Source organism: Pseudomonas sp. C5pp, from assembly GCF_000814065.1.
In the GTDB taxonomy this organism is placed as follows: Bacteria; Pseudomonadota; Gammaproteobacteria; order Pseudomonadales; family Pseudomonadaceae; genus Aquipseudomonas; species Aquipseudomonas asiatica.
Genome location: NZ_JWLN01000007.1, coordinates 1 through 57,671, shown reverse-complemented (window position 1 = coordinate 57,671; position 57,671 = coordinate 1). Strand labels below are relative to the sequence as shown.

Sequence of the window (57,671 nt, the reverse complement as noted above, 5' to 3'; positions counted from 1 at the left end):
CCTCACCGCCCTGGACTTCCTCGGCTTCGGCCTGCCGCCGGGCGCACCGTCGCTGGGCGAGCTGGTGGCCCAGGGCAAGTCCAACCTGCAGGCCCCATGGCTGGGCATCAGCGCCTTCGCCGTGCTGGCGCTGATGCTGAGCCTGCTGGTGTTCATCGGCGAATCCGCCCGCGATGCCTTCGACCCGAGGAAGTGACATGAGTGAACAGAACCTGATCGAAGTGCGCGACCTGGCGGTGGAGTTCGTCACCGGGGACCAGGCCCACCGCGTTGTGAACGGCATCAGCTTCGACATCCGCAAGGGTGAGACGCTGGCACTGGTGGGCGAGAGTGGCTCGGGCAAATCGGTTACCGCGCACTCGCTCCTGCGCCTGCTGCCCTACCCCCTGGCCCGCCACCCCAGCGGCAGCATCCGCTACGATGGCAAGGACCTGCTGCAGCAGAACGAGAAGACCATGCAGCGCATTCGCGGCAACCGCATTGCAATGATCTTCCAGGAGCCGATGACCTCGCTTAACCCGCTGCACTGCATCGAGAAGCAGATCAACGAAATCCTCCTGCTGCACAAGGGCCTGACCGGCAAGGAGGCCACGGCGCGCACCCTGGAGCTGCTGGAGATGGTCGGCATTCCCGAGCCACGCAAGCGTCTGAAGGCTTTGCCCCATGAGCTGTCGGGCGGGCAGCGCCAGCGGGTGATGATCGCCATGGCCCTGGCCAACGAGCCGGAACTGCTGATTGCGGATGAGCCGACCACGGCGCTGGACGTGACTGTGCAGTTGAAGATTCTCGAACTGCTCAAGGAACTGCAGGCGCGTCTGGGCATGGCCCTGCTGCTGATCAGCCATGACCTGAACCTGGTGCGACGCATCGCCCACCGTGTGTGCGTGATGCAGCACGGGCAGATTGTCGAGCAGGCCGAATGCGCCAGGTTGTTCAGCGCACCGCAGCACCACTACACGCAGATGCTGATCAATGCCGAACCCAGCGGGCTGCCGGCGCACAACCCGGTGGGCGCGCCATTGCTGGAGGTGGATGACCTCAAGGTGTGGTTCCCGATCAAGAAGGGCCTGCTACGGCGCACGGTCGACCATGTGAAGGCGGTGGACGGGATCAACTTCAGCTTGCCGCAAGGGCAGACGCTGGGGATTGTCGGCGAGTCCGGGTCGGGCAAGTCGACTTTGGGTTTGGCGATCTTGCGGCTGATCTCCAGCCAGGGCGGCATTCGCTTTCATGGGCAGGATCTGGAAGGGCTGAACCAGAAGGCCGTGCGCCCGTTGCGCCGGGAAATGCAGGTGGTGTTCCAGGACCCGTTCGGCAGCCTGAGCCCGCGCATGTGCGTGGAGGACATTGTCGGCGAAGGGTTGCGCATCCACCGCATCGGCACGGCGCAGGAACAGGAAGCAGCGATTATTGCGGCCCTGGAGGAAGTGGGGCTGGACCCACGCACGCGGCATCGCTATCCGCATGAGTTTTCCGGTGGGCAGCGCCAGCGCATTGCCATTGCCCGGGCGTTAGTATTGAAACCGGCGCTGATCCTGCTGGATGAACCTACGTCGGCGCTGGACCGCACGGTGCAGCGGCAGGTGGTGGAGTTGCTGCGCAATCTGCAGCAGAAATACAACCTGACCTACCTGTTCATCAGCCATGACCTGGCGGTGGTCAAGGCGTTGAGCCACCAGTTGATGGTGATCAAGCATGGGCATGTAGTGGAACAAGGGGATGCGCAAGCGATCTTCCATGCGCCGCAGCATCCGTATACCCGGCAGTTGCTGGAGGCGGCGTTCTTGGAAGTGGATGCGGCTAGTTAGCTTTTGGGGGCTGCTGCGCAGCCCGCTTTCGGCGAGGTAAAAAACAGACTTATCCCCTTCCTTGTAGGCCATTTCCCAAACATACTCCTGCCGCGTGTTTTCCGTTGCGGCTGCTCTGGCAGCACTCTAGTCTCAGCACGTCGTTGCTCATCAACGACACGGCTTTGACAGGCCGTAACGGTATATGCACACGGCTCGCCTGTTTTGGCGGCTGTACATGGGGCACGTTCGCGTGCGCCGGAACTTGCATAGTCCGCCGGTCTGTCAACCCATGTACAGCTGCCACCCAACTGTTTGACAGCAGCCAGGTGGAAGCCCCACCAAAGGTACTATGCGATGTTGAAGATGGTCCCCGATCCACCCCACGATACCCATTCCCTCGAAGACACCCTGATCCAGGCCACCGACTACGCGCTATGCGCGGCCACCGTGGTGCATCAGGCCTTGCTACTGCAGCCCAAATCGCCGGCTTCGATCCTGATGATGACCTCGATGCATGAGCTGGAGGCGCTTAGGACTTTGCTTGAGTCGGCACTGGTTCAGGTGCAGATGCCCGCTGAGCCTCGGACTTTGCACTGAGGCTTTAGTGTTGCGTTGTCTGGGCTGGCCTCTTCGCGGGTAAACCCGCTCCCACAGGATCACCACAGTCTTCAAGACTTGCACAGTACCTGTGGGAGCGGGTTCACCCGCGAAAGGGCCCGTCCAGACAGTCGAGGATTTTCAGGGGATTCAAAAATGACCACAGAAGACACCCAATTCACTGTCGGTAAAACCACCTTCTACCATGGCGAACACGGCACCCACCCACTGTTCCGCATAGAGCCCGGCATTCCCTGCCGCGATGCCCGCGAGCAATCTTCGGAGCTGATGGGCTATGTACGCGAACTGACCATCACCGGCCTGATGGATGAAAAGCCGATGATGATCTGGGCTGCCCACTACCTGAGTGCGATGGCCAAGGCGCTGATGGATGATGCCGAGCTGGGCATGATGCGCTGATTGGCATCACAGGCCATAACGCACATATGGGAGCGGTCTCGTGTCGCCAAAGGGCTGCAAAGCAGCCCCGGCGATTTATGCTTTCATGCAGAAATCTGGGGGCCGCCCTGCGGCCGTTTCGCGACACAAGGCCGTCCCCGCGAGAGATTGCACACCCCGGGAGGCCGGCGCCAGCTGGCCTACGTAGATGCAGCTCAGAGCCGGCCCAACAACTCCTGCCGCTCGCGCCAGATCTCCTGTACAAAGGGGTCGGTCACCCCATACAGCCCATGCCCCCGACGCATGATCAGGTTAGCGGCCAGCAGTTCGTTGGCAACCGGCTGTATCTCTTCGACACGCACTTCACGCCCCACAGACTTCGAATACTCGGCCGCCGCTTCGTTGGAGAACACCCCACGCGCATCGCCTTCGACCGATGCGATCCGGGCAAAAATCGCCTCAGCCAGGACGCCCAGCTCCTCTACTTTCATCAGCTCCAGGTCAGCAGCCGCCGACCGCAGCGTTGATGCGATTACCGGCAGCACCTCATCCGGCCCCATCCCGGACGCAGGTGAGTGAACCAACTGCCGAAGTGCACGAATGAACTCCTCGGGCCTGCTGCCCAGCGTTTTGAATGCCTGTGCCGCGACATCCAGCGACGGCAAGTTGCCCAGGCCATCTTTTGCGAGCCGCTTGAGCCAGAATTCCACATAGTCCCTGTCCAGCACCGGATACGGCACATTTGTGGCACCGGCAAAAGCCTGGTTACGCCGCGCGGTCAACTCGTTGACCATTGCCCGGTGAGAGCCGGTACCGATGAACAGGAAGTGCCCTGGCGTGTTCGGGCGCGGATTGATGGCATCGCGTGCAGCCTTGAGCGCCAGCATCATCTGTTGGCCGTCCTCGGTTGTGATTGCCTGCTGCACCTCGTCGACGACCAGCACGACGTCAGTCCTGGCCTGGTCCACAACCTCGGTCAGTGCTTCCGCCAGTGTGACACCGCCCTCTGTGCCCAAGGTTTCCAGGTTGAAGCCAAACTTCAGCCCAGCCACTTCGACCTCCGCGCCACGCAGGGCCTTGAGTTTCTGCAAGAAAGCCGAGGTAGGTTTCTGAAGATCAGCAAGGGCTTTACGCACTGCGGCGAGGACTAGCACGACCGGGCTGGTCTGGGTATCACTCCAGAGGTCGACATAGATCACCAATGCACCCATTTCCTCCAGGGCAGGGATCAAGTCGTTCTTTAAAAAGGTGGTTTTGCCAGTCCTGCGCAGCCCGGAGAAAAACAGCCCTGATCTCAAGCCGATATCCAGGGCGGACGGTTTCAACAGCTGCCTGGCCATGTCGGCAGCCAGTTCACGGCGCGGGAAGATGTCGATCATGGCTTTATCCGAAATTATTGAATAGCAATAATTATTGGCAGAAAATAATTTAATGTAAAGGCGTAGAGGCAGGGCGGTTCGAAAGCCATCATCAAATTTTCTGACAACAATCGTCTTCCATCATCAGCCAGATCAGGCATAAATTCTCCACCGTCAACCCCAGCAGCAACGGTAGAGCCCCATGTCCAGCCCACAACACCAGCCCGCCTCCCCTGCCCTGACCACGCTGATCCAGCGCTCCGGCCTGCCCAGCCCTGTGCTCGGCGAAGCCCAGGCACATGCCGTGCTGCAAACGCACTACGGCATTACCGGCAACCTCTCGGCACTGGGCAGCCAACAGGACCTGAACTTCCGTGTAGACGCACCACAAGGCCGTTTCGTGCTCAAGGCCTGCCACGGCAGCTACGCCCAGGTGGAGCTCGAGGCCCAGCACGCGGCCCTGGCCTACCTGCGCGAACAGGGCTTGCCTGTGCCCGCCGTGCGCCCGGCTAGCGATGGCCAGATGCTGCTGGCGTTGGAAATAGACGGGCAACCGCTGCGCATGCGCCTGCTCGACTATATCGACGGCCAGCCACTGACCCGCCTCAAGCACATGGAACCACGCCTGATGGCCGAACTCGGCGGGCTCTGCGCGCGGCTGGACAAGGCCCTGGCCACTTTCGACCACCCGGGCCTGGCGCGCACCCTGCAATGGGACCCGCAACATGCCCAGGCACTGATCCAGCACCTGCTGCCCGTGCTGGGCAACGCCGCGCAACGCGCCCGCATCGAGCAGGCCACCCAGCTGGCCGCCGAGCACCTGACGCCGCTGGTCGACCAGCTGCCAAGCCAGGCCGTGCACCTGGACATCACCGACGACAACGCCGTCTGGGCTCGCGATGGCGAGCGCCAGTGGCAGCTGCAAGGGGTGATCGATTTCGGCGACCTGTTGCGCACCTGGCGAATCGCCGACCTGTCGGTGACCTGCGCGGCGCTGTTGCACCACGCCGAGGGCGACCCGCTGCGCATCCTGCCGGCCGTGCGTGCCTACCAGGCGCTCAACCCTCTGAGCGAAGCCGAACTGCGGGCGCTGTGGCCACTGGTGCTCAACCGCGCCGCCGTGCTGGTGCTGAGCAGCGAACAGCAACTCACCGTCGACCCCGGCAACCAGTACACCCGCGACAACATCGCCCATGAATGGGAAATCTTCGACACTGCCACCGCCGTACCTTTCGCGTTGATGGAAGCGGCCATCCTGCAAGCTGCGGGCCTGCAGCCCGCCACGCCGGACCTGAGCGGCTGCGCCCTTCTGCTCCCTGAACTGGATCGGCAGACAGTGACGCGCGTCGATCTGGGCGTGCTCAGCGGGCATTGCGAGGCGGGCAACTGGGAGCAACCGGGCTTCGACCAGCACCTGCTGACCACGCAACCAGCACCGGCCTGCAGCCTGCACGGGCAGTATCGCCTGTCGCAAACCCATATCGATCGCCCCGAAGAGCCTGCCACCTGTGCCCTGGGCGTCGAGCTGCATGTACCCAACGGCAGCCTGGTGCAAGCGCCAGACGCCGGCACCTGGCAGCGCCATGGCGACGGCCGTGGCTGCCTGCGCAGCGCGCACTGGGCGTTGTGGCTGCAAGGCCTGGAAGACGCGCCTGCAGATGGCCAGGCCGTGGAAAAAGGCCAGTCGCTGGGCAGCAGTTGTGGCTTCCTCAGCGTGCAGCTGTGCCTGGATAGCGGCATTCAGCCGCCGTTCTTCGCCACCCCATCCCAGGCGGCCGCCTGGCTGGCCCTGTGCCCGTCGCCAGCTGCGTTGCTGGGCTTCGACTGCAATGCCGAGCCGCTGCCCGACCCACAGGCCCTGCTGGCTCGCCGCGATGCCAGCTTCGCCCGCTCGCAGAAGCATTACTACGCGCAACCGCCTCACATCGAACGCGGCTGGCGCAACTACCTGATCGACATGCAGGGCCGCTCTTACCTCGACATGCTCAACAACGTCGCGGTGCTGGGCCACGGCCACCCGCGCATGGTCGCCGAGTCGGCACGGCAGTGGTCGCTGCTGAACACCAACTCGCGCTTCCACTACGCGGCCATCACCGAGTTCTCCGAACGCCTGCTGGAGTTGGCACCCGAAGGCTTCGACCGGGTGTTCATGGTCAACAGCGGTACCGAAGCCAACGACCTGGCGATTCGCCTGGCCTGGGCCTACAGCGGCGGGCGCGACCTGCTCAGCGTGCTGGAGGCCTACCACGGCTGGTCGGTGGCCACCGATGCCATTTCCACTTCCATCGCCGACAACCCACAGGCCCTGGAAACCCGCCCGGACTGGGTGCACCCGGTCGAGGCGCCGAACACCTTCCGCGGCCGCTTCCGCGGCGCCGACAGCGCCACCCACTACCTGCGCGACGTCGACGCCAAACTGGCCGACCTCGACGCCCGTGGCCGCCAGTTGGCGGGCATCATCTGCGAGCCGGTGTACGGCAATGCCGGTGGTATTTCGTTGCCAGCCGGTTACCTGCGCGACGCCTATGCCAAGGTCCGCGCCCGGGGCGGTGTGTGCATCGCCGACGAGGTACAGGTCGGCTATGGCCGCCTGGGCGAGTACTTCTGGGGCTTCGAGGAACAGGGCGTGGTGCCCGACATCATCACAATGGCCAAGGGCATGGGCAACGGCCAGCCACTGGGCGTAGTCATCACCCGCCGCGAGATCGCCGAGGCGCTGGAGGCCGAGGGCTACTTCTTCTCCTCGGCCGGTGGCAGCCCGGTCAGCTGCCGCATCGGCATGGCGGTGCTGGATGTGATGCAGGAGGAAGGCCTGTGGGACAACGCGCGCGATACCGGGCGCTATTTCAAGGCGCGCCTGCAGGCACTGGTCGACAAGCACCCGCTGGCCGGCGCGGCGCATGGTTCGGGCTTCTACCTGGGGCTGGAACTGGTGCGCGACCGCGCAACACTGGAGCCGGCCACCGAGGAAACCATGGCCCTGTGCAACCGCCTGCGTGACCTGGGCATCTTCATGCAGCCGACCGGTGATTACCTGAACATCCTCAAGATCAAGCCGCCGATGTGCACCACCCGGGCGAGCGTGGACTACTTTGTCGACAGCATTGACCGGGTGCTGGGTGAAGGGCTGTAGGTGCTTGGCTTTGGTTTTTCAGCGCCTGTGAGATCGAGCGCCGCGCGGGCGGCGCTCGATCTCACAGGCGCTGACAATCCCCCGCCGAACCGCTCGGCACCCTGGTGCATTCTCAAACAAAAGCCCCATAATTTTCTTCCATAACACTCCCCGTCATCAGGTTTACTGACAATGGCCTTTACCAGCGACTCCCTGGCAATCTTCCTCGCGGTGCTGGAGGCAGGCTCGTTCTCTGCCGCCGCGCGCAAGCTGGGGCGTGTGCCTTCGGCCGTGAGCATGGCCATCGCCCAGCTGGAGGCGGAGCTGGACCTGGTGCTGTTCGACCGGGCCACGCGCAAAGCCTTGCCCACCAGTGCCGCACTGGCCCTGGAGCCCCAGGCCAGGCAGGTGATCTGCCAGCTCAACCTGCTCGACGCCCAGGCCCTGCAACTGCACAAGGGGCTGGAAAAGCGCCTGACTATCGCCATGGCCCCCGAGCTGCAGACCGGCCGCTGGAGCCAGCCGCTGGAAACCCTCGCCCAGGAATTTCCCAGCCTTGAAATCGAAGTACGCTCGGCCACCCAGGCCGAAGCCATCCGCCTGCTGCATGACGGCAGCGTGCAACTGGCGCTGGTCTTCGAAAGGCCTGGCATCGACGAGCGCGAGTCATTCCTGGAGGCCGGCAGCCAGTTGCTGGTGGCCGTCGCCTCCCCCCGCCATCCGGCCGGGCAGAACAGCGGCACGCCGTTGCCGGAAGAAACTTTCGCCGAACAGCGGCAGATCATTGTGGCGTCGGGCAAGGCCACCGGGTCGGACCCACGCATGGTGCTGTCGCGGCGCATCTGGCTGACCGACAGCTACCTGGCCACGCTGGACCTGGTGCAATCGGGGCTCGGTTGGGCCTACCTGCCGCAGCCTTTGGTCGAGCCGTTGATTGCTTCGGGCGCGCTGGCGGAGGTGCGTTTCGACAACATGGCCAGCCGATTGCGCTTGTGGGTGGACATCATCTGGGTCAAGTCGCGCCCGTTGGGCCTGGGCGCGCGGCGTTACCTTGACGTTATGCGCCAATGCTTTGAAACAGAATCCCCGAGGTCCTGAGCGATACGACTGCCTCGTCCGACAGCGAAAAATCCTACAGCTGGTTAGGAAGCCGATAACTACCTGCAGCATTGATTCCCCGTTAGGTTTCTGCTCGCCATCAAGAAGAAAAGGAACTTCTCATGTCGAGCCAGTCCACGCAGGGCTGCGTGCAGTCGGTCGATCACTTCGCCAACCAGCAGCGCCAACCAGAAGAGGCCCTCTACCTTTTACTGGACCCATTCGCCGGCTGCCCGCCTGAGCACCCGCTGGCCATCGCTGCCCTCAGCGAAGCGCTGGGTAGTGATGCCGTAACGCGCATCGACTGCAGCCGCCTGGTGCAGGATCCTGAGTGCTGGCCAGCTCTGGTGCGGCTCGCCGAACCCGGCGATGCGCCCACAGCCCTTGCCCTATTAAGCGCGACCTGCGCCGCTCGTGAATGGGCAGCTACCTGGCACTACGTGTGTGGCTGGCTGATCAGCGATCAACCCGCCGACCTCATCGCCCAGCACATCAGCCACCAGTGTCAGGTGCTGCACCAACCAGAACCGCACGGTATCACCGCATGGTTCGAGCCCGTGCGGCTGGCGCTGCTACGCGCGACCCTGAAAAACGCAGGCGAACTCCTCGGGCCTGTTCGCAGCTGGCTACATCCCGATGGTTGTGGCAGTTGCGAGGTATTCGAGCGAGAACCCATGGCTGGCGAACTGACCGTCCCCGAGGCCGTAAGGGCGACCCAGCACGTCGCACCACAGATCATTCAACTGCTCGGCGCCTGGCATCGCCTGAGTGCCGTGCAGCATCCCCATGCACCCTGGCACTTCGCAGGCTCCTCAGGCTTGCCGGAAAACGCCACCACCCATGCCATGAACCTGATCCTCAAGGCGTTCAAGCAGGGCCTGCGCGACCGCGCCGATATCCAGTGCATGAGCCTGCACATGCTCATGATCCATCCATTGCTCCTTCAGCACCCGACCATCCAGCACGAGGTGGAAAGGGCAGCGGCCGGCGAGCAGCGCCTGGTGGACCGCTTCGCCAGCTACGACGACTGCACCTGGTCGCACATCGTCGCCGGCCTGCCGAAGGCAAGGAGTTACCCATGAGCATCAGCAAAACCATCCACATCGCCATGCAGGAAGAGATCCCCAACACCTACGGTACCTGCAATGCCTGCGAACGCTCCGGCCTGCCGATTCTGCTGCTGCGCGAGGCCTACGCCCCACGCCCGGACACAGGGCGCCCCTATCGCCTGGCAGACGACAGCGAAATCATCTTCCGCCCGATGCACACCGACCAGTTGCGCCTCCTGCGCCAGGGTTATGTCTACGTACTGCTCGACCAGGAAATCTGGCAGGCCTACGAGGTAGCGGCGGAAGGTACCTTGCAGCGCTTTCCGGTGTCGCAGATGCCCTTGGGGCCACCCAGGTCGTTACCCAAGGTATGCGCCACCGAAGGCCACGATGTGATTGCCTCGTTCATCAACATCGATACCCTGCTCTACCGCAAGGCCTGGATCGCCTTCGCCAACGACCCTTGGCCCCGTGCGGTACTCGACCGCTATCGGCAAGGCATCGCCGACAGTGACCCGGGCACCCTCGCCCGCTTCGTCGAAGTGGACCTGAACACCGCACGCAACGACCCTGCCAGCCTCGGCATCGCCATGACCGACAGCTTCCGCTTCGGCCTGGAACAGGTGCTGGAGTTCTCCACCTTTTCCTCTGCCAGGTTTACCAGCGCTCATGGCTTTTACAGCCGCCTGGGCCGCTGGCATGAAACCCGCACGCATGTGCGCAATGTCATCCAGCAGGAACAACTGCCCAATGGCCTGCTGGCGCTGACACTGCCCGACCCGGTCGGCGGGGTCATGGAGCTCAACGCGCAACGCACTGGCTGGGTGCAGGCCCTGCAGGAATGGCGGGCGCAGCCGCAGCGGCACTTCGAATACTTCACCTCGCAAGCACTACTGGGCATCCGCGAATTGCACGCGGCCATGGCGGCCGTGCAGGGTGCCGAGGACGCGCAGCGGGAAGCCCGGCAGGTCGAGCAATGGAACGACAGCCCGATCGCGGCCAAGGCGTATCTGCCGCCGGTGGACATCGACGCGCAGGCCGAACGCAACACCGCGCGCAAGCAGCAGGACGCCCGCGAGCGGCTGGAAGAGCGTTACGACGAAGGCTCCCGCGCAGCGTTCCAGGCCGACTACGACCGCGAACTGAAAAACTGGCAGTCGATGATCGACCAGGTTGGCGATCTGTATGCGCGGCACTATGCCAAGCGGGCGTTTCAACAGATCGGCTACTACGACTATGACGCGACCTCCCCCGTTTCGGTGGAGTACTTCATCCAGATGATGGCCGCCTGCCTGGCCGGCGGGCCCACTGAAACCTTGCCGCAGGAGGGTCAGCCGCTCGGGATCACCCAGCATATCTGGCAGCAGTTGCTGGAGGACAACCGCAGCCTGCTTTACCAGGCACTGCTAGCCAAGAATCAGAAGCTGATGCAGCAGGTGGCCAGCGCGCTGTCCGGGGACGACTTCGGCAAGGTGTACGACATCATCAAGGGCATCGCCGGTACCGCCGATGGCCAACTGCTGATGATCAAGCCGATACAGGATGCCGTTGGCCAGTTGCTGGCCGCGACCAACAGCGCAGGGAATGCGCTCAGCCAGCACCTGAGTGAACGGACCAAGACCCTGATTGGCCATGTGCATCGCTCGGCGTTTGCACTCTTCGCCGGGCAGCAGGTGACCCCACTGCGGGTGTCGCTGACAGTGGGCGAGTACATGAGCCTGCTCAATGAAGCCCTGGAGGCGCGGACCGATGCGTTTCTGCAGCAGGTAGACAAGCAGTTCCGTGACCCACTGGGCCGCAAGGTGCGGGCCATGGTGCTGAGTGGCGCGATCAATATTGCGGCAGCGGGTAACCGTAGCCAGATGATCGAGGTGATGCTCTGGACGTTGGAAAGTGCTGAGAGTTTGCATGCGCGGCTGGTGCAGTTGCGCGACGGTGCAGCCGGCGGCGTCGGGGCGCTGGTACGCAATGTTGCGATTGGTGCGGGTACGCTGCGTGCGCAGGTTACGGGTGGTTTGAAGATCAGTTCTACGGCCGCGCAAAGCCTGGCAAGCGATGCGATGCGCAGCCTGCGGGATGCTGCAGCGAGCAGTGGAAGTGTGAAGCTGATGCTTGCCTTGGGGGGCATATGGTTCCAGCAGGACAGCCTGGGCAAGAACTATCGGGCGTTGCAGGAGACGCATCAGAACAATCCAGAGGCGCTTGCCGCGATCTGGTCTTCATCGCTTGGGTTGTTGGGAGTAAGTGTCGAAGCGGCAGGGCTTGCTGTCACACTTGTACGACCGAAGATACCGTGGCCCAGAACGGTAACCACAGCTTCACTAGGAAAGAACCTAGCCAAGTACGGCGGCGCCATCGCTGCACTCGCCAATGCCATGGATGCAGTGCAATACGTGAATGCGCTCGCCAGAACTAATAACCAAGGGGACAGCACCTCTGCAAACCAGTACGCTCGCGCGGCCGTGCTTGCTACGGTTTCCACTGTCTCTGGTATTTACTCGGTATTATTCGCAAGTTCGCTACTTGGTCCCTTAGGCTTTACGATCATCCTTGGTCTGGCAGCCTATACGCTGGCGATGGATGCCAAAAATCAAGAATCTTCACTATTAGAGCTTTGGTCCCGACACAGTAGATGGGGAACACCAGAGGAACATCGGCGCTGGATGAATCCACAAGATCTGGATACCGCAATTGGCTCACTGAACGCGGCAGCCTTGGGAGTTCAAGCGCAGGTTTCAATTGAGACAAGATTTCAACCAACTCACAGTACCCACACGCTAGACCAAACTAAAGCCTTCATCAGCGATGACGCTGCTGTTGCGGCAGGTTTTTATCTCGATTTGTACATAAGCTTGCCAAATTTCAGTACTGAAGACGCACAGTACAAATGGCAACTGACTGTGTACCCAGCAGGGCAAAATCGACTGCCTTTTCATCTCTCTGGTAATAGTTCACATCCAAAAGTAGTCGAATACGTGCCCGAAGAAACCAAAAAAACCTTTGCTAGCCCTGAAAGCGTCAGAGAACGAATAATTTTTAAAACCACCGATAAGACCCTGCACATCAGCACTTCAATTCCACTACAGGATAACCATTGCACAAAAGCTATTGAGCTAACGCTCACTTATTGGCCCAACAAGCATGACATGTCAGGTTATGCAAAAGTGACAATGAGAGAAAACAATCTATCCTCGCTAAGGGGTCTATTCTAATGGCCCGCCCGCACCTTAACCCGCCATGTACAGGATGGATTGAGGACCTACCCCATCCTGACACTCCCATTGCGATCGAAGCCAGCCTGGGCAATCAATCCCCTAACCATCAGGATCTCATCTACCTTGAAGTACCCAGACCCCTCGGTTGGGCAAGAGAAGTAATGGCTTTCCTTTCGCTTCCAACTATCGCCATCACCACCCCTCTGCTCAGTTTCATAAACTCCAACATAGAGCAGAGAGACTTCGAATCCGTGCTAATTGATATATTAATACTTGCATGCGGAGTATGGGCATCCGTATTTTGCCTTCGAGTAAGCATATCCCCACCCCGAGATGAACCCCTTCGCTTCAACCGAGTACGTAAAAAATTGTATGCATACAATTTCAAGTACTGCTGGTGGAACCCCTTCACGAACTGGAAAGTAGAAACAGTTTGCTACGACTGGTCCCAAGTCCGCGCCGAGCGCTGGTCCCAGACCGGCGCACTGCCAAACGGTGGGTTAATTTTCAAATGGGGTGTCACACTCTCCATCGTTGCACCAGGCACAAACAATGTCATCGACCGTTTTCCTCTGGTTACGATGGGGGCCGACCAACATGTCTGGGCCTACATCTGCACCTACATGCAGGAAGGCCCCACAGCCCTGCCACCACCTGGAGAACCCAAGGATCACAACGATGTGCTCTGGTGTGAGTTCGCCCTGCGCCTGGCACCCCGAGTAGAGTGGCCAGCGGAAATGGATCAGGAGTCGAGAACCGCCCCCTGAGCTACTGTCTTGCGCTGGCCCCATCGCCGGCATGCCAGCTCTCATAGAACTGCACATAACTCATTGAATTAGCAGGAACTCTGTGGGAGCGGCTTCAGCCGCGAACACCGGCGCAGCCGGTGCCATGCACCGCGTTGGATTCTTCGCGGCTAAAGCCGCTCCCACAGGGTACGCGGGCCGTTTGCGAATTCAGTTTTTTACGCGACAGCGCAGCCCAAAGGGCTGGGCAATCTCTCTTAGGTTGCACATGACTCACTGGATTAGCAGGGACCCTGTGGGAGCGGGCATGCCCGCTCCCACAGGGGTTACATGGTGGGCGCCACCAACCTGTATCCCACACCTGGCTCGGTGATGATGAACCGCGGCGCCGTGGGATCATCGCCCAGCTTCTGCCGCAGATGCCCGACCACTATCCGCAGGTAATGGGTGTCATCCACATGGGTAGGCCCCCAGATATCCTTGAGCAGCTGCTGCTGGGTAATCACTCGCCCCGGGTGCCCGGCCAGTTGCGCCAGCAGCGCATACTCCTTGCGGGTCAGCGCCACTTCCGCGCCATCCAGGGTCACCCGGCGAAAGGCAAAGTCCACCATCAGCGGCCCAAAGCTGGCCGCCACTTCCGAGCCACCGGCCTGCGGCACCTGGCGCAGCAAGGCGCGCACCCGCGCCAGAAACTCCTGGATGCCGAACGGCTTGGTCACATAGTCGTTGGCGCCGCCATCCAGCGCATCGACCTTCTGCACTTCACTGGCGCGCACCGACAACACCAGCACCGGCACCGCGCTCCATTCGCGCAGGTCACGCAGTACCTGCTGGCCGTCCATGTCCGGCAGGCCCAGGTCGAGTACCACCAGGTCCGGCTTGCCCAGCGCCGCCTGAGCAAGCCCTTCCGCGCCAGTGGCGGCCTCGAGCACCTTGTAGCCTTGCGAGGCCAGGCTGATGCGCAGGAACTTGCGGATCTGCGGTTCATCGTCGATGACCAGGAGGGTGGCGGATTGACTCATGGGGTTTCGCTTTCGGTTTCAGGTTGAGGGGGCAGCGGCAAGCATAAAGTGATGCTGGTGCCCTGGCCATCGATGCCTTCACCCACCAGGATCTGGCCGCCATGGGCGCCTATCATGCCTTGGCAGATCGCCAGGCCCAGGCCGGTGCCCTGCCCGCCGCGGTCACCGCGAGCGGCGGTGTAGAACATGTCGAAGATCTTCTCGCGGTCTTCCACGGGAATGCCGGGGCCCTGGTCGCTGACGGCAAAGCACAACCGGGCGTCCTGCACCGACACCTGCAGCTCCAGCCGGCCATTGGCTGGCGAGAAGCGCGCGGCATTTTCCAGCACGTTGACCAACGCCTGTTCGATCAATGCCGCATGCACGAACAGCAACGGCAGCTCGGTCGGCACGTCGGTGTGTACCCGCAGCGGCGCCAGCACCGCGCGCAGGCGGTTGAGCGCGCTGCCGACGATGTCGGCCGGGGCCACCCAGTCGCGGGCCAGCTTGAGGCCGCCATGGCCCAGGCGGGTCATGTCGAGCAGGTTCTGGATGTAGCGGTCGAGGCGTTCGGCCTCGTTGCGGGTGCCCTCCAGCAGTTCGCGGCGGTCGGCGGTGGGGATCGCCTCGCCCAGCGCCAGCAGGCTGTCGATGCTACCGCGCATGGCAGTCAGCGGGGTGCGCAAATCATGGGAAACGGACGCGAGCAAGGCGCTGCGCAACTGCTCGGTTTCGCCATGCAGACGCGCAGCCTCCAGCTGTTCGGCCAGGCGCGCGCGGGCCAGGGCCTGGGCCAGTGGCTGACCAAGGGCAGTGAGCAGGCGCCGGCGCGGGTCGCTGAGCGGCTGGCCGGAGCGTGGGCGCACACCAAGCAATGCCAGGGGCTGCTCATCCACCGCCAGCGGCCACCACCACCAGCGGCCATTGGGCAGGGTGTCGCTGCCATGACCGGCGGCCTGACCGTGCTGCCAGGCCCACTCTGCGGCGGCGCGTTCGTTATCGCTGAAGGCATGGGCTTCGCCGCTGGCCACCTGCAACTGGCCTTCGACATTGCGCTCCAGTAGGCACACCTGCATGTCCTGCCAACCGTCCAGGTGCTGGCCGGCGGCGTTGAACACCGCCTGGCGGTCGGTGGCCACGGTCAGCCGACGCGACAGGTCGAGCAACTGGCTGGTCTGCGCCTGGGTCTCGCGCAGCGCCTGCAACTGGCGGCGCTGGCGGGCGGCCAGGTTGCCGGTGAGCGCGGCCATCAACAGGAAGAACACCAGGGTCAGCACGTCTTCTTCGCGCTGGATCCTGAACGACAGGTTGGGCGGGATGAACAGGAAGTCGTAGGTCAGGAACGACAGCACTGCGCAGGCCAGCGCAGGCCCCAGGCTGCTGCGCACTGCCACCAGCAACACCGCGGCCAGGAACACCAGCGATATGTTGGGCAGCGCCAGCACACTCGACACCGCCCAGGCCAGGCCTGCGGCCATGACCGTGGCCAGCAGCGCCAGCAGGTAATGGCGCCAGACCCACACCCGCCGTACCGCCGAACGCGGCGCTGGCGGCTGCGCGTCGCGGTCCAGCACGTTGATTTCCAGGCCGTGGCTTTCGCGCAGCAGCCGCGCGGCCACACCGGCACCGAACAGGCGCCGGCGCAGGCGGTCGCGGGACTGCCCGACCAGCACCAGGCTGGCCCGCCGTTCGGCGGCATGCTGGATCAACGTGCGCACCACTTCACCGGCACGCAGCAGTACCACCTCCCCGCCCAGGCGTTCGGCCAGTTGCTGGGCAGCTTGCAGGCGCTGGCGTGCGGTTTCGTCGCGCAGGCGGCCGTTGTCCACGTGCACCAGGCTCCAGGGCAGGTGGCGGCGTTGCGCCACGCGGCTGGCATGGCGCACCAAACGTTCCGCCTGGTCGTCGCCATCCACGCCCACCAGCAAGCGCCCACGCAGGGCCGGGGCTTCCTGGCCGCGCTGGCGATAGCCGTGGGCCAGGTCGGCATCCACCTGGGCAGCGGCGGTCTGCATGGCCAGCTCGCGCAGGGCGGTAAGGTTGGTTTGCGAGAAGAACGCATCGATGGCAGCCCGCGCCTGCTCGGGCACGTACACCTTGCCTTCGCGCAGGCGTTCAAGCAGCTCCCGGGGGGGCAGGTCGATCAGCACCAGCTCGAAGGCTTCCTGCAGCACCCAGTCCGGAAGGGTTTCGCGCACTTGCACGCCAGTAATGTCGCGGACCTTGTCGTTGAGGCTTTCCAGGTGCTGGACGTTGACCGTGGTGTACACATCGATGCCGGCGGCCAGCAGTTCCTGTACGTCCTGCCAGCGTTTGGCGTGGCGGCTGCCGGGCGCATTGGTGTGGGCCAGTTCGTCGACCAGCACCAGGGCCGGCGCGGCCTTGAGAAGGCCGTCGAGGTCCATTTCCTCGAGCGTGACGCCGCGGTACTGGCTGCGCAGCAGGGGCTGCTGCTGAAGGCCAGCGAGCAATACCTCGGTTTCGGCACGGCCATGGGTTTCGACCACCCCGGCCAGCACCTGCACGCCCTGGCGTTGCTGGGCGTGGGCGGCCTGGAGCATGGCGAAGGTCTTGCCGACGCCGGGGGCGGCGCCAAGGAACACCTTCAACCGCCCCCGGCCGCTTCGCGGGAGGGTAGCCAACAGCGCGTCTGCGCGGGCGGAGTCACTCATCTTTCATCCTTTGCTATTTCCAGCAAGCAGCAAATCCAGGGACAAACACCGTACCTGTGGGAGCGGGTTCACCCGCGAATGCAGTAATAGCGCCACCGACGCATTCGCGGGTAAACCCGCTCCCACAGGGTCCCTGCTAGCCCCTCAAGTCATCTATCAATGGCTGAGGTTTTCCAAGGCCTGGTTCAAGGCCAGCACATTGACCACCGGCGGGCCGATCAGTGGGTGGAGGGTGGCCTCTTCCAGCAAGCCTTGCAAGCGCTCCACCGGCAACTGCCGTGCCGCCGCAACCCGAGGGATCTGGTAGGCCACGGCCTCCGGCGGCAGGTGCGGGTCGAGGCCGCTGCCCGAGGTGGTGAGCAGCGCCTGGGGCACCGGCCCCTGCTGCGCCTGGTACAACGCAGCCGCATCGCCCTTGACCCGCTCGGCCAGCGCCGGGTTGCTCGGCGACAGGTTGCTGGCGCTGCTGGCCACGGTGGCGTAGGCGCCTGCCGATGGCCGCGCGTGGAACCAGCCATCGCCCTGGAAATCCTGGGCAATCAGCGCCGAACCGCGCACCTGGCCCTGGTCATCGCGCACCAGGCTGCCATTGGCCTGGGTTGGGAAAGCCACCTGGGCAATACCGGTCACCACCAGCGGATACAGCGCGCCGGTCACCAGGGTCATCAACAGGGCCAGGCTCAATGCCGGGCGTACATAAGCATTCATGGTGGCTTCCTCAGACCAGGTGCAGGGCATTGAGCAGCAGATCGATCAGTTTGATCCCGGCAAACGGCACGACAATGCCGCCCAGCCCGTAGATCAGCAGGTTGCGCCGCAGCAGGTGCGCCGCACTGGCCGCCTGCACCCGCACGCCGCGCAGCGCCAGCGGGATCAGCACGATGATGATCAGCGCGTTGAACACGATGGCCGACAGAATCGCACTCTGCGGGCTGGCCAGGTGCATCAGGTTGAGCACGCCCAACTGCGGGTAGATGGCGGCGAACAGCGCCGGGAGGATGGCGAAATACTTGGCCACATCATTGGCGATGGAGAAGGTGGTCAGCGCGCCGCGGGTCACCAACAACTCCTTGCCGACCTGCACCACATCCAGCAACTTGGTCGGGTCGCTGTCCAGGTCGACCATGTTGGCCGCCTCGCGCGCCGCCTGGGTACCGTCGTTCATGGCCATGCCCACATCAGCCTGAGCCAATGCCGGGGCGTCGTTGGCGCCATCGCCGCACATGGCCACCAGGCGGCCGTCGTTCTGCTCCTGGCGGATGCGCGCCAGCTTCTTCTCTGGCGTGGCCTCGGCCAGCACGTCATCCACGCCGGCCTCGGCAGCGATGGCGGCGGCGGTCAGCGGGTTGTCGCCGGTCACCATCACCGTGCGGATGCCCAGCTTGCGCAGCTCGGCAAAGCGCTCGCGGATGCCGGGTTTGACCACATCCTTGAGGTGGATCACGCCAAGCAGGCGCTTGTCCAGGCACACCAGCAGCGGTGTACCGCCGCTCTGGGCAATACGCTCCACTTCACGGGCCAGTGCCGGTGGCATTTCCAGGCGTTGCATGCCGACGAACGCCAGTACGGCATCGACAGCGCCCTTGCGGTAGCGGTGTTGCTGGAAGTCGATCCCCGACAGGCGCGTCTCGGCGCTGAAAGCCACGGCCTCGAACTGGCCGGCGGACGGTTCGACAAAATCATGCAGCTGGCGCAGATACTCGACGATCGACTTGCCCTCGGCGGTGTCGTCCGCCAGCGAGGCCAGCAAGGCGCCCTCCCCCAGCTCGCGGGCGGTGATGCCCGGTGCCGCGTGCAGCGCACTGCAGCGGCGGTTGCCGAAGGTAATGGTGCCAGTCTTGTCGAGCATCAGCGTATGCACGTCACCGGCCGCCTCCACCGCCCGGCCCGAGCGGGCGATGACGTTCAGCCGCACCAGCCGGTCCATGCCGGCAATGCCGATGGCCGACAGCAGGCCGCCAATGGTGGTGGGGATCAGCGTTACCAGCAATGCGGCGAGAAAGATCAGCGGCAGGCTGCCACCGACAAAGTGGGCGAACGGCTGCAGGGTCACCACCACGATCAGGAAGATCAGGGTCAGGCCGATCAGCAGGATGTCGAGGGCGATCTCGTTGGGCGTCTTCTGCCGCTTGGCGCCCTCGACCAGGGCAATCATGCGGTCGAGGGTCGATTCGCCCGGGTTGCTGGTGATGCGGATCAACAACCAGTCTGAGACCAGCCGGGTATTGCCGGTCACCGCTGAGCGATCGCCGCCGGACTCGCGGATCACCGGCGCGGACTCGCCGGTAATGGCGGCCTCGTTGACCGCAGCGATACCTTCAAGCACCTCGCCGTCACCGGGAATCATTTCACCAGCTACCACGCGCACCACATCGTCCTTGCGCAGCGCGCTGGCCGCTACGGTTTCGTAGCTGCCATCACGCTTGCGACGCTGGGCGGTAAGCCCTTGGCTGCCAGCCTTGAGGCTGTCGGCGCGGGCCTTGCCACGGCCTTCGGCCAGGGCCTCGGCAAAGTTGGCGAACAGCACGGTGAACCACAGCCACAGGGCGATCTGCACGGCCACACCGGTGCTCACACCGCTGCCGGGAGCGAAACACAGGACGGTGGTCAGTACCGCAGTCAGGGCGACCACCAGCATCACCGGCGAGCGCTTGAGTTGGCGCGGGTCGAGCTTGACGAATGCCTGCACCAGCGCCGGGCGCCACAATGCGGCGAAACGGGTCTGATCCTTGGCACTTTGCCGGGCTTTTACTTCAGCAATGGGCATGTTCATGGTCGGTCCTCAAAAACCCAGACTCAAATGTTCGGCGATCGGCCCAAGGGCCAGGGTCGGCAGGAAGGTCAGGCCACCGACCAGCAGGATGGTGACCAGCAGCAGGCCGGTGAACAGCGGGCCATGGGTGGGGAAGCTGTTAAGCCCCTGGGGCGCGCTTTTCTTCGCCGCCAGGCTGCCAGCCAGCGCCACTACCGGCAGGATGTAGCCGAAGCGGCCGATGAGCATGGCCAGGCCGATCATCAGGTTGTGGTACACCGTGTTGGCACCAAAGCCGGCAAAGGCCGAGCCGTTGTTGGCCGTGCCCGAGGTGTAGGCATACAGCAGCTGGCTGAAGCCATGCGCACCCGGATTGCTGACTGCACCTGCCGGGCCTGGCAGGCTGGCGGCAATGGCGCCGAGCACCAACACGCCGACCGGCATCACCAGCAGGGTGGCCACCAGCAACTGCACCTCGCGGGCCTGCAGTTTCTTGCCCAGGTATTCCGGGGTGCGGCCGATCATCAGCCCGGCCAGGAACACCGCGATCAGCACGAACAGCAGCATGCCGTAAAGCCCTGCACCGACGCCGCCGAAGATCACCTCACCGACCATCATGTTGACCATCGCCACCATGCCGGTCAGCGGGTTGAGGCTGTCGTGCATGGCATTGACCGAACCGTTGGAGGCAGAGGTGGTAGTCACTGTCCACAGCACCGAACCGGTGGTGCCGAAGCGGGTTTCCTTGCCCTCCATCGGGGCGCTTTGCTGTACCTGCGCGCTCTCGAGGGCCGGGTTGGGCTGGTACTCGGACCACAACGCCGTGCTGCCGCCGATCAGGAACAGCGCAAGCATGCAGGCGAGGATGGCGCGGCTCTGGCGCAGGTCCTTCACGTAGTGGCCAAAGGTGAACACCAGCGCCACCGGAATGAGGATGATCGAAGCCACCTCGAACAGGTTGCTCCAGGCCGTGGGGTTTTCGAACGGGTGCGCCGAGTTGACTCCGAAGAAGCCACCGCCGTTGGTACCCAGTTGCTTGATGGCGATCTGGCTGGCGGCCGGGCCCAGCGGGATGGTCTGCTCGGTGCCTTGCAGGGTGACCGCGTGGGCGTAGTCGGCCAAGGTTTGCGGTACGCCCTGCCATACCAGCAGCAACGCCAGCAGCAGGCACAGCGGCAGCAAGCCGTAGAGGGTGGCGCGGGTCATGTCGACCCAGAAGTTGCCTAGCGTCGTGGCGCTGCGCCGTGCGATGCCGCGGCACAGGGCGATCAGCACGGCCAGGCCGGTGGCGGCGCTGACGAAGTTCTGCACGGTCAGGCCGAGCATCTGGCTCAGGTAGCTGACCGACGCTTCACCGCTGTAGGCCTGCCAGTTGGTGTTGGTTACGAAGCTGATCGCGGTGTTGAACGCCAGCGACCATTCCTGGCCGGGCAGATGCTGCGGGTTGAATGGCAGGTAGCCCTGCAACAGCAGCACGGCGAACAGCAGCAGGAACCCGGCCAGGTTGAAGGCCAGCAGGGCCAGGGTGTACTGCTGCCAGTTCTGTTCCTGGCTGGCGCGCACGCCCGCCAGCCGGTAGCAGGCTTGCTCGACCGAGCCCAGCACGGGCGACAGCCAGGTGCGCTGGCCTTCCATGACCTTGAAGTAGAACCGCCCGAGCCAGGGTGCCGGTAGCAGCACGATGGCGAAAAATGCCAACAGCAAGGCGAAATCGTAACTGTGCATGGCCGCTCCCTAGCTGCGATCGGCGCGCAGCAGCGCCACCAGCAGATAAAACGCCAATGCCACTGCCAGCAGCAGTGACAGCCCGTCGAGCATGTTCATGTGTGGTTCTCCCCGTGGTGCGGCTTGAGCCGCTTTGGGGAAATTGTCCGAGCGAGGGGCGTAAAGGGGCGAGACTGGGAGGTGGGGATGGCGATAAAGAAGGCGTAAAGATCGGGAGTTGAGGTTGCCTGAACCGGCCTCTTCGCGGGTAAACCCGCTCCTACGGGGACCGCACCGCTCTCCCAGGCTGTAGAGATCCTTGTGGGCGCGGATTCACCCGCGAAGAGGCCAGTACAGGTTTACTGCTGAGGCGGCTGCGGGACGGCGTTGCGGCTCCAGTCCAGCAGCAGGCTGTAGCCGACCGCCAGCAAGGTCGGCCCGATGAACAGGCCAATGAAGCCAAAGGCGATCAGGCCGCCGAACACGCCCAGAAGCACGATCACCAACGGCAGGTTGCCGCCACGGCTGATCAGGTACGGTTTGAGTACGTTGTCCACGCCACTGATGATGAAGGTGCCCCAGGCTCCCAGGAACACCGCCATGCCGTATTCGCCTTTCCATACCAGCCAGCCGGTGGCCGGAATCCATGCCAGTGGTGGGCCCATGGGGATCAGGCTGAGCATGAAGGTCACCAGGCCCAGCACAATGGCCCCGGGCACACCGGCAATCAGGAAGCCGATCAATGCAAGCACGCCTTGCGCGGCGGCTGTACCGATCACCCCGTTGACCACCCGCTGCACCGTACCGGCGACCAGCTCCAGGTAGTACTCGGCACGGTCGCCCATCAGACGGTGCAGCAAGCGCAGGACGAACGCCGACAAGCGCGGCCCGTCGCGGTAGAAGAAGAACACGAACACCAGGCTAAGGGTCAGTTCCAGCACGCCGCTGCCGATCTGCGCGCTGCGCGCCAGCAACCAGTTGCCCACCTGCCCCAGGTGCGGCTTGACCGAGGCCAGCAAGGCCGCGCCCTGCTGGTCCAGCGATTGCCACCAGCTGACCAGGCGCTCGCCAACCAACGGGATGCCACCCAGCCACGCCGGAGCATCGGGCAGGCCGTCCACCTGCACGTCACGCACGAACGCGGTCGCATCGCGAATGTGGTCAGCCAGGTTGAACCCCAGCCACACCAGCGGCAGCGCCACGATCAGGATCCAGGCAGTGGTCAGCAGGCTGGCCGCCAGGGTTTCGCGCCCGCCCAGCGCACGCGTCAGCAGGCGCATCAATGGCCAGCTGGCAAAGGCCAGGATGGCCCCCCACAACAGCGCTGAAATGAAAGGTGCCATTACCCACAGGCCGGCACCCAGCAGCGCCAGCAGCAGAATCTGGACCAGCAAGCGGTCATTGTTAGCCATGGTGGTGCCCGTTCAACGGATCAGTTCAAGGTGCAGGCCGTCGGTAGGTGCACTACCGACTTCGAGGCGGCCATTGCGCACGCCCGCCTTGACCAGCGCCTCGCGCCAGGCTTCAGCCTGGTCGCCACTGAGGCTGGCACGCAGGGTGCTGTCGAGGTTCAGGCTGCGGGCCAGCAGGTTCGCCCAGGCGTCTTGCGGCGCGGCCAGGTCAGGGTAGTCGAGCTTGCCGGTGTCGCGCATTTCGCGCAGCACCGTGGCGGCGGTCGGCAGCAGTTCGCCCAGCGGGCTGCCGGCGACGAACTCTTCCACGTGCAGGTAGGCGCGGCGGTTGCCGCGGGTGACGCTGTACAGTGCGACGAGGGTGTCGGCCTGCTCCGCCGAGCGGCGCAGCAGGATGAACGCCTGCTGCTCGTCGCCGCCGTTGAGGCGGGCATTGCCGAACACATCATTGGCCCACAGGCTGGCCTCGCCGCAATCGCGGCCCTGGCACCAGAACAGCGGGTAGCCGCCGTCGTGCTGCAGTGCTTCGCGAGCGCTGGTGAAGGCTTCGCGAGCAGTACGCTCGACCGGCAGTTCGTAGGTTACCGAGCTGACCTGGCCACGGCTTTCGACCTTGTCCTCGACCCGCAGGCGGCCGCTGATCTTGCGCAGCGGGCCCATGGGGTAGACGCGCTCCTGCTCCACGGCCGGGCGCTGGTCGACCACCTTGGCGTCCACCGGTACCGGCAGGCTGCCGGCCCACAAAACGGGGCTGGCGAACACCAGGCAGGCAGCGAAGGCATTACGGATGGCAACAGGCGCGCTCATTGGCGAACCAGACGGCGCTCAGCGCCGAGATGAAGCTCCAGGATGTCTGGCAGTTGCATGGTTGTCTCCCTGTTCAACCCGCCAAGCCTCGACACTTGTCCGATGCAAGTCAAGCAAAGCCAAAGAAGCGATTGAAACAGTCTGCGACAAGGGCCGCGCCCTGCTCATCGTTCAGGTGCAGGTGATGGCCACCGGGCAGCGTCACCTGCTCAAAGGGTAGCTGCTCCAGCAACCCGGTGTGGCGCGCCAGCATGCCGTCGGCGGCCACGACCAGGCGCGTCGGGCAACTCACCCGGTGCACATAGGCCATGGCCTGGGCCTCGCTCAGGCGCACTGGCGAAGGCAGGGTCAGGCGGCTGTCGCTGCGCCAGCTGTAACCGCCGGGCACCGGCATCAGGCCGCGCTGGGCCAGCAGCTCGGCCGCCTCACGGCTGACCGCGACCATGCCTTTCATACGTGCCTGTACGCCCTGCTCCAGTGTGGTGTATACCGACTTGCGCTTGGCATCCAGGCGCAACTGGGCCTGCAGTGCCATGCCCAGCCGCTCACCGGCATCCTGCTCGGCGCCGGTCGGCGGGATGACGCCGTCGATCAGGGCCAGATGGCTGACCCGTTCCGGCAGCGCGCCAGCCAGTTGCACCGAAATGATTGCCCCCAGCGAATGGCCCAGCAGGGCAAAACGTTGCCAACCCAGCTGTTCGGCCACCCGCAGCACGTCATGGGCGTAGTCGGCCAGGGCATAACCGGCGCCGAGCGGCCGGTGCTCGGAATAACCATGCCCGGCCAGGTCCAGGGCGACGATGCGCAGGCCTTTCAGCTGCGGCGCCAGGCGGGCGAAGCTGTTGGCGTTGTCCAGCCAGCCATGCAGGGCGATTACCGGCAGCCCATCCTCGGGGCCGAACAGGTGCGCCGCCAGTTCGATATGGCCCAGGCTCAGGCGGATCTCCTCAACCTGCGCGCTCATGCCTGGCTCCAGCGGTCGAACAGGCCCTTGATCAGGCTGGCGGTGTCGGTTGGTCGCTCAAGCGGGAACATGTGCCCACCCGGCACGCTGTGGTATTCGCCCCTGGGCATGCCACGCACGGCCAGCGTGTGGTGGCGGCGAATGACGTTGCTGCGCTCGCCGCGGACCATGGCCAGCGGCACCTGCAATTGCCGCGCGGGCGCAGGGCTGGTATGCGGGATGCTGCGGTAGATGCTGATTTCCGTGGCCGGGTCGAAGCGCAACTGCAGCCCCTGCTCCATCGCCTGCAGGCCGTGCTCTATGTAGGCATCGAGGCATTCGGGATCGAAATGGCGGAACAGTGACTTGCCGGCGAAATAGTCCCGGGCACTGTCGCGGTCATTGAAGGTTTCGCGGCGCCCCAGGGTGCGGCCAGCCGGGGTGATACGGTCAATGAAGCCGAAGCGCTTGGCGGTGCGCAGCAGCCACTGGTCGGCGCGGGTGAGCACCGGCGAGTCGAGCATCACCACGCCGCGGTAGTACTCGGGGCAGCGCAAGGCTGCGTGCAGGTGCAACACCCCGCCCAGCGAATGGCCGACGCCCCATACCGGCTGGCCCTGCCGGGCCAGGTGGTGCAGCAATTCATCGACCAGGCTCTGCCAGTTGTCGTCCACCGGAAAGCGCGGATCGTGGCCGTGCTGGGCCAGGTGCTGCACTTGGTAGTCCGGTGCCAGGGCGGCGAACAGCTTGCCGTAGGTGGCCGACGGGAAACCGTTGGCATGGGCGAAGAAGATCTGCTGCGACATGGCGCCGGGTCCGGATGCGAGATGATGGCCCATTGTCGGTATCGCGGGGCGGTTCGGCAACGTCCGGAAAGGTCATCGGCGAGGGCTATCAGGTCAGGCTTGCGGACGCGGGCACTCCCTGTAGGAGCAGCCTTGTGCTGCGAAGAGGCCATAACTGCCGGAGAAGAGCTATTGCCCTACTGGCCTCTTCGCAGCACAAGGCTGCTCCTACAGGAAACCGAGATAGCCTGAGAACTCAGGCCGGCGAGTTGATCGCCCGAAGGGTCATCAACCCAGCCAGCGGCCAGTCCCCTTCCAGCTCCGCCAGGCTTGCAGTGCTCATGCCGGCCGGTTGCTGCTGGTGGCCATGCTGCAACGCCCCTACCAAGGTACCCACCAGCGGCTGGTGGCTGACCAGCAGCACATGCTCCAGGCCAAGGCGCTCGATTTCGCCGATAATCTGCTGCACATCACTGTCAGGCGTCAGCCAGGGCACGGTGCGCACCGGTTCGGCGAAGCCGAGGGTGTCATGCACCAGGGCAGCCGTTTGCTGGGCGCGTACGTAAGGGCTGGCGATGATCGCCTGCAGCGGCTGGCCCAGCAGGCGGGCGGCGCTATGCAGCACCTGTTCGCGACCATGGGCGGTCAGCCGGCGCTCGGCATCGCTATTGGCCCGCGGCTCCGCTTCGCCGTGGCGCAGAACCCACAACTTCACAGCTTGGGCTCCTCGTCACGCACCGGGTGCGAGGCCGGGGCCACCGCATGCGGCGCCTCGCCTTCCGGGGCACGCGGTGCCGGCCAGTCGGCGAACGGCCAGGGCTTCTGGTCGCTGTGGAAGCTGCCGAAGCGGCCGATCTGCGCCAGGTACTGGCTCAGGCTGTCACCGAAGTTCATGAGGCTGGCGCTGGGGGCGCCGTACACCAGGCGGTAGATCAGTTGTACCAGCACCAGGCCACCGAGCAACAGCTCGGCCAGCTGCCAGACCACCAGGAACACCAGCATCCACAGGGCCCGCAGGATGATCGACTCGCGCTGGGCGCGTTCGGGCGTATCGTTCATGTGTTGCTCCTTGCTGTTGTCAGAGCCGCTGAAGGCTCAGTTGAAACCGCTGATGGAAATGAAATCGACATCGGTCTTTGGCTCGGCACGCATCAGGTGCTCGATCACCTGGTTCAGCGTGCGGCCTTCGAACAGGATGGCATGCAGGCCTGCCACCAGCGGCATGTATACCTGCACTTCCTGCGCCTTGGCCTTGAGCACCTTGAGGGTGTTGACGCCTTCGGCTACTTCGCCCAGGCGGTTGACCGCCTGCTCCAGGCTCAGGCCCTGGCCCAGCGCGTGGCCGACCTGGTAGTTGCGGCTCTTTGGCGAGGAGCAGGTGACGATCAGGTCACCGACACCGGCCAGGCCGAGGAAAGTCATGGGGTTGGCACCCTGGCTGACGGCGAAGCGGGTCATCTCGGCCAGGGCGCGGGTAATCAGCATGCTCTTGGTGTTCTCGCCCATGCCCAGGGCCACCGCCATGCCGGCGATGATGGCGTAGACGTTCTTCAGCGCCCCGCCCAGCTCGACGCCAAAGCGGTCGGCACTGGCGTAAACGCGGAAGGTACGCCCATGCAGCACGGCCTGCACCTGCTGGCACAGTTTTTCGTCCTCGCTGGCGACCACCGTGGCGGTCAGCGCATGTTCGGCGATTTCACGGGCCAGGTTGGGGCCGGACAGCACGCCGATGCGCGCCTCGGGGGCGATTTCCTCGAGGATCTGGCTCATCAGCTTGAAGCTTTGCGCTTCGATGCCCTTGGTCAGGCTGACCAGGCCCTTGCCGCGCAGCAGCTCGGCATGCGGGGCCAGCACGCTGCGCAAGGCGCTCGATGGCAGGGCGACGAAAATCAGCTCGCTGGCCTGCAAGGTGGCCAGCAGGTCGCTGACCGGCTCGACGCCGTCGTGCAGGCGGATGCCCTTGAGGTAGCGCGGATTCTCGCGATTGACGCGCATGGCCTCGGCCTGTTCCGGGTCGCGCATCCATTGGCGCACCGGCACACCGTTTTCCGCCAGCAGGTTCGCCACGGCGGTGCCGAAGCTGCCGCCTCCCAGAACTGCAACAGGTTGCTGTTCAGTCATATCCAATCCGTTAAAGCCAAAAGTTAAGTGGCGACCCAGCCATTATACGGCTCGCCTGCTACAGAACCAGTGTCAGTACCGGCCCTTTCGCGGGCAAGCCCGCTCCCACAGGGGATAGCGCAGTCCTTCAGAGCGGCGCCGCACCTGTGGGAGCGGGCGTGCCCGCGAAAGGGCTCGACAGGTAGAGCAGATCACTGGCAAAACCCCCACGGTCGGTTACCATGCCTGTTTCAATCCTGATACAAGGCCGCTTTGTGTTCCCTGGCACGCCCTCGTACCCGCGCCTGCTCATACTGACTGCCCTGCTCGGCGGCCCGGCCGTGGCCGATGACCTGTTCATCGACAACACGGACCTGCCGCAGGTTCTGACCGCCACGCGCCTGAAACAATCCCCCGCCGCAGTCCCGGGCAGCATGACCGTGCTCGACAGCGAGCTGATCCGGGCCAGCGGTGCCCGTGACATCCCCGAGCTGCTGCGCCTTGTGCCGGGCATGATGGTGGGCTACAACGCCGGCAACCAACCCACGGTCAACTACCACGGCAGCAACGTCAACGATGCCCGGCGCATGCAGGTGCTGATCGATGGCCGTTCGGTGTACCGCGCCGGCCTGGCCACGGTGGACTGGAGCGACATTCCCCTGGCCATGGAGGATATCGAGCGCATCGAGGTGTTCCGCGGCCCCAACACGGTCAGCTACGGCGCCAACGCGCTGATGGCTGTGGTCAACATCCTTACCCGCAACCCTGCCGACAGCCATGGCACGCGGCTGAAGATGACCCGCGGCCAGGACGGCATCAATGATTTCTACGCCAGCCACGGCTTCGGCTGGGAGGGTGGCGACATGCGCCTGTCGCTGTCAGGCCAGCAGGACGATGGCTTCGACGAGAACCAGTTCGGCCAGGATTACCGCGACAGCCGCCGGCTGACCCGCTTCAATATCAACGCCAGCCACAGCCTGGCACACGACCAGACCCTGGAATGGCAACTTGCTGCGAAGGAAGGCAGCAACCAGCGGCCTTATACCTACCAGCCGGTGTTCGCCAAATACGAAGCCGGTAACAACGCTGACGTCAGTGCCAAGGACTACGCCGGCTCATTGCGCTGGACCAAGGACTTCAGTTCTGAGCACAGCCTGTATATCCAAGGCTCTGCCCAACATTTCGACCGTCAGCAGGTGTGGCGTGCCTGTGACGCTTTGCAGTCGTTCAGCCCGGAATTGACCCAGCTCTGGCAAATGAACCCCGATTTCGCCGAAAAAGTGGCGCGCGGCATTGCTACCGGCGCTCCACTTTCGACCAACGATCCTGTCATGAGAGGGCTTCTGGAGAAGGTCCAGCAGCAATGGGCGAACGGTGGCAAGCAGCAGGTCTGCGGCGACGTCGACCAGAGTACCCGCGAAACCCGCTACGATCTGGAAATCCAGGACACCCTGAGCCTGACCGACAGCCTGCGCCTGCTCAGTGGCATGAACTACCGCTATGATCGTGCCGACTCGCAGACCTACTTCAATGGCAGCATCGACGACCAGACCTGGCGCCTGTTCGGCCAACTGGAGTGGCGCGCCGACGAACACTGGATCCTGCAGGGTGGTGCCATGTTCGAGGACTCGCGCCTGTCTGGCAGCTCGCTGACCCCACGCGTGGCGGTCAACTACCTGATCACCCCGCGCCATGGCCTGCGTGCAGTGTATTCCGAGGCAGTGCGCTCGCCAGACATGTTCGAGAACAACGTCAACTGGAGCTACTCGGTCAAGAACCTGACCCCCAACGCTTTCGGCCTGCAAAACGGCGAATACTTCGTCAAGACCCGCGGCCCGGGCGACCTCGACCAGGAACGCATGCGCTCGCGCGAACTCGGCTACAACGGCTACTTCAGCGACATCGACCTGAACATGGATGTGAAGCTGTTCTATGACGAGATCACCGGCATGATCAGCGAGCCCCTGAAGAACAACCAGTACATCGCCAGCAATGCCAACAAGGCCCGTTTCAGCGGCAGCGAGGCGCAACTGGACTGGCGCCCGACCCTGCGCGACCGCCTGCGGGTGACCTACGCCTACGTGGATGCCTGGGCCAGCAACCCCGCCGACCGCCGCCTCAGCGCGCGCAACAGCGGCTCGGCCGGGTGGATGCGCGAGTGGGGTGACGGTTGGTCGAGCGCGCTGTTCTATTACGGTGACGATGCACTCAACCAGTATCGCTACGAGCGCCTGGACCTGCGCCTGGCCAAACGTTTCCGGGTGCATGGCAGCAACCTGGAGCTTGCGGCGCTGTGGCAACAGCGCCTGGACGATGAGCCGACCACGGCAATCCAGAACCGCTACGACAGCCGCCACCGCCTGATCGTCAGCGCGGAGCTGGAGTTCTGATGGCCCTGCTGCTGCGCCTGTTGCTGTTGTGCCTGTGGCCGATAGGGCCGCTGTTCGCCAGCGAAATCCTGTTGGTAGGCGCGGAAGACCAGCCTGGCATTCGCAGTTTCGTCGCCGCGCTGGAAAGCCGCCGGCCGCACGACCATGTACATTTCCAGACCACCGCCGACCTGCCCCCCCCGGGCAAGCTCAAGGCTGACCAGCGCCTGATCCTGCTGGACAACGCCGCACTGGAATGGCGCCTCGGGGAAACTGCCGGCCCGCCGGCCCTGGCCATGAGGGTCAGCCGGGTACAGGCTGAACAGCGCCTGGGAAAGTCGCGGCCCGCGTTCCTCACGCTGCTGTGGAGCGATCCGCCGCTGGGCCGGCAGTTGCGCCTGGCGCGCTACCTGCTGCCGCAGGCCCAGCGCATTGGTGTGCTGTACGGTGAGCACAGCAGCTTTCTGCTCGAAGAGCTGCGCCACGCCGCCCGCGCGCTGGACCTGGAGATCATTGCCCAGGACTGGCCCGACCCGCGCGACAGCCGCCCTTTGCAACACTTGTTGGCAAACAGTGACGTGCTGCTGGGCCTGGACGATGCCGACCTGTACAACTCCAAGACTGCGAAAAACCTGCTGTTGAGCAGCTATGGCCGGCAGATGGCGCTGATCGGCCCGAACGCCGGGTTCGTCCGCGCCGGCGCCCTGGCCAGCACCTTCAGCGACCAGGACGATTGGCTGGCGGTGCTCGACCAGTTGCTCGACCAGCCACCGGCGCGCTGGCCACGCAGCCTGTACCCGGTACGCTTCGGCGTCAGCGGCAACCAGCAGGTGGCGCGCGCCCTGGGCCTTGAACCGATCGATCCGAACGCCGCCGCCAAGGCCCTGGCCGAAGGAGAACCCACCCCATGAGCAAGCGCCTGAGCTGGGACATTCACACCCGCACCCAGATCATCAGCCTCGGCCCTGCCCTGCTGCTGACCTTGCTGCTGATCAGCTTCTTCACCTTCGTGCGTATCCAGGACCTGCGCCAGGAACTGAACCACACCGGGCAACTGATCGCCAACCAGTTGGCGCCAGCCTCGGAATACGGGGTGATCTCGGGCAACAACGAAGTGCTCGAGGGCCTGATGCGCGCCACGCTCAGCATCCCCCACGTGCGCTTCCTCGAGGTGCAGGACAGCCGCAACCACATACTGGTTTATGTGGAGCAGTCCGACGAAAGCGCCAACCGCGCGCAGCGCGTCGAAGTGTTCCAGGCGCCCATCCGCCTGCAGCAGATCCGCCTGGACAGCGACTTCCTGCAACAGGGCAAGGCCACCAGCCCGGCCATCGGCGACGATTACCTGGGCAGGGTTATCGTCGGCATGTCCGATGACGCCTTCAGCCAGCGCCAGCAGGAAATCGTGATCAAGGCCGGTATCCTCGCGCTGTTCGCCCTGCTGTTCACTTTCCTGCTGGCGCGCCGCCTGGCCCTTAGCCTCGCCAAGCCGATCAGCGACATGGGGCACGCGGTCAAGGCCATCCAGCAGGGCGAGTACCACACCCTGTTGCCGGTGGTCGATGACAGCGAACTGGGCCATCTGGCACGCCACATCAACAACCTGGCCCATGCCCTGGCGCAGGCCAGCAATGAACAGAAGCAGGCGATTGCCGAGCTTATCCAGGCCCGCGAGGAGGCCGAACAGGCCAACCGCACCAAATCGGATTTCCTGGCGATGATGAGCCACGAACTGCGCACGCCGATGAATGGCGTACTGGGCATGCTGCAGTTGCTGGAAACCACGCAGCTGAACAGCGAGCAGGCCGAGTACACCGCGGTGGCCAGCGAATCCACCGGGCACCTGCTCAAGGTCATCAATGACATCCTTGACTTCTCGCGCATCGAACGCGCCGCGCTGCAACTGGAACACATCGACTTCAACCTGGGCGAACTGATCACCAGCAGCGTCCAGTCGTTCCAGCACAGCGCCCAACAGCGCGGCCTTGCCCTGCACCTGCAAATGCCGGCGGGTATCGAGCAGCTGCAGGTAAACGGCGACCCCACGCGCATCCGCCAGATCCTGCTTAACCTGGTCGGCAACGCGCTGAAATTCACCGAACGCGGCCAGGTTCAGGTCGAGGCGCGCTGGCAGGTGCTGGACCGCCAACTGATCTGGCTGACCTGCAGTGTGCGCGACACCGGTATCGGCATCGACAACGAACGCCTGGAAATGATGTTTGTCGCCTTCCAGCAGGCCGACAGCTCGATTTCCCGCCGCTATGGCGGCACCGGGCTGGGACTGTCGATCGCCCGCACCCTGGCCGAACGCATGGGCGGCAAGCTGCGTGGCGAAAGCCGTGAGGGCCTGGGCTCGACCTTTACCCTGGAGATGCCTCTGGCCCTGGCCAGCCCTGCCCCGCTCTCGCTGACGCAGCCAAGCGCTGCGCCACCGGCGGTGGCCGACAATGATCAGGTGCTGCTGGTAGAGGACAATCCGGTCAACCAAAGTGTCATCGAAGCCATGCTGCGTAGCCTGGGGCTGGCGGTATGCACGGCCGAGGACGGTCTGGAGGCGGTCGAACGGGTCAGCCGGCAGCGTTTTGCCGCCGTGCTGATGGACTGCCGCCTGCCGCACCTGGACGGCTATGAAGCCACCCGGCGTATCCGCCAGCTGCCCAACGGCGCCAGGCTACCGATCATCGCCCTGACCGCCAACGCCTTGCAGGGCGACCGCGAGCGTTGCATGGCGGCCGGCATGGACGACTACCTGAGCAAACCCTTGCGCCGCACCGAACTGCAGCGCGTGCTGCAGCGCTGGCTACCCGGTCAGACAACCGCGACTGGCGATAAATGCTAAAGTGCGGCAGTCTTAAACACTGGACAGGACCTTCATCGGACCTGAAAATAGACGTTTCAGTGCACACCTGTACTTCTTTCACCGGGTGCACTGTGACTTTCACCACAACGCAATAGTCTACCTGTAGGCTGCCGCCCCGAACGCGATGCGTATCGGGCCGGCCGGGAAGATTCATCCCCTGCCGCAGGGGGTTATTGAGGAGCTCGCATGACCAAACAACACGCCTTTACTCGGGAAGACCTGCTGCGCTGCAGTCGCGGTGAGCTGTTCGGCCCAGGTAATGCGCAACTGCCCGCGCCGAACATGCTGATGGTCGATCGCATCACCCATATCAGCGAAGAAGGCGGCAAGTACGGCAAAGGTGAATTGGTCGCCGAGCTGGATATCAATCCGGACCTGTGGTTCTTCGCCTGCCACTTCGAAGGCGACCCGGTAATGCCGGGCTGCCTGGGGCTTGATGCCATGTGGCAGCTGGTAGGTTTCTTCCTCGGCTGGCAGGGCCTGCCAGGCCGCGGGCGCGCCCTGGGTTCGGGCGAGGTGAAGTTCTTCGGCCAGGTACTGCCGGAAGCCAAGAAAGTCACTTACAACATTCACATCAAGCGCGTCCTGAAGGGCAAGCTGAACATGGCCATCGCCGATGGCTCGGTCAGCGTCGACGGCCGCGAGATCTACACTGCCGAAGGCCTGCGGGTCGGCGTGTTCACCTCCACTGACAATTTCTAAGGGTTATTCGCATGCGCCGCGTCGTTATCACTGGTCTGGGCATCGTATCGTGCCTGGGCAATGACAAAGCTACCGTCACCGAAAACCTGCGCAACAGCCGTCCGGGTATCCGTTACAACCCGGAATACAAGGAAATGGGGCTGCGTAGCCAGGTTTCCGGGTCCATCGACCTCAACCTCGAAGAACTGATCGACCGCAAGGTCTACCGCTTCGTCGGCCACGCTGCTGCCTACGCCTACCTGGCGATGCAAGATGCGATCAAGGACGCCGGCCTGACCGAAGAGCAGGTTTCCAACCCGCGTACCGGCCTGGTCGCTGGCTCCGGCGGCGCCTCGACCCTGAACCAGATGGAAGCGCTGGACACCCTGCGTGAGAAAGGCGTCAAGCGCGTCGGCCCGTACCGCGTTACCCGCACCATGGGCAGCACCGTTTCGGCGTGCCTGGCCACCCCGTTCAAGATCAAGGGCATCAACTACTCGATCTCCTCGGCCTGCGCCACTTCGGCACACTGCATCGGCACCGCCCTGGAGCAGATCCAGTGGGGCAAGCAGGACATCGTCTTCGCCGGTGGCGGTGAAGAAGAGCACTGGAGCCAGTCGTTCCTGTTCGATGCCATGGGCGCCCTGTCGACCAAGCGCAACGAAACCCCGGAACAGGCCTCGCGCGCCTACGACGCCGACCGTGATGGCTTCGTCATCGCTGGCGGTGGCGGCATGGTGGTGGTCGAGGAGCTGGAACACGCCCTGGCCCGTGGCGCCAAGATCTACGCGGAAATCGTCGGCTACGGCGCCACTTCCGACGGCTACGACATGGTTGCCCCGAGCGGCGAAGGTGCTATCCGCTGCATGCAGCAGGCGCTGTCGACCGTCGACACTCCGATCGATTACCTGAACACCCACGGCACCTCGACCCCGGTCGGTGACGTTGCCGAGATCAAGGGCGTTCGCGCCGTGTTCGGCGACAAGGCACCGAAAATCAGCTCGACCAAGAGCCTGTCGGGCCACTCGCTGGGCGCTGCCGGCGTACACGAGGCGATCTACTGCCTGCTGATGATGGAAAACAACTTCATCGCCGGCTCCGCCAACATCGACGAGCTGGACCCGGAGGTCGCCGACCTGCCGATCCTGCGCAAGACCGAAGAAAACGCCAAGATCGACACGGTCATGAGCAACAGCTTCGGCTTCGGCGGCACCAACGCCACCCTGGTGCTCAAGCGCTGGGAAGGCAAGTAAGACGCTGCTGCGGTAAACGAAAACGCCCCGACTGGTTCGGGGCGTTTTCATTTGTATCGCCTGTACCGGCCTCTTCGCGGGCGCGCCCGCTCCCACAGGTACAGCACCGGTTTCAAGAGCAGCGCGACCCCTGTGGGAGCGGGTTTACCCGCGAAAGGGCCGGCACAGGCGAAATACTATTGCTTGGGCAACACATCCAGAAAATTCTCCCTGGCCACCTTATTCGCAACTTGTTCCGGCAATGCATCCAGAAACGGCCTGAACCCATGCATCTGCTCCCCAAGGCTACCAAACCGCCCCACCACATCCGAACCCAGCATGAACCGTTCCGGGAACCTCTCGACCAGTGCCAGCCACGCCTTGCGCGGTACACCCTGGTCATCCAGCAGATAGGGTTTCAGCACGCTCCACGACAAATCGACATACAGGTTCGGGTAATCCTCCAGCAACCGCGTCAGCACCGGCAGCAGAAAGTCCATTTGCGTCTGGTGCCGGTGAATCTCCATGCTGCTGCCGGCGTGCGCCCAGATGAACCGCGTGTGCGGGTGATTGCGCAGCGGCTGTTCGATCTCCGCCAGGTACAGCGGGTTACGCTCGCGCTTGGAGGTGATGTTGGAATGCAGCAGCACCGGCAGGTCGCGCTCGGCCGCCAGGTGGTAGATACGCGCCATGGCTTCGTTGTTGGCGCGCGGCGTGTCACCGCTGGTAAGAGCAGTCAGGTCATCGTGGCGGGTGAACACCTCGCCAATGCCCTGCCACAGCCCCGGATGCAGATCGAGCATGCGCTCGATATGGCTGGCGGCGTTCTTGTCCACCGGATTGAAGCCGGCCAGGAACGGATGAAAGCGCTTGCGCTGCTCGTCGGGCAGTTGCTGTAGCGCCGCCGCCACGTAGGTATCGGTGGCGCTGTACCAGTAGGCTTCGGCGTCATCCCCAGCGTAATAGCGTGGGCGCTTGGGCTCGTCTTCATGCCACTTCTTGGCCACCGGCACGCCGGAAATCATCGACTGCTGGATACCGGCAGCATCCATGGCCTTGATCAGCGCGGGCATGCCTTCGCTTTCCTGGAAGAAGTCGACGTAGTGCAGGTGGGCATCACTGTAGCGGTAGTCGCGTGCCTGCGCCGCTTGGCACAGCCAGGTGGATAACAGCACGCAGGCCAACGCTCTCACGATCATGACGAAGCTTCCTTTTCCGGGTATCAGATCTCTAGACCGGCCGGCCTGCGAGACGGTTCAGCCGGGGCGGGCAAACCGCTATGCTTGGGGCATTTCCACCTTGCCTGGAGCCTTCCCATGAGCAGCCCCCTGGTCATCCGCCCACGTGCCGAATCGGTCGAGGGCCAGCCGATCCTGCGCCCGCTGCCATCGGCCCAGTGTCGCAGCGTCGGCCCGTTCGTGTTTTTCGACCACATGCTCGAAACCGACTATGCCCCGGGGCATGGCATGGACATCCGTCAGCACCCGCATATCGGCCTGTCGACCCTTACCTACCTGTTCGAAGGGGCAATCCTGCACAAGGACAGCCTCGGCTCGGCGCAGCGGGTGCTGCCGGGCGACGTCAGCTGGATGACCGCAGGCAGCGGCGTGGCCCATGTCGAGCGCACGCCTGAAGATGCCCTGGCCCATGGCTCACGCCTGCACGGGCTGCAGGTATGGCTGGCGTCGCCACGCGAGCATGAACAAGGCCCGGCAAGCTACAGCCATCACCCGGCGGCGAGCCTGCCGGTCAGCGACAGCCTGGGGGTACGCATCTGCATGATCGCCGGCAGCGGGTTCTGCCTGGAATCGCCGGTGCCAGTGCTCTCCCCTACCCTGTACGCGCATGTACAGATGCAACCGGCAACCACGCTATTGGTGCCGAACGAGCATGCGCAGCGGGCGATTTACCTGCTCGATGGTGAGCTGGTGATGAACGATGAGGATGTGGAACCGTGCAGCCTGGTGGTCCTGCCGGAGGGCGAAGAGGTGACGCTGTATGCGGAGGGTGAGTGCCAGCTGGTGCTGATTGGTGGCGCACCACTGGATGGGCCGCGGCGGATGAACTGGAACTTTGTCGCCAGTGATGTGGAGCTGATCGAACAGGCCCGGGCCAAGTGGGCTGCGGGGGATTGGCCGGTGGTGCCGGGGGAAACTTCGAGGATCGAATTGCCTAGGTGATTTTGGGGCCGCTCTGCGGCCCATTCGCAGCACAAGGCCGCTCCTACAGGGAATCGCGTAACTCATGGCTTGCGCGACCTTTGTAGGAGCGGCCTTGTGCCGCAAATGGGCTGCAAAGCAGCCCCGTGCAATCTCAGCGCTGGAACACTTCGGTCAGCAGGTTATGCATCGAGCGGAACGCCCGCTCAGAGGTACGCCGGTCATACTGCATCTTGCCCGGCACATTGGCACTCGGGTCGGTAAACGAGTGCACCGCGCCGCCATAGCTGAGCAATTGCCAGTCAACCTTGGCCGCGTTCATCTCCTCCTCGAACGCCGGCAACTGCTCCTTCGGCACCAGTGGATCGGAAGCGCCGTGCAGCACCAGCACCGAGCCCTTGATGCGCTTGGCATCTTCCGGGTTCGGGGTATCCAGGGTGCCATGGAACGACACCGCCGCACGCAAATCGGCGCCAGTACGGGCCAGCTCCAGTGCACAGCAGCCACCAAAGCAGAAACCAAACGTGCCGACCTTGCCCGGTTCCAGCAGCGCCTTCGACTGCCCCAACAGTTGCGCCAGGGCTTCCTGCATGCGCTTGCGCAGCTCGCCTCGGTCATTCTTCAACGGCATCATCGCCGCGCCGGCCTCGTCCGCGTTGGACGGACGCACCGATTGCCCGTACAGGTCGGCAATCAGCACCACATAACCTTTCTCGGCCACTTCCTTGGCGATGCGCTCGGCACCTTCGCCGATACCCATCCAGTTCGGCGCCATCACCAGACCTGGCCGCCCCAGCGCGCCCGGCTCGTATACCAGGCGGCTTTCATACGCCTTGCCGGACAGGTGATAGACCAGCGATTCGACGATTACTTTGCTCATCAAGCACTCCTTTGGCACTCGTCATCAATATGCTCGCCATGAAAAAAGCCCGCCGAAGCGGGCTTTCCTATGCATCAACTCAAGCAGACAGTTCGACCAGCAGCTTGTTCAGGCGACGAACGTAAGCCGCCGGGTCCTTCAAGCTGTCACCGGCCGCCAGGGCCGCCTGATCGAACAGGATGTGCGACAGCTCGGCGAAGCGGTCTTCGCTCTGCTCGTTGTCCAGCTTCTCGATCAGCGGGTGGGTCGGGTTGAACTCGAAGATCGGCTTGGACTCCGGCACCTTCTGCCCGCTGGCTTCGAGGATCTGGCGCATCTGCAGGCCCAGGTCCTGCTCACCGATGGCCAGGATCGCCGGCGAGTCGGTCAGACGGTGCGACACGCGCACTTCGGCCACGCTGTCACCCAGCGCGCCCTTCAGGCGCTCGACCAGGCCTTCCTTGTCCTTGGCGACTTCCTCCTGGGCCTTCTTGTCTTCTTCCGAGTCCAGCTTGCCCAGGTCCAGGTCGCCACGGGCGACGTCGACAAAGGCCTTGCCGTCGAACTCGTTCAAGTAGCTCATCAGCCACTCGTCGATACGATCGGTCAGCAGCAGCACTTCGATGCCTTTCTTGCGGAAGACTTCCAGGTGCGGGCTGTTCTTGACCTGCGCGTACGACTCGCCGGTGAGGTAGTAGATCTTGTCCTGACCTTCCTTGACGCGAGCCAGGTAGTCGGCAAGGGCGACGCTCTGCTCGCCGCTGTCGTCCTGGGTGGAAGCGAAGCGCAGCAGGCCGGCGATCTTTTCCTTGTTGGCGAAGTCTTCGGCCGGGCCCTCCTTCAGCACCTGACCGAAGTTCTTCCAGAAGCCCTTGTACTGCTCGGGCTCGTTCTTCGCCAGCTTCTCCAGCATGTCCAGCACGCGCTTGGTCAGCGCGGTCTTCATCGAGTCGATGATCGGGTCTTTCTGCAGGATTTCACGCGACACGTTCAGCGACAGGTCGTTGGAGTCGACCACACCCTTGATGAAGCGCAGGTACAGCGGCAGGAACGATTCGGCCTGGTCCATGATGAACACGCGCTGCACGTACAGCTTCAAGCCGCGTGGCGCTTCGCGCTGGTACAGGTCGAACGGCGCACGGGCCGGCACGTACAGCAGCGAGTTGTATTCGAGCTTGCCTTCTACCTTGTTGTGGCTCCAGGCCAGCGGGTTTTCGAAGTCATGGCCGATGTGCTTGTAGAACTCCTGGTATTCCTCGTCCTTGATTTCGGTACGCGGACGGGTCCACAGGGCGCTGGCACGGTTGACGGTTTCCCACTCTTCGGCCGGCTGCTCTTCGCCTTCGGTGGTAGCTTGCTCTTTCAGCAGCTGGATCGGCATGGCGATGTGGTCGGAGTACTTCTTGACCACGTTGCGCAGGCGCCAGCCATCGGCGAACTCCTGCTCACCCTTCTTCAGGTGCAGGACGATGCGGGTGCCGCGCTGTGGCTTGTCGATGGTGGCGACTTCGAACTCACCTTCGCCCTTCGACGACCAGTGCACGCCTTCAGCGGCCGGCTGGCCGGCACGGCGGCTATATACGTCGACCTTGTCGGCAACGATGAACGCGGAGTAGAAGCCCACACCGAACTGACCGATCAGGTGCGAGTCCTTCTTCTGGTCACCGGTGAGGTTCTTCATGAAGTCGGCAGTGCCGGACTTGGCGATGGTACCCAGGTGGGCGATGACGTCTTCGCGGCTCATGCCGATGCCGTTGTCCTCGAGGGTCACGGTACCGGCGTCCTTGTCGAAGCTCAGGCGAATCTTCAGGTCGGCGTCGCCTTCGAACAGCTCTGGCTTAGCCAGGGCCTCGAAACGCAGCTTGTCGGCGGCGTCGGAGGCGTTGGAGATCAATTCACGCAGGAAGATCTCCTTGTTCGAATACAGGGAATGGATCATGAGGTGCAGCAGCTGCTTTACCTCGGTCTGGAAGCCCAGCGTTTCTTTTTGAGTCTCCACACTCATGGTCTTCAAAACTCCGATCTGATGGCAGTTGACGCCTGGCGGCCAGGTTGGCCAGCGTTTAGCGGCGGATGTCATGCAGATGGGGGCTGCCCGGATGATTTCAAGGGCTTTTCCGGTTCGATCTTGAAATGGGCGCGAGCCGTGGCGATCGGCGACTGCCTGTCCCCCTGCCAGGCGGTGATGGCCACATTGGTCACCCGCCGACCCTGGCGCCAAAGCTGGCACTGGGCGTAGGTATCGCGAAAGTGCCCGGCGCGCAGGTAATCGATGGAAAAGTCGATGATCTTCGGAATGCTTGCGCTCTCGCTGAAGATCAGCAGGTACAGCGCTGCCGACAGTTCCATGAAGCCCGCGATCACCCCGCCGTGGATGGCCGGCAGCAGCGGGTTGCCGATGTTGTCCTGGTTGGCCGGCAGGCGGAACAGCAGGTCATCGCCCTGACGCTCGCATTCAATGCCGATCAGGCCGGCATAGGGGATCAGCGCCAGCAAGGGCCGATAGTCTCCCACCGCATGAGCAGCGTTGAGCTGTTGGCGAACCTTGTGCGGAATCATGCCCCGCCCTCCTTCAGGCTGTTGCCGAAGCGGATGCCACCCTTGATTTCCTGGCCCAGGCGCATGAACGTGCCCACCACTTGGCAGATAGGCTGGGCGGGGTCATCCTGGTAGGCCGTGCCACGGGTGAAGATCACATCGCGGGTGACTCGGTAGCATTGGGCATGGCCGTAGATGTCCTTGCCGGCCTTGGCCGGATGCATATAGTCGATGCGCAGGTCCAGTGTCGGGCACACTTCGAAGCGCGGCAGCACGCACAGCGTGGCCATGCCGCAAGTCGTGTCCATCAGCGTGGTCAGCGCGCCGCCATGCACGGCGCCGGTCTGCGGGTTGCCGACAATGGCCGCAGACCATGGCAGCACCAGGGTCATGCCATCGGCATTGGTTTGCACCACACGCATTTGCAACAACTGACAATGTTTCAGGGCCGAGAGAAAACGCTCGGCCATGGCCATCAAGGTTGAATCACTCATTGGCTGTTTCCCTGCGCATTGCCGTAGCGGCATAAAATCGTTAAAAAGTCTATATAGAACGGGACGTTATATATGTGTAATCTTCGCGGAACTTATTCCGCGTAGTTGCACTCGAAGGAACAAGTCACTTATTCCACCAAGGAGAAACACCCCCATGCGTAAACCTTTTGCTTTTGCTCTGATGCTGGCCGCTGCCATGGGCCTGGCCGCTTGCGATAAAGCGAGCGAAGACAAAGCCCAGGACGCACAGCAACACGCCGAGCAAGCCCAGGAAAAAGCGGGCGAAGCTCAGGATAAAATGAACGAGGCTGCCAAGGAAAACGCCGAAGCCGCCAAAGATCAGGCCGAAGCCGAGCAGAAGGCCGCCGAAGAAGCCGCTCCGGCTACTCCGGCTCCGGAAGCCGCTCCAGCTACCCCAGCTGCTCCAGCCGAACCTGCCAAGCAGTAATCGGCTAAAACAAAAAAACCCGACATTGTCGGGTTTTTTTGTACCTGAAACTTATGGATTAAACGTTTCAGGCACCAGGAGCGGTGCTTTCCTTGGCGGGTTCGATCGAAACACTTTCGGTAGGTGTGAACACCATCACATCCAATACATCCGAATGGAACTCGCGGCGGTACAGAATCAGCACCACCCCGACACTCATGACCATGAATAACCATGGGCTAATGAACCAGCTCAACATGGCCATGCCAAAGTAATAGGAACGCAGGCCCAGGTTGAACTGGTTGGCGGCAAGCGACAGCACCCGCGCCGCCCGCGAGGCGAATGCCTTGCGTTCAAGCTCATTTACCAGACGTTCACCTATCATCGGCGCCGACCCCACCAGTACTGCCGCGAAATTGTATTGGCGCATGCACCAGCTGAAGGTGAAAAAGGCGTAGACAAAGACCATGGCCAGGCACAGCAGCTTGATCTCCGACATGCCCTGGGAGGTCTGCTGCACCAGCGGCAGGTCGGCCAGCAGCGACAGCGCCCGGTCGGAAGCCCCGAGCACGGTGAGGATACCGGCGAGGATGATCAGGGTGCTGGAGGCGAAGAACGAGGCGTTGCGCTCGAGGTTGCCGATCACGCTCGCATCGGCAATGCGGTTGTCGCGCAGCAGCATGCGGCGCATCCAGTCTTCGCGGTACAGGTGCAGCACGCTGGCCAGGCACGCGGTGTCGCGGCCCTTCCAGATGGCATAACGGGTGTAACCGCCCCAGCACAGGGCGAACCAGATGATGGCCAAAAGATTGTTGAAGTTGCTTTGGATGAAGTTCATGCACGGTTCCCAGGAGGGCCAGATACCTGAAGGATAGGGACCGGATTTCGACGCTGGCAAGCGGCAAAAGGCACACATCCATCCTGATATTTGCACTGCTCATCCCGGCCTCTTCGCGGGCACGCCCGCTCCCACAGGTACAGCGCCAATTCTGAGGTTTGCGCTTGACCTGTGGGAGCGGGCGTGCCCGCGAAGAGGCCGGTACAGGCAAAGAAAAAGCCCCGCATCCTTTCGGATACGGGGCTCTTGAGCTTCCACCCTTGGCGAGCACCCTTCGGCTTGTGGCCGGTGCCGCCCTCAGGCTTCGACTATCAGGCCAGCGCTTCGCGCGGCTTGCCGAGCATGCGGTCGCAGGCCACCGCGCCAACCAGGGTCACCACCGAAGGCACCAGCCAGGCCAGGCCCTGGTCGCTCAGCGGCAGGTGAGCCATGAAGTCCGGCAGCACGTGGGCAATGCTGCTGCCCTTGATCGCGTCGACCATGCCGAACAGCAGCGATACCAGCATCACTGGTGCCAGGATGCGGGTCGGCGAGTTCCACAGGTCCTTCACGAAGCTCAGCCCGACCACCACGATGCACGGCGGGTAGATCGCCGTAAGCACCGGGATCGAGAACATGATCAGCTTGGTCAGGCCGAGATTGGAGATCAACAGCGAGAAGCCCGCCAGGATCACCACCAGTGCGCGGTACGACAGCGGCAGCATCTGGCTGAAGTACTCGGCGCAGGCACAGGTCAGGCCAACGGCGGTCACCAGGCAGGCCAGCGCGATCAGCACGGCGAGGAAACCGCTGCCCAGCGAACCGAAGGTGTGCTGCACGTAGGCATGCAGTACCGCCGCACCGTTGGTAGCGTCAGCCGCGATCTCGTGGCTGGTTGCACCCAGTCGGAACAGGCTGATGTACACCAGGGCCAGACCGACGCCGGCGATCAGGCCGGCAATGATGGCATAGCGGGTGATCAGTTTCGGCGACTCGACACCGCGCGAGCGGATGGCGTTGACGATGACGATACCGAACACCAGGGCACCCAGGGTGTCCATGGTCAGGTAACCATCGGAAAAGCCCTTGGAGAACGCTGCGGCGGCATAGGCCGGCTGCGCTTCACCAATGGTACCGGCAGGCAGCGCGAAGGCGGCGATGCCCAGCACCGCCAGGGCGATGATCTTCAACGGCGCCAGGAAGCGGCCCACGGTGTCGAGCAGCTTGCCCGGGTACATCGACACGGCCAGTACCACGAGGAAGTACACCAGGCTGTAGATGAACAGCGCCAGCGGGCTTTCGCCGGTCAGCGGCGCAACGCCCACTTCGAACGATACGGTCGCGGTGCGCGGGGTGGCGAACAGCGGGCCGACCGACAGGTAGCACACGGCCGCCAGCAGGCCACCGAAGAACTTGCCGATCGGGCTGCTCAGGGCATCCATGCCGCCGCCGACCTTGGCCAGGGCGACCACGGTGATGACCGGCAGGCCTACGGCGGTAACCAGGAAGCCAAGGGCCGCCATCCATACGTGCGGGCCAGACTGCAGACCGACGATAGGCGGGAAGATGATGTTGCCAGCGCCCACGAAAAGCGCAAACGTCATAAAGCCAAGCGCCAGGATATCCTGGCCTTTGAGAACTTTCATTTAAGGTAGTACCACACTGCTGAAATCGGGATTCGAGAGGGGATTTCCCTTTGGATGAGGGGAAATGCTGCCCGGCTTGATAGGCCAGACCCGTTTAGCGTGTCGTTCCCTTTTGGGGTACGGGCACAGAGTGAGCGCGTAATGTAACTGTTTTGTCAGTCAAACGCACTGGCACAGTACTGCTTGTCCGATGTGCGTACATGTTTGTCGTCTGTGCGACCGAGGACAGCGAGAATTATCCTCGAATTGAAACATTCGTCTGCGTGAAAATTCCTATCAAACCCATCGAAAAATCCATGTTGCCTGTACCGGCCTCTTCGCGGGCTTGCCCGCTCCCACAGGGGATCACCACAGCCCCGGAAAGTGGAGATCTCATGTGGGAGCGGGCAAGCCCGCGAAGAGGCCGGCACAGGAATTCCCCCCCCAGAAACGACAAAGGCCACCCGAAGGTGGCCTCTGTGCGCGTGGGGGGTGTAGCAGTATTACTTCTTGACTTCCCAGCCAGTCAGCTCGGCCAGGGCCTTGCCGATGTCAGCCAGGGAACGCACGGTCTTCACACCAGCGTCCTGCAGAGCGGCGAACTTCTCGTCCGCAGTGCCCTTGCCGCCGGAGATGATGGCGCCAGCGTGGCCCATGCGCTTGCCCGCAGGTGCGGTAACACCAGCGATGTAGGAAACGACAGGCTTGGTGACGTTGGCCTTGATGTAGGCCGCAGCTTCTTCTTCAGCCGAACCGCCGATCTCACCGATCATGACGATCGCTTCGGTCTTCGGGTCTTCCTGGAACAGTTTCAGGATATCGATGAAGTTGGAGCCCGGGATCGGGTCACCGCCGATGCCGACGCAGGTCGACTGGCCGAAGCCGGCGTCGGTGGTCTGCTTCACAGCTTCGTAGGTCAGGGTGCCGGAACGCGAAACGATACCGACCTTGCCTGGCAGGTGGATGTGGCCAGGCATGATGCCGATCTTGCACTCGCCCGGGGTGATGACACCTGGGCAGTTAGGGCCGATCAGGGTCACGCCCAGCTCGTCGCACTTGACCTTGGCATCCAGCATGTCCAGGGTAGGAATGCCTTCGGTGATGCACACGATCAGCTTGATGCCGCCGAAGGCAGCTTCCAGGATCGAGTCCTTGCAGAAAGGAGCCGGAACGTAGATCACCGAAGCGTCGGCGCCGGTAGCTTCCACAGCTTCTTTCACAGTGTTGAACACTGGCAGGCCCAGGTGGGTGGTGCCACCCTTGCCTGGGGTTACGCCGCCGACCATCTTGGTGCCGTAGGCGATGGCCTGTTCGGAGTGGAAAGTACCCTGCGAGCCGGTGAAGCCCTGGCAGATGACTTTGGTGTCTTTATTGATCAGGACGCTCATTACTTGCCCTCCGCAGCTTTGACAACTTGTTGAGCAGCGTCGGTCAGGCTGGTTGCCGCAATGATGTTCAAACCGCTTTCTGCCAGTACTTTAGCGCCCAGTTCGGCGTTGTTGCCTTCAAGGCGAACGACAACCGGAACTTTCACGCCGACTTCTTTCACTGCACCGATGATGCCTTCGGCAATCATGTCGCAGCGAACGATGCCGCCGAAGATGTTGACCAGAACGGCCGCGACATTGCTGTCGGACAGAATGATCTTGAACGCTTCGGTAACGCGCTCTTTGGTAGCACCACCGCCAACGTCGAGGAAGTTGGCCGGCTTGCCGCCGTGCAGGTTGACGATGTCCATGGTACCCATGGCCAGGCCGGCACCGTTGACCATGCAGCCGATGTTGCCTTCGAGGGCAACGTAGTTCAGTTCGAACTTGGCAGCGTGGGCTTCACGGGCGTCGTCCTGCGACGGGTCGTGGAAGGTCTTCAGCTTCGGCTGACGGTACATGGCGTTGGCGTCGATGTTGATCTTGGCATCGAGGCAGTGCAGGTCGCCGTCGGCCTTGATCACCAGCGGGTTCACTTCCAGCAGGGCCAGGTCGTGATCCTTGAACAGCTTGGCCAGACCAACGAAGATCTTGGCGAACTGTTGAACTTGCTTGCCTTCCAGGCCCAGCTGGAATGCCAGCTCGCGACCCTGGAACGGCTGAGCGCCGACCAGCGGGTCGATGGTGGCCTTGAGGATCTTCTCAGGCGTTTCGTGAGCGACTTTCTCGATGTCCACGCCACCTTCGGTGGAAGCCATGAACACGATACGGCGGCTCGAACGATCGACTACAGCGCCCAGGTACAGCTCTTTGGCGATGTCAGTGCAGGATTCGACCAGAATCTTGGAGACGGGTTGACCGTTGGCATCGGTCTGGTAGGTAACCAGATTCTTGCCCAACCACTGTGCAGCGAACGCCTTGGCGTCTTCTTTGCTGCGAACCAGCTTGACGCCGCCCGCCTTACCGCGACCACCCGCGTGAACCTGGGCTTTTACCACCCACTCGTTCCCGCCGATCTTGTCGCAGGCTTCTGCAGCTTGCTCAGGGGTATCGACAGCGAAACCCTTGGAAACTGGCAGGCCGTACTCAGCGAACAGCTGCTTACCCTGATACTCGTGAAGATTCATGCTTTTTACCGTCTTCGTTAGGTACTGCGCTTCGGCGCTGCGCCATCACTGGCGCCGCACCACCTGTGACCGTTGACCCCGGGTTTTCCCGTGTGATCCGGTCCGGCGGACTTTCCGCGGTGAGTCATGCACGCAAGACTCACGACGGGCAGCCCGCCGTGGTTTCTTATAATTAACGCTTCTTACGGTTGGCCACGTGAATGGCGCCGCCATTCACTGCCAGCGCTGCTTCATGCAACGCTTCGGACAGGGTCGGATGGCTGAAGACCATCATGCCCAGATCCTCGGCACTGGTGCCGAATTCCATTGCGATTGCGCCCTGCTGCACCAGTTCGGCAGCCGATGGGCCAATCACGTGTACACCCAGGACGCGGTCGGTCTTGGCATCGGCGATGACCTTGACGAAACCACCGGTGTCGTTGGCAGCCATCGCACGGCCGCTGGCCGCGAACGGGAAGGTGCCCACGTTAACCTCAACGCCCTCGGCCTTCAAGGCCTGTTCGGTCTTGCCGACCCACGCGATTTCCGGGTGGGTGTAGATGACCGACGGAATCAGGTCGTAGTTCATCTGGGCCTTGTGGCCCTTGATGCGCTCGACCACCATGATGCCCTCTTCCGAAGCCTTGTGGGCCAGCATCATGCCGCGCACCACGTCACCGATGGCGTACACGCCAGGCACGCTGGTAGCGCAGTAGTCGTCGACGAAGATGTAGCCACGCTCGTCGATGGTCACGCCGCTGTCGGCAGCCAGCAGGTCGGTGGTCACCGGGCGACGGCCGACCGCGACGATCAGCTTGTCGAAGGTGATCTTCTGCTCGCCGTTGGCGTCGGTGTAGGTCACTTCGACTTCGTTGCCGTTGACTTTCGAGCCGGTGACGCGCGCACCCAGCTTGATGTCCAGGCCTTGCTTGGTCAGGGTCTTCTGGGCTTCTTTCGACACGGCGGTGTCGGCAGCCATCAGGAAGGTGTCCAGGGCTTCCAGGACGGTGACTTCAGCACCCAGGCGAGCCCATACCGAGCCCAGTTCCAGGCCGATCACGCCAGCACCGATAACGCCCAGGCGCTTCGGCACGGCCTGGAATTCCAGGGCGCCGGTGGAGTCGACGATGACGTTCTGGTCGACCGGAGCCGGTGGAATGTCGATCGGACGCGAGCCGGAAGCCAGGATCACGTTCTCGGCTTCGATGACTTCGGTGGTGCCGTCAGCCTTGGTGACTTCGACTTTCTTGCCGGCCAGCAGTTTGCCGTGGCCCTGGATCGAAGTAACGCCGTTGGCCTTGAACAGGGTGGCAACGCCACCGGTCAGGTTCTTGACGATGCCAGCCTTGCGGCCAACCATCGCGGCGACGTCCATCTTCACTTCGCCAGTGGAGATACCGTGGACGTTGAAGCTCTCTTTGGCTTCCTTGTACTTCCAGGAGCTGTCCAGCAGCGCCTTGGAAGGAATGCAACCTACGTTCAGGCAGGTGCCGCCCAGGGCCAGCTTGCCCTCGGCGTCGGTGTACTTCTCGATACAGGCAGTCTTCAGACCAAGTTGTGCGGCCTTGATGGCAGCAACATAGCCGCCAGGACCTGCACCAATCACCACTACGTCGAATTTCTGGGTCATAAAAGATTCCTTATCAGCTACAAGCTACAAGCCGCGGACCGCGCGGCATGGCTTCCTGGGAAGCCAGGGCCGGCACGGTACGCAGCCAGAGGGTTAGATGTCCAGCAGCAGGCGAGACGGATCTTCCAGCAGGTTCTTGATGGTGACCAGGAAGGTTACCGCTTCCTTGCCGTCGATCAGGCGGTGATCGTACGACAGCGCCAGGTACATCATCGGGCGAATCACAACCTGACCATTGATGGCCATCGGGCGCTGGATGATGTTGTGCATGCCGAGAATGGCGGCCTGCGGCGGGTTGACGATCGGGGTCGACATCATCGAACCGAAGGTACCACCGTTGGTGATGGTGAAGGTGCCGCCAGTCATCTCTTCGATGGCCAGCTTGCCATCACGAGCCTTCTTGCCGAAGGTGGCGATGCCGTTCTCGATTTCCGCCAGGCTCATCGACTCGGCGTTACGCAGTACCGGTACCACCAGGCCACGGTCGCTGGACACGGCAACGCCGACGTCGGCGTAGCCGTGGTAGACGATGTCGTTGCCATCGATCGAGGCGTTGACAGCCGGGAAGCGCTTCAGGGCTTCGGTGGCAGCCTTGACGAAGAACGACATGAAGCCCAGGCGCACGCCGTTGTGGGTCTTCTCGAACAGGTCCTTGTACTTCGAACGCAGGGCCATGACTTCGGTCATGTCGACTTCGTTGAAGGTGGTCAGCATGGCCATGCTCGACTGGGCTTCGACCAGACGCTCGGCGATCTTGGCGCGCAGGCGGGTCATCGGCACGCGCTTCTCGGTGCGGTCGCCAGCGGCAACGACAACCGGGGCAGCAGCGGCAGCGGCGGCAGGCTTGGCAGCTGCAGCAGGCGCCGACTTCTTGTTGGCGACGGCAGCGACGACGTCTTCCTTGGTGATGCGACCACCTTTGCCGGTGCCGGCAACGGCAGCCAGGTCGATGCCGTTCTCTTCAGCCAGCTTGCGCGCGGCCGGGGCGGCAACCGGGTCTTCTTCGCCAGCGTCGGCAGCAGCGGCAGCCGGGGCAGCAGCGGCCGGGGCGGCAGCTGGTGCAGCAGCGGCAGCACCGCCTTCAACGATCGAACCCAGTACTTCGTCGGACAGGACGGTGTCGCCCTCGCCCTTGACGATGGCGCCCAGCACGCCGTCGGCGGTGGCCAGTACTTCCAGGACGACCTTGTCGGTCTCGATGTCGACGATCAGCTCGTCACGCTTGACGGCATCGCCCGGCTGCTTGTGCCAGGTGGCAACGGTGCCATCGGCAACCGATTCCGGGAAGGTTGGGGCTTTGATCTCGATAGCCATTATCTGTGTTTCCTTAAATTCGGTTTCAGGTGCGCGAAGGCATTAAACAGTGAAGGCGTCTTGCAGCAGTTTTTCCTGCTGTTCGGCGTGCTTCGATGCGTAACCACAAGCTGGCGCGGCGGAAGCGTCGCGGCCGGCGTATTCCAGGACCAGTGCCTTGTTGTGGCGGCCCAGGATACGGCGCATGTGGTGCTGGCTGCTGTACCAGGCGCCCTGGTTCATCGGCTCTTCCTGACACCAGACCGCATGCTTGAGGTTGGTGTAAGGCGCCAGGATTTCGACCAGGTCGTCCTCAGGGAACGGATACAGCTGCTCGATACGCACGATGGCGATGTCTTCGCGGCCTTCGGCACGGCGTTTTTCCAGCAGGTCGTAGTAAACCTTGCCGCCGCACAGGACCAGGCGTTCGACCTTGGCCGGATCGAGGCTGTCGATTTCCGGGATCACGGTCTGGAACGAGCCTTCTGCCAGGTCTTCCAGGGTCGAGATGGCCAGCTTGTGGCGCAGCAGCGACTTCGGCGTCAGCACGATCAGCGGCTTGCGCAGCGGACGGATGACCTGGCGACGCAGCAGGTGGTAGATCTGGGCCGGGGTGGTCGGTACGCAGACCTGGATGTTGTGCTCGGCGCACAGCTGCAGGTAACGCTCCAGGCGCGCGGAGGAGTGCTCCGGGCCCTGCCCTTCATAACCGTGTGGCAGCAGCATGGTCAGGCCGCACAGACGGCCCCACTTGTGCTCGCCGCTGGTGATGAACTGGTCGATCACCACTTGCGCACCGTTGGCGAAGTCACCGAACTGGGCTTCCCAGATCACCAGCGCGTTCGGCGTGGTGGTCGAGTAGCCGTATTCGAAGGCCAGTACCGCTTCTTCCGACAGGAAGGAGTCGTACAGTTCGAACTGAGGCTGGCCCGGGAACAGGTTCTTCAGCGGTACGTAGGTGCTGGCGTCCTTCTGGTTGTGCAGCACCGCGTGACGGTGCGAGAAGGTGCCACGGCCGATGTCCTGGCCGGTCATGCGGATCGGGTGACCTTCGAACTGCAGGGTGGCGTAGGCCATGGTCTCTGCATAACCCCAGTTGATCGGCAAGCCACCGGCCTGCATCTTCTGGCGGTCTTCGTAGATCTTGGCGACCTGGCGCTGGACGACGAAACCTTCCGGGATCTCCAGCAGCTTGGCCGACAGTTCCTGCAGGGTCTTGAGGTCGAAGCGGGTGTCGTGACGCGCGGTCCAGGCATGGCCCAGGTACGGACGCCAGTCGACGAACAGCTCGCGGTTCGGCTCCTTGACCAGGCTCTTCACCACGTGCAGGCCGTTGTCCAGCGCGTTGCGGTACTCGTCGATCTTGGCCTGGGCGCGCTCGGCATCGATGCGGCCGGCCTGGATCAGTGCCTCAGCGTACAGTTCACGCGTGGTGCGCTGCTTGCTGATCTGCTGGTACATCAAAGGCTGGGTGCCGTTCGGCTCGTCGGCCTCGTTGTGGCCGCGGCGGCGGTAGCAGACCAGGTCGATGACCACGTCACGCTTGAACTGCATGCGGTAGTCGATGGCCAGCTGGGTCACGAACAGCACGGCTTCCGGGTCGTCGCCGTTCACGTGCAGGATCGGCGCCTGGATCATCTTGGCAACGTCGGTGGCGTACTCGGTGGAGCGCGCGTCCAGCGGGTTGCTGATGGTGAAACCAACCTGGTTGTTGATCACGATGTGCACGGTGCCGCCGGTCTTGAAACCGCGGGTCTGCGACATCTGGAAGGTTTCCATGACCACGCCCTGGCCGGCGAATGCTGCGTCGCCGTGGATCGAGATCGGCAGTACCTTGTCGCCAACGGTGTCGTTGCGGCGGTCCTGACGGGCGCGCACCGAACCCTCGACCACTGGCGAGACGATTTCCAGGTGGGACGGGTTGAACGCCATGGCCAGGTGCACTTCGCCACCCGGGGTCATCACGTTCGAGGAGAAGCCCTGGTGGTACTTGACGTCACCGGAGCCCAGCTCGTTCATCTTCTTGCCTTCGAACTCGTCGAACAGCTCGCGCGGGTTCTTGCCGAAGGTGTTGACCAGAACGTTCAGGCGGCCACGGTGGGCCATGCCGATCACGACTTCCTTGGTGCCGTAGGAACCGGAGCGCTGGATCATCTCGTCCAGCATCGGGATCAGGCTTTCGCCGCCCTCGAGGCCGAAACGCTTGGTGCCCGGGTACTTGGTGCCCAGATATTTCTCAAGGCCTTCACCGGCGGTCACGCGCTCGAGCAGGTGGGCCTGCACGTCAGCGGAAAACTCCGGACGGCCGCGCACGCTTTCCAGACGCTGCTGGAACCAGCTGCGCTGCTCGGAATCGACGATATGGGTGAACTCGGCGCCAATGGTGCGACAATATGTCTTCTGGAGCGCCTCGAAGATCTCGCGTAGGCTCGCCTCCTCTTTGCCGATGAACAGGTCGCCGGCACGGAAGGTCGTATCAAGATCGGCATTGGTCAAGCCGTAGTGATTGATCGACAGGTCTACGGGCGCAGGACGCTGCCACAACCCCAACGGGTCGAGCTTGGCAGCCTGATGGCCGCGCATACGATAGGCCTGGATCAGTCGCAGAACTTCAACCTGCTTCTTCTCGTGTTCACTGCTCACGCTCCCGGCGGATACCGGTTGGGCGCGGCGCTGGTTCTTTGCCAGCAGTACGAAATGGTCGCGGATTGTCGAGTGCGATACATCGGTAGCGGTGCTGCCGTCGGCGGGCAACTTCTGGAAGTAGGTGCGCCACTCTTCTGGCACAGCGTTAGGGTCGTGCAGGTAGAGCTCATAAAGCTCTTCCACATATGCAGCGTTACCACCTGAAAGGTGGGCGCTTTCCCACATGCGCTGCATCACGCTTTCTTGCATGCTTGGTCACCCTCGGTTAGGGGACTGATCGGCGAGAGCCACAGCAAACCTGGAAAAGTCCGAATACAGCGACTGAACCACGCCACTTGGATCCTGCTGATTTTCCGGGTACCAGCCCGGAAGCCCCTGCTGGTCTCATATCTTCATAGGTAATGAACGCAGGCTTTGTGGGCCCTTGTTCGGGTTTTACCTCAGTGCGGGCTCACCACCCGCACCTCGGCTTACTGCAGGTACAACTCTTTGTATCAGGTGCCGCTTTGCAGCAGCATGTTACGTACGTGGCCGATTGCCTTGGTCGGGTTCAGACCTTTCGGGCAAACGTTGACGCAGTTCATGATCCCGCGGCAGCGGAATACGCTGAACGGGTCATCCAGGGACGCCAGGCGCTCCTGGGTCTTGGTGTCACGGCTGTCGGCCAGGAAGCGATAGGCCTGCAGCAGTGCGGCGGGGCCCAGGAACTTGTCCGGGTTCCACCAGAACGACGGGCAGGAGGTCGAGCAGCAAGCGCACAGGATGCACTCGTACAGGCCGTCCAGCTTGTCGCGGTCTTCCGGCGACTGCAGGCGCTCGATGGCCGGAGCCGGGGTGTCGTTCTGCAGGAACGGCTTCACCTTCTCGTACTGCTTGTAGAAGATGCTCATGTCGACGACCAGGTCACGAATGACCGGCAGGCCCGGCAGCGGACGCAGAATCAGCTTGTTGCCCTTCACCACCGCCGACAACGGGGTGATGCAGGCCAGGCCGTTCTTGCCGTTGATGTTCATGCCATCGGAACCGCAAACGCCTTCACGGCACGAGCGACGATAGGAGAAACCTTCGTCCTGTTCCTTGATCAGTGCCAGCACGTCCAGAACCATCAGATCCTTGCCGCCGGTATCGACCTGGAAGGTCTGCATTTTCGGCGCCGAATCGGTGTCCGGGTTGTAACGATAAACTTCGACTTGCAACATAGCGGCCACCCTTAGTAAGTCCGGACTTTTGGTTCGAAGGCTGGAACAGTCTTCGGCGCAAAGTTGACGCCACGCTTGGCGACGCGCTTCTCACCCGGGTAGTACAGGGTGTGGCACAGCCAGTTTTCGTCGTCACGGTCTTCGTAGTCTTCACGTGCGTGAGCGCCGCGGGACTCTTTACGGGCTTCTGCCGCGATGGCGGTAGCTTCGGCGACTTCCAGCAGGTTCTGCAGCTCCAGCGCTTCGATACGCGCGGTGTTGAAGGCCTGGGACTTGTCGTTGATCTTGACGTTGGCGATACGGTCACGCAGACCGGCCAGCTGCTCGATACCCTTCTGCATGTATTCGCCAGTACGGAATACACCGAAGTAGTTCTGCATGCAGCTCTGCAGTTCGCGCTTCAGGCTGGCAACGTCTTCACCGGTGGTGCGCTCGTTCAGCTTGTTCAAGCGGTTCAGGGCAACATCGACGTCGGTGTCGCTGGCGTCGCGGTATTCCACGCCTTCGGTCAGCGCCTTCTCCAGGTGCAGGCCGGCAGCACGGCCGAACACCACCAGGTCGAGCAGCGAGTTGCCGCCCAGGCGGTTGGCACCGTGAACAGATACGCACGCCACTTCACCTACGGCGAACAGGCCCGGGATGATGTGGTCGTTGCCTTCGGCGTCCATGGTAATGGCCTGGCCATGAATGTTGGTGGCAACGCCGCCCATCATGTAGTGGCAGGTCGGGATGACCGGTACCGGCGCGACCACAGGGTCGACGTGGGCGAAGGTCTTGGACAGCTCGCAGATACCTGGCAGGCGGCTGTGCAGCACTTCCTCGCCCAGGTGATCCAGCTTCAGCAGTACGTGGTCCTTGTTCGGGCCCACGCCGTTGCCGGCGATGATTTCCTTGACCATGGAACGGGCGACCACGTCGCGGCCGGCCAGGTCTTTTGCGTTCGGCGCGTAACGCTCCATGAAGCGCTCGCCGTGGGCGTTGATCAGGTAGCCACCCTCACCGCGGCAACCTTCGGTGACCAGTACACCGGCGCCGGCGATGCCGGTCGGGTGGAACTGCCACATTTCGATGTCCTGCACCGGCACGCCGGCACGCAGGGCCATGCCCACGCCGTCACCGGTGTTGATCAGGGCGTTGGTGGTGGAGGCGTAGATACGGCCGGCACCGCCAGTTGCCAGCACGGTGGCCTTGGACTTGATATACAGGGTCTCGCCGGTTTCGATGCAGATCGCGATCACACCAACGAATGCGCCGTCCTGGTTCTTCACCAGGTCAACTGCGTAGTACTCGTTGAGGAAGGTGGTGCCGGCTTTCAGGTTGCCCTGGTACAGGGTGTGCAGCAGCGCGTGACCGGTACGGTCGGAAGCGGCGCAGGTACGGGCAGCCTGGCCACCCTTGCCGAAGTCCTTGGACTGGCCACCGAACGGACGCTGGTAGATGCGACCGGTTTCGGTACGCGAGAACGGCAGGCCCATGTGGTCCAGCTCGAAGACCGCAGCCGGGCCTTCCTGACACATGTATTCGATAGCGTCCTGGTCACCGATGTAGTCGGAGCCCTTGACGGTATCGTACATGTGCCAGCGCCAGTCGTCGTTCGGGTCGGCCGAAGCGATGGCGCAGGTGATGCCGCCCTGGGCGGATACAGTGTGCGAACGGGTCGGGAAGACCTTGGTGACCACGGCAGTCTTGTGGCCGCCTTGAGCCAGCTGCAGCGCAGCGCGCATGCCGGCGCCGCCGCCACCGATGATGATGGCGTCGAAGGAAATGGTTGGAATGCTAGCCATGGATCAGATACCCCAGAGAATCTGCACACCCCAGACGAAGTAAGCGAACATCGCAACGCCGCATACCGCCTGGAACAGGAAACGAATCGCAGTTGCCGACTTGCCGAACGACATAGGCGTCAGGTAGTCGGTCGCAATGGTCCACATGCCGACCCAGGCGTGAGCGCCCAGGGCAACGAGGGCCAGCAGACTGAAGATCCGCATCGCGCTGTTGGAGAACAGACCATGCCACTGGGTGTAGTCGATGCCTGGGTGGGCGACCACGTAGCCGATCAGGAAGAGGAAGTAAGCCGCGAGAACGACCGCAGAAACGCGCTGCGCCATCCAGTCATAGAGGCCCGAACGCGACAGGTTCGTGACATTGGTTACCATACCCAAACTCCCACCAGAACGATCAGCACCACGGAGATGACGATCACGATTTTCGAGCCCAGCTTGCCGCCTTCCAGCGTCTCACCGATACCCATGTCCATGATCAGGTGACGAACACCTGCCACGAGGTGATAAAGCAGGGCGGACAGCAGGCCCCAGGTCACGAATTTGGCCAGCGGGCTGGTCAGACACGCCTTCACCTCACCAAAGCCTTCCTCGGAACCCAGCGACTTGCCCAGTGCATAAAGCATGATGGCAAGGCCGAGGAACAGGATGACGCCGGAGATACGATGCAGGATGGACGTGTACGCAGTGACGGGGAGCTTGATGGTCCTTAGGTCTAGGTTTACAGGTCGTTGGCTTTTCACGGCTTTTTTCACACTGAAGAGCCCCTAGCGAATCAGGGCAAAGTTGTTGGTAAGTGTACTGGTCAGGTACCCACCACCCAGGGAACGGCGACCCCCAGCAGTTCGGGCTTGCAAGCCCCTGGCGGTCGGGTTGCGAGTATAGACAGTTAGGCTGCTTATGACAACGTGACGGGGTAGCCCAAATAGCGCATTGCCTTTAGCGCACAAAAGGCGTAAATGGGCGAGAATTTCGCGAAAAATCAGGCCTCAATGCCTGTTTCAACAAGCCTTTAGGCAAATTGACATCTGAATTTATCCCTCTATAGTGGTGCGGGCCCTGCGTGGGGGGTCTGTCTGATGATTTCAAGCATTAATAGGAGGCCACATGGCTGACAAAAAAGCGCAGTTGGTCATCGAGGGCGCTGCCCCCGTCGAGCTGCCCATTTTAACCGGCACCGTTGGTCCTGATGTAATCGACGTCCGCGGGTTGGGGGCCACTGGTCACTTCACCTTCGACCCTGGTTTCATGGCGACTGCCTCGTGCGAGTCGAAGATCACCTACATTGACGGCGACAAAGGTATCCTGCTGCACCGCGGCTACCCGATCGAACAGCTCGCTGAAAAATCCGACTACCTCGAAACCTGCTACCTGCTGCTCAACGGCGAACTGCCGAATGCCGAGCAGAAGGCCCAGTTCGTCAGCACCGTGAAGAACCACACCATGGTTCACGAGCAGCTGAAGTCCTTCTTCAACGGCTTCCGCCGCGACGCCCACCCGATGGCGGTGATGTGCGGCGTGGTTGGCGCCCTGTCGGCGTTCTATCACGACTCCCTGGACATCAATAACCCGCAACACCGCGAAATTTCCGCGGTGCGCCTGGTCGCCAAGATGCCGACCCTGGCCGCGATGGTTTACAAGTACTCCATGGGCCAGCCGATGATGTACCCGCGCAACGACCTGTCGTACGCGGAAAACTTCCTGCACATGATGTTCAACACCCCGTGCGAGATCAAACCGATCAGCCCGGTGCTGGCCAAGGCGATGGACCGGATCTTCATCCTCCACGCCGACCACGAGCAGAACGCCTCCACCTCTACCGTTCGTCTGGCCGGTTCGTCGGGTGCCAACCCGTTCGCCTGTATCGCTGCCGGTATCGCCGCACTCTGGGGCCCGGCCCACGGCGGTGCGAACGAAGCGGTACTGACCATGCTCGATGAGATCGGCGATGTCTCGAACATCGACAAGTTCATCGCCAAGGCCAAGGACAAGAACGATCCGTTCAAGCTCATGGGCTTCGGTCACCGCGTGTACAAGAACCGCGACCCGCGCGCCACCGTGATGAAGCAGACCTGCGACGAAGTCCTGCGCGAGCTGGGCATCAAGAACGACCCGCAGCTGGAACTGGCCATGCGCCTGGAAGAGATCGCCCTGACCGATCCGTACTTCATCGAGCGCTCGCTGTACCCGAACGTCGACTTCTACTCGGGGATCATCCTCAAGGCAATCGGCATTCCGACCAGCATGTTCACCGTGATCTTCGCCCTGGCACGTACCGTGGGCTGGATCTCGCACTGGAAAGAAATGCTCTCCAGCCCGTACAAGATCGGCCGCCCGCGCCAGCTGTACACCGGCGAGCAGAAGCGCGACATCGTTGCGCTGCAGGACCGCAAGTAAGCTTCCATAGCCGAACGCAAAAAGGCTGCCCTCGGGCTAATGCCAGTCAGTTAAGCTGACTGGCATTTTCATTTTCGGGTCGGATATTTTGCAGGCCGCTGCTTCACCACTCTGGGGAACCATCGATCGGGTCGCCGATGGGGTAGGACATACTGAGCCGCTGACGCCTGCAGATCTGCCAAAAAACCTGGCAAGTTGCCGGGATGGTTTAATGACGTGCCATGCAGCAAGCCCAGAATCGCCCAGCTACAAGCGGTAAAGCTCATCTCGCATGGGTACACGCCTGGGCACTGTCTCGACATCTGCACCATCTGATAACGCAATAGGTTGTAGCCCAACAGCACGCCCCACAGCTCTTGCGCAATCATCTCCGGCGTCTTGCTTCTCAGGGTGTGTTCGCCCCCCAGAAGTCCTTGTTTGATCTCCCGATAACCCAGCTCGATTTCCCAGCGCTGACTGTAAAGATCAACGATCTCATCGCCAGGGAAGCGCTGCGCATCGGTCATTGAGGTCAAGACACTCACAACCTTTCCTTTGATTGTTTTGCTCAGCAGTCGTGCCCGCATTTCCAGCGGCAAGCCTGGCCATTGT

At 62.9% G+C, this 57,671-nt stretch carries 48 protein-coding genes (1 of these 48 running past the window's edge); 17 read left to right on the top strand and 31 right to left on the bottom strand.

What is annotated here, in order from left to right; all coding sequences use genetic code 11:
- From RR51_RS07610 to RR51_RS07595, 4 genes are all read left to right on the top strand, one after another.
- A protein-coding gene (locus tag RR51_RS07610) for an ABC transporter permease (protein ID WP_013973404.1) crosses the window boundary here: on the top strand, positions 1-196 show its 3' end. It extends 824 nt beyond the left edge of the window; the window shows 196 of its 1,020 coding nt (coding positions 825-1,020); its start codon lies off the left edge, out of view; the stop codon is at positions 194-196.
- Position 197: 1 nt separating this feature from the next.
- A complete protein-coding gene (locus RR51_RS07605) occupies positions 198-1,808 on the top strand; it encodes an ABC transporter ATP-binding protein (protein WP_039613093.1) in 1,611 nt (536 codons plus the stop codon).
- Positions 1,809-2,144: 336 nt separating this feature from the next.
- Positions 2,145-2,387, top strand: coding sequence for a hypothetical protein (locus RR51_RS07600; protein ID WP_013973406.1), 243 nt, complete (start codon positions 2,145-2,147; stop codon positions 2,385-2,387).
- Positions 2,388-2,543: 156 nt separating this feature from the next.
- Complete coding sequence (locus RR51_RS07595) at positions 2,544-2,807, top strand: DUF3077 domain-containing protein (RefSeq protein WP_039613092.1); 264 nt, start codon at positions 2,544-2,546, stop codon at positions 2,805-2,807.
- A gap of 194 nt (positions 2,808-3,001) precedes the next feature.
- Here the strand turns inward: RR51_RS07595 and RR51_RS07590 are convergent, their stop codons facing one another.
- Positions 3,002-4,165 (bottom strand): ATP-binding protein, encoded by a 1,164-nt coding sequence (locus tag RR51_RS07590; RefSeq protein WP_023661223.1) that lies wholly within the window; start codon positions 4,163-4,165, stop codon positions 3,002-3,004.
- 181 nt (positions 4,166-4,346) lie between these two features.
- Here RR51_RS07590 and RR51_RS07585 point away from each other — a divergent pair, with 181 nt between their 5' ends.
- From RR51_RS07585 to RR51_RS31800, 5 genes are all read left to right on the top strand, one after another.
- Complete coding sequence (locus RR51_RS07585) at positions 4,347-7,277, top strand: aminotransferase (RefSeq protein WP_039613091.1); 2,931 nt, start codon at positions 4,347-4,349, stop codon at positions 7,275-7,277.
- A gap of 171 nt (positions 7,278-7,448) precedes the next feature.
- Positions 7,449-8,354, top strand: coding sequence for a LysR family transcriptional regulator (locus tag RR51_RS07580; protein WP_013973410.1), 906 nt, complete (start codon positions 7,449-7,451; stop codon positions 8,352-8,354).
- A gap of 122 nt (positions 8,355-8,476) precedes the next feature.
- The gene (locus RR51_RS07575) at positions 8,477-9,436 is read left to right on the top strand and encodes a hypothetical protein (RefSeq protein WP_039613090.1); all 960 of its coding nucleotides are present in this window, start codon (positions 8,477-8,479) and stop codon (positions 9,434-9,436) included.
- Complete coding sequence (locus RR51_RS07570; RefSeq protein ID WP_039613089.1) at positions 9,433-12,615, top strand: T6SS effector BTH_I2691 family protein; 3,183 nt, start codon at positions 9,433-9,435, stop codon at positions 12,613-12,615. Before RR51_RS07575 ends, RR51_RS07570 begins: the two co-directional genes overlap by 4 nt.
- Positions 12,615-13,385, top strand: a complete 771-nt coding sequence (locus tag RR51_RS31800; RefSeq protein WP_330218081.1) for a DUF6708 domain-containing protein — start codon at positions 12,615-12,617, stop codon at positions 13,383-13,385. Before RR51_RS07570 ends, RR51_RS31800 begins: the two co-directional genes overlap by 1 nt.
- A 305-nt stretch (positions 13,386-13,690) precedes the next feature.
- On the opposite strand, the gene RR51_RS07565 is transcribed toward RR51_RS31800, so the two are convergent.
- The 13 genes from RR51_RS07565 to RR51_RS07505 all read right to left on the bottom strand — a co-directional run bounded on the left by RR51_RS07565 (position 13,691) and on the right by RR51_RS07505 (position 27,561).
- A complete protein-coding gene (locus tag RR51_RS07565; RefSeq protein WP_038409994.1) occupies positions 13,691-14,386 on the bottom strand; it encodes a response regulator in 696 nt (231 codons plus the stop codon).
- Positions 14,383-17,037: a sensor histidine kinase gene (locus tag RR51_RS07560; protein WP_039613088.1), complete on the bottom strand. Its 2,655-nt coding sequence runs from the start codon at positions 17,035-17,037 to the stop codon at positions 14,383-14,385. The genes RR51_RS07565 and RR51_RS07560 overlap by 4 nt, the downstream gene beginning before the upstream one ends.
- Positions 17,038-17,193: 156 nt before the next feature.
- Positions 17,194-17,745, bottom strand: coding sequence for a potassium-transporting ATPase subunit KdpC (kdpC, locus tag RR51_RS07555; RefSeq protein WP_013973416.1), 552 nt, complete (start codon positions 17,743-17,745; stop codon positions 17,194-17,196).
- Between the two features lie 10 nt (positions 17,746-17,755).
- A complete protein-coding gene (gene kdpB, locus RR51_RS07550; protein WP_038409996.1) occupies positions 17,756-19,810 on the bottom strand; it encodes a potassium-transporting ATPase subunit KdpB in 2,055 nt (684 codons plus the stop codon).
- 9 nt (positions 19,811-19,819) lie between these two features.
- On the bottom strand, positions 19,820-21,514 hold the full coding sequence (gene kdpA / locus RR51_RS07545; protein WP_039613087.1) for a potassium-transporting ATPase subunit KdpA: 1,695 nt from the start codon (positions 21,512-21,514) through the stop codon (positions 19,820-19,822).
- 9 nt (positions 21,515-21,523) lie between these two features.
- Positions 21,524-21,613, bottom strand: a complete 90-nt coding sequence (gene kdpF, locus RR51_RS07540; protein ID WP_003251485.1) for a K(+)-transporting ATPase subunit F — start codon at positions 21,611-21,613, stop codon at positions 21,524-21,526.
- A gap of 239 nt (positions 21,614-21,852) precedes the next feature.
- Positions 21,853-22,905, bottom strand: coding sequence for an AI-2E family transporter (locus tag RR51_RS07535; protein WP_013973419.1), 1,053 nt, complete (start codon positions 22,903-22,905; stop codon positions 21,853-21,855).
- A 12-nt stretch (positions 22,906-22,917) separates the two neighbouring features.
- Entirely contained in the window at positions 22,918-23,712 is a 795-nt protein-coding gene (locus RR51_RS07530; protein ID WP_039613086.1) for a DUF4892 domain-containing protein, read from the bottom strand.
- Between the two features lie 109 nt (positions 23,713-23,821).
- On the bottom strand, positions 23,822-24,676 hold the full coding sequence (locus tag RR51_RS07525; RefSeq protein ID WP_039613085.1) for an alpha/beta hydrolase: 855 nt from the start codon (positions 24,674-24,676) through the stop codon (positions 23,822-23,824).
- Positions 24,673-25,461 (bottom strand): alpha/beta fold hydrolase, encoded by a 789-nt coding sequence (locus tag RR51_RS07520; RefSeq protein ID WP_039613084.1) that lies wholly within the window; start codon positions 25,459-25,461, stop codon positions 24,673-24,675. Before RR51_RS07520 ends, RR51_RS07525 begins: the two co-directional genes overlap by 4 nt.
- A gap of 235 nt (positions 25,462-25,696) precedes the next feature.
- The gene (gene sixA, locus RR51_RS07515) at positions 25,697-26,155 is read right to left on the bottom strand and encodes a phosphohistidine phosphatase SixA (RefSeq protein ID WP_039613083.1); all 459 of its coding nucleotides are present in this window, start codon (positions 26,153-26,155) and stop codon (positions 25,697-25,699) included.
- Positions 26,152-26,499, bottom strand: coding sequence for a DUF4389 domain-containing protein (locus tag RR51_RS07510; protein WP_039613082.1), 348 nt, complete (start codon positions 26,497-26,499; stop codon positions 26,152-26,154). The genes sixA and RR51_RS07510 overlap by 4 nt, the downstream gene beginning before the upstream one ends.
- Before the next feature lie 36 nt (positions 26,500-26,535).
- Positions 26,536-27,561, bottom strand: a complete 1,026-nt coding sequence (locus RR51_RS07505) for an NAD(P)H-dependent glycerol-3-phosphate dehydrogenase (RefSeq protein WP_025339958.1) — start codon at positions 27,559-27,561, stop codon at positions 26,536-26,538.
- 221 nt (positions 27,562-27,782) lie between these two features.
- Between RR51_RS07505 and RR51_RS07500 the strand changes: the two genes are divergently transcribed.
- The 5 genes from RR51_RS07500 to fabB all read left to right on the top strand — a co-directional run bounded on the left by RR51_RS07500 (position 27,783) and on the right by fabB (position 34,703).
- Entirely contained in the window at positions 27,783-29,930 is a 2,148-nt protein-coding gene (locus RR51_RS07500) for a TonB-dependent receptor plug domain-containing protein (RefSeq protein ID WP_177328647.1), read from the top strand.
- On the top strand, positions 29,930-30,820 hold the full coding sequence (locus tag RR51_RS07495; RefSeq protein ID WP_039613081.1) for an ABC transporter substrate-binding protein: 891 nt from the start codon (positions 29,930-29,932) through the stop codon (positions 30,818-30,820). Before RR51_RS07500 ends, RR51_RS07495 begins: the two co-directional genes overlap by 1 nt.
- On the top strand, positions 30,817-32,748 hold the full coding sequence (locus RR51_RS07490; RefSeq protein WP_039613080.1) for an ATP-binding protein: 1,932 nt from the start codon (positions 30,817-30,819) through the stop codon (positions 32,746-32,748). The genes RR51_RS07495 and RR51_RS07490 overlap by 4 nt, the downstream gene beginning before the upstream one ends.
- 207 nt (positions 32,749-32,955) lie before the next feature.
- Complete coding sequence (gene fabA / locus RR51_RS07485) at positions 32,956-33,471, top strand: 3-hydroxyacyl-[acyl-carrier-protein] dehydratase FabA (protein WP_003251509.1); 516 nt, start codon at positions 32,956-32,958, stop codon at positions 33,469-33,471.
- Positions 33,472-33,482: 11 nt separating this feature from the next.
- Complete coding sequence (gene fabB / locus RR51_RS07480) at positions 33,483-34,703, top strand: beta-ketoacyl-ACP synthase I (RefSeq protein WP_013973429.1); 1,221 nt, start codon at positions 33,483-33,485, stop codon at positions 34,701-34,703.
- Between the two features lie 176 nt (positions 34,704-34,879).
- On the opposite strand, the gene RR51_RS07475 is transcribed toward fabB, so the two are convergent.
- Entirely contained in the window at positions 34,880-35,881 is a 1,002-nt protein-coding gene (locus RR51_RS07475) for an amidohydrolase family protein (protein WP_039613079.1), read from the bottom strand.
- 117 nt (positions 35,882-35,998) lie between these two features.
- Here RR51_RS07475 and RR51_RS07470 point away from each other — a divergent pair, with 117 nt between their 5' ends.
- Positions 35,999-36,862 carry a pirin family protein gene (locus RR51_RS07470; protein ID WP_039613078.1) on the top strand — a complete coding sequence of 288 codons (864 nt, stop codon included), beginning with the start codon at positions 35,999-36,001 and terminating at the stop codon, positions 36,860-36,862.
- Positions 36,863-36,995: 133 nt separating this feature from the next.
- Here RR51_RS07470 and RR51_RS07465 read toward each other — a convergent pair whose 3' ends face one another.
- From RR51_RS07465 to RR51_RS07450, 4 genes are all read right to left on the bottom strand, one after another.
- Positions 36,996-37,721 carry a dienelactone hydrolase family protein gene (locus tag RR51_RS07465; RefSeq protein WP_015271090.1) on the bottom strand — a complete coding sequence of 242 codons (726 nt, stop codon included), beginning with the start codon at positions 37,719-37,721 and terminating at the stop codon, positions 36,996-36,998.
- Positions 37,722-37,800: 79 nt separating this feature from the next.
- Positions 37,801-39,705, bottom strand: coding sequence for a molecular chaperone HtpG (gene htpG / locus RR51_RS07460; protein WP_039613077.1), 1,905 nt, complete (start codon positions 39,703-39,705; stop codon positions 37,801-37,803).
- 71 nt (positions 39,706-39,776) lie between these two features.
- Positions 39,777-40,259, bottom strand: a complete 483-nt coding sequence (locus RR51_RS07455; protein ID WP_004375989.1) for a PaaI family thioesterase — start codon at positions 40,257-40,259, stop codon at positions 39,777-39,779.
- The gene (locus RR51_RS07450) at positions 40,256-40,732 is read right to left on the bottom strand and encodes a PaaI family thioesterase (protein WP_004375991.1); all 477 of its coding nucleotides are present in this window, start codon (positions 40,730-40,732) and stop codon (positions 40,256-40,258) included. Before RR51_RS07450 ends, RR51_RS07455 begins: the two co-directional genes overlap by 4 nt.
- Before the next feature lie 154 nt (positions 40,733-40,886).
- On the opposite strand from RR51_RS07450, the gene RR51_RS07445 reads away from it, so the two are divergent.
- Entirely contained in the window at positions 40,887-41,180 is a 294-nt protein-coding gene (locus RR51_RS07445) for a hypothetical protein (protein ID WP_015271093.1), read from the top strand.
- 67 nt (positions 41,181-41,247) lie between these two features.
- Here RR51_RS07445 and RR51_RS07440 read toward each other — a convergent pair whose 3' ends face one another.
- The 11 genes from RR51_RS07440 to sdhC all read right to left on the bottom strand — a co-directional run bounded on the left by RR51_RS07440 (position 41,248) and on the right by sdhC (position 55,438).
- Positions 41,248-41,997, bottom strand: coding sequence for a DUF599 domain-containing protein (locus RR51_RS07440; RefSeq protein ID WP_004375995.1), 750 nt, complete (start codon positions 41,995-41,997; stop codon positions 41,248-41,250).
- A gap of 311 nt (positions 41,998-42,308) precedes the next feature.
- Positions 42,309-43,622, bottom strand: a complete 1,314-nt coding sequence (gene brnQ / locus RR51_RS07435) for a branched-chain amino acid transport system II carrier protein (RefSeq protein ID WP_004375997.1) — start codon at positions 43,620-43,622, stop codon at positions 42,309-42,311.
- 482 nt (positions 43,623-44,104) lie between these two features.
- Entirely contained in the window at positions 44,105-44,989 is an 885-nt protein-coding gene (gene sucD, locus RR51_RS07430) for a succinate--CoA ligase subunit alpha (protein WP_004376004.1), read from the bottom strand.
- Positions 44,989-46,155 (bottom strand): ADP-forming succinate--CoA ligase subunit beta, encoded by a 1,167-nt coding sequence (sucC, locus tag RR51_RS07425; RefSeq protein WP_003254205.1) that lies wholly within the window; start codon positions 46,153-46,155, stop codon positions 44,989-44,991. The genes sucD and sucC overlap by 1 nt, the downstream gene beginning before the upstream one ends.
- A gap of 172 nt (positions 46,156-46,327) precedes the next feature.
- Positions 46,328-47,764: a dihydrolipoyl dehydrogenase gene (gene lpdA, locus RR51_RS07420; RefSeq protein ID WP_013973439.1), complete on the bottom strand. Its 1,437-nt coding sequence runs from the start codon at positions 47,762-47,764 to the stop codon at positions 46,328-46,330.
- Between the two features lie 93 nt (positions 47,765-47,857).
- Complete coding sequence (gene odhB, locus RR51_RS07415) at positions 47,858-49,078, bottom strand: 2-oxoglutarate dehydrogenase complex dihydrolipoyllysine-residue succinyltransferase (RefSeq protein WP_013973440.1); 1,221 nt, start codon at positions 49,076-49,078, stop codon at positions 47,858-47,860.
- A 42-nt stretch (positions 49,079-49,120) separates the two neighbouring features.
- Positions 49,121-51,952, bottom strand: a complete 2,832-nt coding sequence (locus RR51_RS07410; RefSeq protein WP_013973441.1) for a 2-oxoglutarate dehydrogenase E1 component — start codon at positions 51,950-51,952, stop codon at positions 49,121-49,123.
- A 245-nt stretch (positions 51,953-52,197) separates the two neighbouring features.
- Positions 52,198-52,902 carry a succinate dehydrogenase iron-sulfur subunit gene (locus tag RR51_RS07405; protein ID WP_011534752.1) on the bottom strand — a complete coding sequence of 235 codons (705 nt, stop codon included), beginning with the start codon at positions 52,900-52,902 and terminating at the stop codon, positions 52,198-52,200.
- 11 nt (positions 52,903-52,913) lie between these two features.
- Entirely contained in the window at positions 52,914-54,686 is a 1,773-nt protein-coding gene (gene sdhA, locus RR51_RS07400; RefSeq protein ID WP_013973442.1) for a succinate dehydrogenase flavoprotein subunit, read from the bottom strand.
- A 3-nt stretch (positions 54,687-54,689) separates the two neighbouring features.
- Positions 54,690-55,058, bottom strand: coding sequence for a succinate dehydrogenase, hydrophobic membrane anchor protein (gene sdhD / locus RR51_RS07395; RefSeq protein WP_039613076.1), 369 nt, complete (start codon positions 55,056-55,058; stop codon positions 54,690-54,692).
- Entirely contained in the window at positions 55,052-55,438 is a 387-nt protein-coding gene (sdhC, locus tag RR51_RS07390; protein ID WP_012315350.1) for a succinate dehydrogenase, cytochrome b556 subunit, read from the bottom strand. Before sdhC ends, sdhD begins: the two co-directional genes overlap by 7 nt.
- A 352-nt stretch (positions 55,439-55,790) precedes the next feature.
- On the opposite strand from sdhC, the gene gltA reads away from it, so the two are divergent.
- Positions 55,791-57,080: a citrate synthase gene (gene gltA / locus RR51_RS07385; RefSeq protein ID WP_013973445.1), complete on the top strand. Its 1,290-nt coding sequence runs from the start codon at positions 55,791-55,793 to the stop codon at positions 57,078-57,080.
- Between the two features lie 68 nt (positions 57,081-57,148).
- Here the strand turns inward: gltA and RR51_RS07380 are convergent.
- A partial coding sequence (locus tag RR51_RS07380) for an IS4 family transposase (protein ID WP_039613075.1) occupies positions 57,149-57,671 on the bottom strand: 523 nt, incomplete at its 5' end.

Excerpts from the sequence above, each read along its gene's own strand:
- sucD (WP_004376004.1), bottom strand. The coding sequence starts at position 44,989 with ATGAGCGTCCTGATCAATAAAGACACCAAAGTCATCTGCCAGGGCTTC.
- RR51_RS07410 (WP_013973441.1), bottom strand. The coding sequence starts at position 51,952 with ATGCAAGAAAGCGTGATGCAGCGCATGTGGGAAAGCGCCCACCTTTCA.
- RR51_RS07585 (WP_039613091.1), top strand. The coding sequence starts at position 4,347 with ATGTCCAGCCCACAACACCAGCCCGCCTCCCCTGCCCTGACCACGCTG.
- RR51_RS07530 (WP_039613086.1), bottom strand. The coding sequence starts at position 23,712 with ATGAGCGCGCCTGTTGCCATCCGTAATGCCTTCGCTGCCTGCCTGGTG.
- RR51_RS07535 (WP_013973419.1), bottom strand. The coding sequence starts at position 22,905 with ATGGCTAACAATGACCGCTTGCTGGTCCAGATTCTGCTGCTGGCGCTG.
- htpG (WP_039613077.1), bottom strand. The coding sequence starts at position 39,705 with ATGAGTGTGGAGACTCAAAAAGAAACGCTGGGCTTCCAGACCGAGGTA.
- RR51_RS07470 (WP_039613078.1), top strand. The coding sequence starts at position 35,999 with ATGAGCAGCCCCCTGGTCATCCGCCCACGTGCCGAATCGGTCGAGGGC.
- RR51_RS07590 (WP_023661223.1), bottom strand. The coding sequence starts at position 4,165 with ATGATCGACATCTTCCCGCGCCGTGAACTGGCTGCCGACATGGCCAGG.
- gltA (WP_013973445.1), top strand. The coding sequence starts at position 55,791 with ATGGCTGACAAAAAAGCGCAGTTGGTCATCGAGGGCGCTGCCCCCGTC.
- RR51_RS07495 (WP_039613081.1), top strand. The coding sequence starts at position 29,930 with ATGGCCCTGCTGCTGCGCCTGTTGCTGTTGTGCCTGTGGCCGATAGGG.
- RR51_RS07450 (WP_004375991.1), bottom strand. The coding sequence starts at position 40,732 with ATGAGTGATTCAACCTTGATGGCCATGGCCGAGCGTTTTCTCTCGGCC.
- kdpF (WP_003251485.1), bottom strand. The coding sequence starts at position 21,613 with ATGAACATGCTCGACGGGCTGTCACTGCTGCTGGCAGTGGCATTGGCG.
- fabB (WP_013973429.1), top strand. The coding sequence starts at position 33,483 with ATGCGCCGCGTCGTTATCACTGGTCTGGGCATCGTATCGTGCCTGGGC.
- RR51_RS07510 (WP_039613082.1), bottom strand. The coding sequence starts at position 26,499 with ATGAACGATACGCCCGAACGCGCCCAGCGCGAGTCGATCATCCTGCGG.
- sdhA (WP_013973442.1), bottom strand. The coding sequence starts at position 54,686 with ATGGCTAGCATTCCAACCATTTCCTTCGACGCCATCATCATCGGTGGC.
- sucC (WP_003254205.1), bottom strand. The coding sequence starts at position 46,155 with ATGAATCTTCACGAGTATCAGGGTAAGCAGCTGTTCGCTGAGTACGGC.
- fabA (WP_003251509.1), top strand. The coding sequence starts at position 32,956 with ATGACCAAACAACACGCCTTTACTCGGGAAGACCTGCTGCGCTGCAGT.
- brnQ (WP_004375997.1), bottom strand. The coding sequence starts at position 43,622 with ATGAAAGTTCTCAAAGGCCAGGATATCCTGGCGCTTGGCTTTATGACG.
- RR51_RS07440 (WP_004375995.1), bottom strand. The coding sequence starts at position 41,997 with ATGAACTTCATCCAAAGCAACTTCAACAATCTTTTGGCCATCATCTGG.
- RR51_RS07600 (WP_013973406.1), top strand. The coding sequence starts at position 2,145 with ATGTTGAAGATGGTCCCCGATCCACCCCACGATACCCATTCCCTCGAA.
- RR51_RS07605 (WP_039613093.1), top strand. The coding sequence starts at position 198 with ATGAGTGAACAGAACCTGATCGAAGTGCGCGACCTGGCGGTGGAGTTC.
- sdhD (WP_039613076.1), bottom strand. The coding sequence starts at position 55,058 with ATGGTAACCAATGTCACGAACCTGTCGCGTTCGGGCCTCTATGACTGG.
- RR51_RS07565 (WP_038409994.1), bottom strand. The coding sequence starts at position 14,386 with ATGAGTCAATCCGCCACCCTCCTGGTCATCGACGATGAACCGCAGATC.
- RR51_RS07475 (WP_039613079.1), bottom strand. The coding sequence starts at position 35,881 with ATGATCGTGAGAGCGTTGGCCTGCGTGCTGTTATCCACCTGGCTGTGC.
- RR51_RS07500 (WP_177328647.1), top strand. The coding sequence starts at position 27,783 with ATGCCTGTTTCAATCCTGATACAAGGCCGCTTTGTGTTCCCTGGCACG.
- RR51_RS07570 (WP_039613089.1), top strand. The coding sequence starts at position 9,433 with ATGAGCATCAGCAAAACCATCCACATCGCCATGCAGGAAGAGATCCCC.
- RR51_RS07520 (WP_039613084.1), bottom strand. The coding sequence starts at position 25,461 with ATGTCGCAGCAGATCTTCTTCGCCCATGCCAACGGTTTCCCGTCGGCC.
- kdpA (WP_039613087.1), bottom strand. The coding sequence starts at position 21,514 with ATGCACAGTTACGATTTCGCCTTGCTGTTGGCATTTTTCGCCATCGTG.
- RR51_RS07560 (WP_039613088.1), bottom strand. The coding sequence starts at position 17,037 with ATGAGTGACTCCGCCCGCGCAGACGCGCTGTTGGCTACCCTCCCGCGA.
- RR51_RS07505 (WP_025339958.1), bottom strand. The coding sequence starts at position 27,561 with ATGACTGAACAGCAACCTGTTGCAGTTCTGGGAGGCGGCAGCTTCGGC.
- RR51_RS07455 (WP_004375989.1), bottom strand. The coding sequence starts at position 40,259 with ATGATTCCGCACAAGGTTCGCCAACAGCTCAACGCTGCTCATGCGGTG.
- RR51_RS07575 (WP_039613090.1), top strand. The coding sequence starts at position 8,477 with ATGTCGAGCCAGTCCACGCAGGGCTGCGTGCAGTCGGTCGATCACTTC.
- RR51_RS07525 (WP_039613085.1), bottom strand. The coding sequence starts at position 24,676 with ATGAGCGCGCAGGTTGAGGAGATCCGCCTGAGCCTGGGCCATATCGAA.
- RR51_RS07445 (WP_015271093.1), top strand. The coding sequence starts at position 40,887 with ATGCGTAAACCTTTTGCTTTTGCTCTGATGCTGGCCGCTGCCATGGGC.
- RR51_RS07595 (WP_039613092.1), top strand. The coding sequence starts at position 2,544 with ATGACCACAGAAGACACCCAATTCACTGTCGGTAAAACCACCTTCTAC.
- kdpB (WP_038409996.1), bottom strand. The coding sequence starts at position 19,810 with ATGAACATGCCCATTGCTGAAGTAAAAGCCCGGCAAAGTGCCAAGGAT.
- kdpC (WP_013973416.1), bottom strand. The coding sequence starts at position 17,745 with ATGAATGCTTATGTACGCCCGGCATTGAGCCTGGCCCTGTTGATGACC.
- lpdA (WP_013973439.1), bottom strand. The coding sequence starts at position 47,764 with ATGACCCAGAAATTCGACGTAGTGGTGATTGGTGCAGGTCCTGGCGGC.
- RR51_RS31800 (WP_330218081.1), top strand. The coding sequence starts at position 12,615 with ATGGCCCGCCCGCACCTTAACCCGCCATGTACAGGATGGATTGAGGAC.
- odhB (WP_013973440.1), bottom strand. The coding sequence starts at position 49,078 with ATGGCTATCGAGATCAAAGCCCCAACCTTCCCGGAATCGGTTGCCGAT.
- RR51_RS07490 (WP_039613080.1), top strand. The coding sequence starts at position 30,817 with ATGAGCAAGCGCCTGAGCTGGGACATTCACACCCGCACCCAGATCATC.
- RR51_RS07405 (WP_011534752.1), bottom strand. The coding sequence starts at position 52,902 with ATGTTGCAAGTCGAAGTTTATCGTTACAACCCGGACACCGATTCGGCG.
- RR51_RS07580 (WP_013973410.1), top strand. The coding sequence starts at position 7,449 with ATGGCCTTTACCAGCGACTCCCTGGCAATCTTCCTCGCGGTGCTGGAG.
- RR51_RS07465 (WP_015271090.1), bottom strand. The coding sequence starts at position 37,721 with ATGAGCAAAGTAATCGTCGAATCGCTGGTCTATCACCTGTCCGGCAAG.